The sequence below is a fragment of the Lentzea flava genome (genome assembly GCF_014648475.1).
Taxonomy (GTDB): Bacteria; Actinomycetota; Actinomycetes; order Mycobacteriales; family Pseudonocardiaceae; genus Lentzea; species Lentzea flava.
This window is the reverse complement of the sequence record NZ_BMRE01000003.1, coordinates 282,383-326,584: the sequence shown is the minus strand read 5'-3', so window position 1 is coordinate 326,584 and position 44,202 is coordinate 282,383. Positions and strand designations below refer to the sequence as shown.

Annotated in this window: 37 protein-coding genes (1 of these 37 running past the window's edge); 16 read left to right on the top strand and 21 right to left on the bottom strand. The window is 70.0% G+C overall.

Annotated elements, in window-relative coordinates:
- Positions 1 to 42: 42 nt before the first annotated feature.
- From IEZ09_RS08150 to IEZ09_RS08135, 4 genes are read right to left on the bottom strand one after another with little or no spacing between them, the layout of a single operon-like run.
- Positions 43 to 414: a hypothetical protein gene (locus IEZ09_RS08150; protein ID WP_189252969.1), complete on the bottom strand. Its 372-nt coding sequence runs from the start codon at positions 412 to 414 to the stop codon at positions 43 to 45.
- 22 nt (positions 415 to 436) lie between these two features.
- Entirely contained in the window at positions 437 to 613 is a 177-nt protein-coding gene (locus tag IEZ09_RS08145; protein WP_189252968.1) for a hypothetical protein, read from the bottom strand.
- Between the two features lie 16 nt (positions 614 to 629).
- The gene (locus IEZ09_RS08140) at positions 630 to 782 is read right to left on the bottom strand and encodes a hypothetical protein (protein WP_189252967.1); all 153 of its coding nucleotides are present in this window, start codon (positions 780 to 782) and stop codon (positions 630 to 632) included.
- Positions 783 to 792: 10 nt separating this feature from the next.
- Complete coding sequence (locus IEZ09_RS08135; RefSeq protein ID WP_229812340.1) at positions 793 to 1,542, bottom strand: aminoglycoside phosphotransferase family protein; 750 nt, start codon at positions 1,540 to 1,542, stop codon at positions 793 to 795.
- An 88-nt stretch (positions 1,543 to 1,630) separates the two neighbouring features.
- On the opposite strand from IEZ09_RS08135, the gene IEZ09_RS08130 reads away from it, so the two are divergent.
- Both IEZ09_RS08130 and IEZ09_RS08125 read left to right on the top strand, forming a co-directional pair.
- Positions 1,631 to 2,392, top strand: a complete 762-nt coding sequence (locus tag IEZ09_RS08130; protein ID WP_189252965.1) for an IclR family transcriptional regulator — start codon at positions 1,631 to 1,633, stop codon at positions 2,390 to 2,392.
- 30 nt (positions 2,393 to 2,422) lie between these two features.
- Positions 2,423 to 3,868 carry an aldehyde dehydrogenase family protein gene (locus IEZ09_RS08125; protein WP_189252964.1) on the top strand — a complete coding sequence of 482 codons (1,446 nt, stop codon included), beginning with the start codon at positions 2,423 to 2,425 and terminating at the stop codon, positions 3,866 to 3,868.
- Here IEZ09_RS08125 and IEZ09_RS08120 read toward each other — a convergent pair.
- The 7 genes from IEZ09_RS08120 to IEZ09_RS08090 form a co-directional block, all read right to left on the bottom strand.
- Complete coding sequence (locus IEZ09_RS08120) at positions 3,865 to 4,500, bottom strand: response regulator (protein WP_189252963.1); 636 nt, start codon at positions 4,498 to 4,500, stop codon at positions 3,865 to 3,867. The two genes, IEZ09_RS08125 and IEZ09_RS08120, sit on opposite strands and share 4 nt — an antisense overlap.
- Positions 4,497 to 5,360, bottom strand: coding sequence for a sensor histidine kinase (locus IEZ09_RS08115; protein WP_189252962.1), 864 nt, complete (start codon positions 5,358 to 5,360; stop codon positions 4,497 to 4,499). Before IEZ09_RS08115 ends, IEZ09_RS08120 begins: the two co-directional genes overlap by 4 nt.
- Positions 5,357 to 6,571 carry a serine hydrolase domain-containing protein gene (locus IEZ09_RS08110; protein WP_189252961.1) on the bottom strand — a complete coding sequence of 405 codons (1,215 nt, stop codon included), beginning with the start codon at positions 6,569 to 6,571 and terminating at the stop codon, positions 5,357 to 5,359. The genes IEZ09_RS08115 and IEZ09_RS08110 overlap by 4 nt, the downstream gene beginning before the upstream one ends.
- A gap of 98 nt (positions 6,572 to 6,669) precedes the next feature.
- Complete coding sequence (locus IEZ09_RS08105) at positions 6,670 to 8,220, bottom strand: MDR family MFS transporter (RefSeq protein ID WP_189252960.1); 1,551 nt, start codon at positions 8,218 to 8,220, stop codon at positions 6,670 to 6,672.
- Positions 8,217 to 8,843: a TetR/AcrR family transcriptional regulator gene (locus tag IEZ09_RS08100; protein ID WP_189252959.1), complete on the bottom strand. Its 627-nt coding sequence runs from the start codon at positions 8,841 to 8,843 to the stop codon at positions 8,217 to 8,219. Before IEZ09_RS08100 ends, IEZ09_RS08105 begins: the two co-directional genes overlap by 4 nt.
- Before the next feature lie 62 nt (positions 8,844 to 8,905).
- On the bottom strand, positions 8,906 to 9,658 hold the full coding sequence (locus IEZ09_RS08095) for a DUF427 domain-containing protein (protein WP_189252958.1): 753 nt from the start codon (positions 9,656 to 9,658) through the stop codon (positions 8,906 to 8,908).
- Positions 9,659 to 9,700: 42 nt separating this feature from the next.
- The gene (locus IEZ09_RS08090) at positions 9,701 to 10,684 is read right to left on the bottom strand and encodes a ribose-phosphate diphosphokinase (RefSeq protein WP_189252997.1); all 984 of its coding nucleotides are present in this window, start codon (positions 10,682 to 10,684) and stop codon (positions 9,701 to 9,703) included.
- A 268-nt stretch (positions 10,685 to 10,952) separates the two neighbouring features.
- On the opposite strand from IEZ09_RS08090, the gene IEZ09_RS47410 reads away from it, so the two are divergent.
- Entirely contained in the window at positions 10,953 to 11,087 is a 135-nt protein-coding gene (locus IEZ09_RS47410; RefSeq protein ID WP_268247609.1) for a hypothetical protein, read from the top strand.
- Positions 11,088 to 11,201: 114 nt separating this feature from the next.
- Positions 11,202 to 12,686, top strand: a complete 1,485-nt coding sequence (locus IEZ09_RS08085; RefSeq protein ID WP_189252957.1) for an alpha/beta hydrolase — start codon at positions 11,202 to 11,204, stop codon at positions 12,684 to 12,686.
- A 151-nt stretch (positions 12,687 to 12,837) separates the two neighbouring features.
- On the opposite strand, the gene IEZ09_RS08080 is transcribed toward IEZ09_RS08085, so the two are convergent.
- The 4 genes from IEZ09_RS08080 to IEZ09_RS08065 all read right to left on the bottom strand — a co-directional run bounded on the left by IEZ09_RS08080 (position 12,838) and on the right by IEZ09_RS08065 (position 19,482).
- Entirely contained in the window at positions 12,838 to 15,606 is a 2,769-nt protein-coding gene (locus IEZ09_RS08080; protein WP_189252956.1) for an AAA domain-containing protein, read from the bottom strand.
- Between the two features lie 18 nt (positions 15,607 to 15,624).
- Positions 15,625 to 16,506, bottom strand: coding sequence for a cellulose binding domain-containing protein (locus tag IEZ09_RS08075; RefSeq protein WP_189252955.1), 882 nt, complete (start codon positions 16,504 to 16,506; stop codon positions 15,625 to 15,627).
- Between the two features lie 37 nt (positions 16,507 to 16,543).
- The gene (locus IEZ09_RS08070; RefSeq protein WP_189252954.1) at positions 16,544 to 18,526 is read right to left on the bottom strand and encodes an RICIN domain-containing protein; all 1,983 of its coding nucleotides are present in this window, start codon (positions 18,524 to 18,526) and stop codon (positions 16,544 to 16,546) included.
- A 182-nt stretch (positions 18,527 to 18,708) separates the two neighbouring features.
- Positions 18,709 to 19,482 carry a hypothetical protein gene (locus tag IEZ09_RS08065; RefSeq protein WP_229812339.1) on the bottom strand — a complete coding sequence of 258 codons (774 nt, stop codon included), beginning with the start codon at positions 19,480 to 19,482 and terminating at the stop codon, positions 18,709 to 18,711.
- Positions 19,483 to 19,728: 246 nt separating this feature from the next.
- Here IEZ09_RS08065 and IEZ09_RS08060 point away from each other — a divergent pair, with 246 nt between their 5' ends.
- Positions 19,729 to 20,508: an alpha/beta fold hydrolase gene (locus IEZ09_RS08060; protein WP_229812338.1), complete on the top strand. Its 780-nt coding sequence runs from the start codon at positions 19,729 to 19,731 to the stop codon at positions 20,506 to 20,508.
- Here the strand turns inward: IEZ09_RS08060 and araA are convergent.
- From araA to IEZ09_RS08030, 6 genes are all read right to left on the bottom strand, one after another.
- Complete coding sequence (gene araA, locus IEZ09_RS08055; protein WP_189252951.1) at positions 20,478 to 21,986, bottom strand: L-arabinose isomerase; 1,509 nt, start codon at positions 21,984 to 21,986, stop codon at positions 20,478 to 20,480. The two genes, IEZ09_RS08060 and araA, sit on opposite strands and share 31 nt — an antisense overlap.
- Before the next feature lie 17 nt (positions 21,987 to 22,003).
- Entirely contained in the window at positions 22,004 to 22,657 is a 654-nt protein-coding gene (locus IEZ09_RS08050) for an L-ribulose-5-phosphate 4-epimerase (RefSeq protein ID WP_189252950.1), read from the bottom strand.
- Complete coding sequence (gene araB, locus IEZ09_RS08045) at positions 22,657 to 24,339, bottom strand: ribulokinase (RefSeq protein WP_229812337.1); 1,683 nt, start codon at positions 24,337 to 24,339, stop codon at positions 22,657 to 22,659. The genes IEZ09_RS08050 and araB overlap by 1 nt, the downstream gene beginning before the upstream one ends.
- Positions 24,340 to 24,561: 222 nt before the next feature.
- Positions 24,562 to 25,575 (bottom strand): LacI family DNA-binding transcriptional regulator, encoded by a 1,014-nt coding sequence (locus tag IEZ09_RS08040; protein WP_229812336.1) that lies wholly within the window; start codon positions 25,573 to 25,575, stop codon positions 24,562 to 24,564.
- Between the two features lie 83 nt (positions 25,576 to 25,658).
- On the bottom strand, positions 25,659 to 27,098 hold the full coding sequence (locus IEZ09_RS08035; protein ID WP_189252949.1) for a family 43 glycosylhydrolase: 1,440 nt from the start codon (positions 27,096 to 27,098) through the stop codon (positions 25,659 to 25,661).
- A complete protein-coding gene (locus tag IEZ09_RS08030; protein WP_189252948.1) occupies positions 27,095 to 29,572 on the bottom strand; it encodes an alpha-L-arabinofuranosidase family protein in 2,478 nt (825 codons plus the stop codon). Before IEZ09_RS08030 ends, IEZ09_RS08035 begins: the two co-directional genes overlap by 4 nt.
- A 200-nt stretch (positions 29,573 to 29,772) precedes the next feature.
- Between IEZ09_RS08030 and IEZ09_RS08025 the strand changes: the two genes are divergently transcribed.
- The 11 genes from IEZ09_RS08025 to IEZ09_RS07975 form a co-directional block, all read left to right on the top strand.
- The gene (locus IEZ09_RS08025; protein ID WP_189252947.1) at positions 29,773 to 30,753 is read left to right on the top strand and encodes an ABC transporter substrate-binding protein; all 981 of its coding nucleotides are present in this window, start codon (positions 29,773 to 29,775) and stop codon (positions 30,751 to 30,753) included.
- 112 nt (positions 30,754 to 30,865) lie between these two features.
- Positions 30,866 to 32,365: a sugar ABC transporter ATP-binding protein gene (locus tag IEZ09_RS08020; protein ID WP_229812335.1), complete on the top strand. Its 1,500-nt coding sequence runs from the start codon at positions 30,866 to 30,868 to the stop codon at positions 32,363 to 32,365.
- Positions 32,362 to 33,342 carry an ABC transporter permease gene (locus IEZ09_RS08015; RefSeq protein WP_189252945.1) on the top strand — a complete coding sequence of 327 codons (981 nt, stop codon included), beginning with the start codon at positions 32,362 to 32,364 and terminating at the stop codon, positions 33,340 to 33,342. Before IEZ09_RS08020 ends, IEZ09_RS08015 begins: the two co-directional genes overlap by 4 nt.
- Positions 33,339 to 34,328, top strand: coding sequence for a galactofuranose ABC transporter, permease protein YjfF (gene yjfF, locus IEZ09_RS08010; RefSeq protein WP_189252944.1), 990 nt, complete (start codon positions 33,339 to 33,341; stop codon positions 34,326 to 34,328). The genes IEZ09_RS08015 and yjfF overlap by 4 nt, the downstream gene beginning before the upstream one ends.
- Before the next feature lie 79 nt (positions 34,329 to 34,407).
- On the top strand, positions 34,408 to 37,071 hold the full coding sequence (locus tag IEZ09_RS08005) for an AfsR/SARP family transcriptional regulator (protein WP_189252943.1): 2,664 nt from the start codon (positions 34,408 to 34,410) through the stop codon (positions 37,069 to 37,071).
- 134 nt (positions 37,072 to 37,205) lie between these two features.
- Positions 37,206 to 38,264, top strand: coding sequence for a FecCD family ABC transporter permease (locus IEZ09_RS08000; protein WP_189252994.1), 1,059 nt, complete (start codon positions 37,206 to 37,208; stop codon positions 38,262 to 38,264).
- Entirely contained in the window at positions 38,261 to 39,310 is a 1,050-nt protein-coding gene (locus tag IEZ09_RS07995) for a FecCD family ABC transporter permease (RefSeq protein WP_229812334.1), read from the top strand. The genes IEZ09_RS08000 and IEZ09_RS07995 overlap by 4 nt, the downstream gene beginning before the upstream one ends.
- 29 nt (positions 39,311 to 39,339) lie before the next feature.
- Positions 39,340 to 40,173 (top strand): ABC transporter ATP-binding protein, encoded by an 834-nt coding sequence (locus IEZ09_RS07990; RefSeq protein WP_189252942.1) that lies wholly within the window; start codon positions 39,340 to 39,342, stop codon positions 40,171 to 40,173.
- A 94-nt stretch (positions 40,174 to 40,267) separates the two neighbouring features.
- Entirely contained in the window at positions 40,268 to 41,296 is a 1,029-nt protein-coding gene (locus tag IEZ09_RS07985; RefSeq protein WP_229812333.1) for an iron-siderophore ABC transporter substrate-binding protein, read from the top strand.
- A gap of 34 nt (positions 41,297 to 41,330) precedes the next feature.
- Positions 41,331 to 43,127 (top strand): ABC transporter ATP-binding protein, encoded by a 1,797-nt coding sequence (locus IEZ09_RS07980; RefSeq protein ID WP_189252940.1) that lies wholly within the window; start codon positions 41,331 to 41,333, stop codon positions 43,125 to 43,127.
- Between the two features lie 15 nt (positions 43,128 to 43,142).
- Positions 43,143 to 44,202 carry the start of a non-ribosomal peptide synthetase gene (locus IEZ09_RS07975; RefSeq protein WP_189252939.1) on the top strand. Its footprint extends 9,704 nt past the window's final position, so the window shows 1,060 of its 10,764 coding nt (coding positions 1–1,060); it begins with the start codon at positions 43,143 to 43,145; its stop codon lies beyond the right edge, outside the window.

Genomic DNA, 44,202 nt, shown 5'->3' with positions numbered 1-44,202 from the left:
ACCAGGGTGTGTCACTTGCTCCGCGACACGAACTGTGTCAACTCAGCTGAGACTGAAGATCCAGTCGTCGGACTGGCTGATGCCCCACGCGAAGTAGATCATCTCGCCGATCAGGGCGAGGCCCGCCAGCAACGACAGCAGGTTGCCCAGCGAGCGGCCCTCACGGCGGACCATGACCAGGCCGTTCGCGAGCAAGGCGAGCGGCAGCAGCGCGAGGCCCACCACGGCGAGCACGAACGCGAGCAGCAGCGGCAGGCTGATCACCGGGTTGTCCCGGCCGGCCTCCGCGAGCAGGAGCAGCAGCATCACCAGCGTGATGCCGAGCCAGACCGCGTTGCTCAGCCTGCGGCGGTCGCGCACCATCCCGTAGACGAAGAACGCGGCGGGAATGAGGAACAGCAGGCCGGCGAGCACCGGCCAAGCGTAGTACCGATGATCACTCGGTGCTGCCGGAATCGGGTTGCGGGGCAGGGGGCTTCGGGCGCGGCCTCAGCCGCACGGCTCCCGTCGTGAGGTCGAGCGGGCCGGTCTCCTCGTAGTCCTCACCGGTGCCGGAGTCCGTCGCCTCGCTGCGGAGTTTGCGTCCCGGGAACAACTCACCCAACTGCCCCATGCCCTCGACCCTACCCTCAGAACAGGGCGATGAGCAGCACGATCACCGCGATCGCGACGAGAACGGGGATCAGCACCCCACCGGGCGGCCTGCGGTAGTGGCTGCGGACCGTGGTGGTGCGGAACCAGCTGTACGGGGTGCTGCGACGGTGCCGTCGAACCCAGGGCATCTGCTCCTCCTCACGGTAGCTCTCCGCCTGGGAATACCCCGATCCGCAGCCGGTCACGCACACCCGCGAGCCCCTCGGCCGCCACCGCCGGGTCGCCGATGTCGTTGCCGTACAGCACTTCGTCCCACGGTCCGAGCTGGTACCAGATCAACGCCCGCGCCCGCAGGTCCGCGGTGACGCCGTAGGTCTCGGCGAGCGCGTCCGCGAACTCGGGCGGCGTGGCGTGCAGCGCCCAGGCCAGGTCGACCGCCGCGTCGCCGATGTGCAGGTCGCCGAAGTCGATCACGCCGGTCAGCACGCCGTCGCGGCCCAGCACGTGTTCCGGCCCGAGGTCGCCGTGCACGAGCGTGTCCGCCGGCAACCCGGCGAGCTTGGCGAGGAACTCCTCGCCACCAGGAACGTCCACCTCGGCGCGGAACCGCTCGACCGGCAACGTCACCCGGCCGACACCGCGTTGTTCCGCCTCCGCCACCGGTGTCGCGTGCAGGGCGAGCAGGAACTCGCCCAGCTGGCGGCCCTGGGTCGCGTTGAGCGACGTCAGTTCCTCGCCCGGCACCAGCTCGTGCCGCACGACCAGGGGTTCGTTCGAGACCACGACCGGCACCGGGACGGGCAACGGCAGCCGCGGCGCGAGCCACGGCATCACCACGGACTCGCGCAGCAGCTGCGGCCCGATCCCCGCACGGCGCGGCCGCCGGTCGACCCACCGCCCGTCGACGAGCTCGGCCCTGCTGTCCCAGCCCTCACCCAGGTACGTCACGCGCCCAGTGTTACCAGCAGTTCCCGCGCGTCCGAAGCGAGTTTCGCCTGCGCACGCACACCAGCGGACTCCGGTGCAGAATTCGCGGATGGCCGCCACCGTCTCCTCCAAGCTGCTCTCGCTGCTCGGCACGTTCGACACCAGCCACCGCCGGCAGACGCTGAGCGGCATCGCACGCCGCAGCGGCCTCCCGATCAGCACCGCCCACCGGCTCCTGGCCGAGCTGGTCGCCTGGGGTGCGGTGCGCAGGCTGGAGTCCGGCGAGTACGTCATCGGCCGCAGGATCTGGCGCCTGGGACTGCTGGCGGCGGGCGAGGTCGACCTCAGCCGGGTGGCCGAACCGTTCCTGCACGACCTGCACGCCGCCACCCGCGCGGTGGTGCACCTGGCCGTGCGCGAGGGAACCGAGGTCCTGTACCTGGACCGGGTGTCGGGCCACGCGTCGGTGCCGATCGTCAGCTCGACGGGCAGCAGGTTGCCGCTGCACTCCACCGGCGTCGGCAAGGTGTTGCTCGCGCACGCCCCGGCGGACGTTCAGGAGGAGGTCCTGCAACACCACCTGACGCGGCTCACGGCCTACACGGTGACCGAGCCCGGCCGGATGCGGGCGCAGCTGCACCGGATCAGGCGGGACGGGTACGCGCAGACGTTCGAGGAGATGACGCTCGGCGCGTGCAGCGTGGCGGTGCCGGTGGAGGTGGACGGGCAGGTCGTGGCGGCGCTCGGCATCGTGGTGCCCGACCTGCGCAACGTGCGGGCGCGGCTGGTGGCGGCCCTGCAGGTGGCCGCGCGGGGCATCGGGCGGACGTTGGAGCCCGGTTTCCACCCACCGGAAGCCGGTCTTGGTTGATCACACGGTCTACCGCTTGAATCCCCCACTGTGGCAAGCGAAAAGCGTGAGCTCTTCATAGGCGGCGAAAGCGTTCCCGCGCTGGACGGCCGCACCACTGATGACCTCAACCCGTACACGGGTGAGGTGTACGCCGTCGTCGCCGCGGGCGGGTCCGCGGACGTCGAGCGTGCCGTCGACGCGGCGCAGGAAGCGTTCGCGGAGTGGTCCGCCACGTCGCCGTCGGTGCGGCGGCGGATTCTGCTGCGGGCCGCGGACGACCTGGAGAGCCGCACGCCGGAGGCCATCGCCCTGATGGGCCAGGAGGTCGGTGGCGTCGCCGGCTGGGCCGGGTTCAACGTCATGCTGGCCGCCAACATCCTGCGGGAGGCCGCCGCGGCGGTCACCCAGCCCGTCGGTGAGGTGCTGACGACCGAGACGCCGGGGCAGCTGTCGCTCGCGGTGCGGGAGCCGCTCGGCGTGGTGGCGGCGTTCGCGCCGTGGAACGCGCCGATCATCCTGAGCACGCGGGCCGTCGCGGCGCCGCTCGCCGCCGGCAACACCGTGGTGCTCAAGCCCAGCGAGGAAGCACCAATCGCGGCCGGGCTGTTCATCGCCGACGTGCTGCACGAGGCCGGGCTCCCGGCGGGTGTGCTCAACGTCGTGACGAACGCGCCGGCCGACGCCGCCGCAGTTGCGGAGGCGTTGATCACCGACCCGCGGGTGCGGGCGGTGAACTTCACCGGGTCGACCGAGGTCGGCCGGATCGTCGGAACCATTGCGGCGCAACACCTCAAGCCCGCCGTGCTGGAGCTCGGCGGCAAGAACTCGTTGCTGGTGCTCGACGACGCGGACCTCGACCACGCGGTCGAGGCCGCGACGTTCAGCTCGTTCTTCAACGCCGGTCAGATCTGCATGTCGGCCGACCGGATCCTGGTGCACCAGTCGGTGGCGGAGGAGTTCACGGCCAAGTTCGCCGCCAAGGTCGCCTCGCTGCCCCACGGCGATCCCACCGACCCCGGCACCGTGATCGGTCCGGTGATCACGCCGCGCGCCGCCGAACGCGTGGCCGCGCTGGTCGCCGAGGCGGTCAGCGAGGGTGCCCGCGTCCGGGCGGGCGGCGACGGGAGCGCGACCGTGCTGGACGGCGTGACCCCGGCGATGCGCATCTTCAACGAGGAGATCTTCGGCCCCGCCGTGGTGGTGACCACCGTCGCGGACGACGACGAGGCCGTCGCCATCGCCAACAGCACCGAGCACGGCCTGACCGCAGGCATCCTCACCGAGGACTCGCGGCGCGGCTTCGCCCTGGCACGCCGGATCCGCACCGGCATCGTGCACGTCGGCAACCAGACCGTGGACGACGAGCCGCAGGCGCCGTTCGGTGGCGTGAAGGCCAGCGGCTACGGCAGGTTCGGCGGCCGGTGGGGCATCGAGGCCTTCTCCTCGACCCGCTGGGTCACCGTCTCCCACGAGCACGGCCACTTCCCCATCTAGGGGGTGAGCCCGGCCTCGTGCGCCACGATCGCCGCCTGCACCCGGTTCTGGGCCCCGAGCCGGGTCAGGATGGCGCTCACGTGCCCCTTCACGGTGCCCTCGACGAGGTCCAGCCGCCGCGCGATCTGCGCGTTCGACAGGCCTTCGCCGAGCAACGCCAGCACGTCCCGTTCCCGCGCGGTCAGCGACTCCACGCGGGAACGGGCCTCGCCGACCCGTCCGCCGCGGAACCGCGTGATCATCCGCGCCGCCACTTTCGGTGCGAGGTAGGCACCTCCGGACGCCAGCGCGTGCACGCCCGCGATCAGCTCACGCGGATCGCCCGACTTCAGCAGGAATCCGCGCGCGCCGCCGTCCAGGGCCCGTTCGAGGTAGCCGTCGTCGTTGAACGTCGTCAGCATCGCCACGCCGAACCCGAGGCGCACCAGCTCACCGAGAGCCTCCAGGCCGTCGAGCCGGGGCATCCGGATGTCCATCAGCACGACGTCGGGGCGGTGCTTCAGCGCCAGGTCGATCGCCTCGCGACCGTCCGGTGCCTCCGCCACCACCTCGATGCCGTCGTCCGAACCGAGAATGGCGCGCACACCCGCGCGCACCATCGCCTCGTCGTCGGCGAGCAGAACCCGAATCACGACTCCCCCGTGTGCGGCACCACCGCGACCAGCTCGAACTTGCCGTCATCGCGGCTGATCCGCAGCGTACCTCCCGCGAGCCGCAGCCGTTCCCGCAACGCGATCAAACCCAGCCGGCTGCCCGTCCCGCGCCGCAACCCCGTCTCGTTGCTCGCCTCCACCACGGTGGTGGCGTCCGCCGTCGTCACCTTCAGGACCACCACGGACTTCGGCGCGTGCTTGGCGGCGTTCGTCAACGCCTCCTGAACCACCCGGTGCACCGTTCGCTCCACAGAGGACGGAGCCGGACCGTCCACTGTGAACTCGACCCGCAACCCGGCTGCCACGGCGCGGTCCACGAGGTCCTGCAACCCCACCACGGACGGCGGATCACCGTCGCGCAGCAGGAACACCAGGTCCGCCAGCCGTTCCGTGGCACCGGCGGCCGTCACCCGGAGCTGGGCAGCGGCCGCCTGGTGCTCGGCGGGCAGGGTCATCTCCAACGCACCCGCCTGCAGGGCCAGCAGGCTGAGCTCGTGCCCCAGCGTGTCGTGGACCTCGTGCGCTATCCTCGTGCGTTCCCGCAGGTGAGCGGCCTCGACCTCGGCCGCAGCCAACGCGGCCTGCTGGTGCGCGACCCTGCCGAGCACCCACGGCAGCGCCACCGCCAGTCCCACCACGACGAACGTCACGAGGTCCAGCAGTCCCCCGGCGGCGAACAGGATCACCGGCCAGCCGGGTCCCATCCGGCGGCCGAGCAGGAAAGCCGCCACGAACAGCACGACGCACACCACGACCGTCCACGGTGGCACGTTCTCGCGCATGAAGAACGACACCGTGACAGCAGCGGCCACACACGCCGCGAGCGCCACGATCCTCATCGCCGCCACCTCACCACCGCCACACTGATGTTCATCACGCTGGACACCCCCAACCACACCACAAGCGGCAGCGAGTAGACGGCCAGTTGATAGAACGTGATGTCGCGCCCACCGCTGTAGATCAGCCCGGCCAGCGCGGGCAACGCCACCAGCACGCCCAGCGGCACGAACCTGAGCACCTGCCACGCCTTGGGCAGCCTCCGCGGCCGCCGCAACGCCCGGATCCCGAGCGCCAGCGACAGCAGCGTCAGCCCCGCGAGCACGAGGTCGATGATCAGCCGGGGCGACGAGGGCTCGGCGGGTGTCCTGCCCTCCAGAACGTCGGCGATGCCGTTCTCCAGCGCGTACGTGCCCTCGTTGCCGAGCCCGATCCCGCTGTTGGCCATCACCGCGATGCCGTACCCGGACTGCGTCAGCAGCTGCCCGGCCGTGCTGGTGAACCAGATCCCGCTGTGCCGCAACCGTCCCTGCGAGTCGGTCTCCCAGCCCATGCCGTCCCGAGGTGCCAGCTTCTGCTGTGCCGCCAGCCACTTCGCCATGTCCGCGGCGGTCGTGATCACACCGTCGGAACCCGCGACGAACCGATCCGGCTCGTTCAGGGGCACGGAGAACCCGTAGGCGTACCCGTGGCCGCGCCGGTAGTCCGCAGGGAGATCGCGCGGTGTCACGTCGATCGCGACCGTGTCCCGCATGCCCAGCGGCTCGAAGATGTGCGACCGCAGGTAGTCGTTGAACTTCTCGCCGGACGCCAGCTCCACCAGCCGCGCGGCCAGGTGGTAGTTCGTGTTGGTGTACCGGGGTTCGCCGCCGGGCTCGGCGGTGCGCAGGACGTCCCGTGCCCGCTCCACCGCCTCCTCCGGGGTGTTCGGCTGCGGCAGGCTCTTCTCCGGCAACGTGCGGTCGCTGATGCCCGACGTGTGGCTCAGCAGGTGCCGCGGCGTGATCCGGGACCCGAACACGGGACCGTCCAGGTCGATCTTCCCGGCGTCGGCGAGCTGCCGCACCGCGAGCGCCGTGAACGACTTGCTGACCGAGGCGATCGCCATCTTCGAGTTCTCGGTGATCGGCGCGCCCGCCGAGTCGTGCCCGTAGCCCTGGACCGCGACCACCTGGTCGCCCTTGGTGATCGCCACCGCGACCCCCGGATACGAGGCCTCCGCGGTGAAGGAGGAAACGAACAGCGCCAGCGCCGCCCCCACGATGATGTTCATGAACGAGAACGTAGGAAGCGCCGACCGGGAAAACCCGACCCGGAAGACAGGGCGGACCCCCGACGAAAGTCAGGGGTCCGCTCCGGGTCAACCTGCGATCAGTGACCCGCGGCCATCTCCGCCGCCAGTCGGTCGTCACCGCTCTGCTCCTTGAGCGGCTTCTCCTTGATGAACAGCACCGCGAGCAGCGCCAGCACCGCGAACGGCGCGCCCACCAGGAAGATCTCCGCGGTGGCGGTCGCGTAGATGTCCGCGATCACCGCCTTGATCTCGGGCGGCAGCACCGAGATGTCCGGCACCTCGTTGCCACCCGTGCCGCCCATGGGGCCGAACTTCTCGGCCGCGAGCGACGAGACCTTGTTCGCCAGCACCGCACCCAGCGCCGACACACCGATCGCACCGCCCAGCGAGCGGAAGAACGTCAGCGTCGAAGTGGTGGCGCCGAGGTCGCGAGCCGGCACGTCGTTCTGCGCCGCCAGCACCAGGTTCTGCATCATCAGACCCACGCCGACACCGAGCACGAACATGTGCACGGACACCATGAACACGGTGGTCTGCGCGGTGATCGTGGACAGCAGCAGCATGCCGGCGACCATGACCACGCCACCGGCGACCAGGAACGCCTTCCACCTGCCGTACTTCGTGATCAGCTGCCCCGCGACGGTCGACGAGATCAGCAGGCCGAGGATCAGCGGCAGACCCAGCAGACCGGCCTGGGTCGGCGTCTTGCCGAGCGACAGCTGGAAGTACTGCGAGAGGAACACCGTGCCGCCGAACATCGCGACACCGACGAGGGCGCTCGCGACGGTCGTCAGCGACACCGTGCGGTTGCGGAAGATCGACAGCGGCACGATCGGGTCGTGCGCGGTGGCCTCGACGCGGACGGCCGCGACCAGCAGCAGGACGCCCAGCGTCACCAGGCCCGCGGTCCAGCCCGACCACCAGTCGAACTTCTGACCGGCGCTCGACGACCAGATCAGCAGCGTCGATACACCGGACACGATCAGGAACGCGCCCAGGTAGTCGATCTTCGTGTCCTCCTTGCGCACGACCGGCAGGTGCAGGGTGCGCTGCAGCAGCCAGATCGCGGCGAGGGCGAACGGCACGCCGATGAAGAAGCACCAGCGCCAGCCCAGCCACGACGTGTCGACCAGCAGGCCACCGATCAGCGGACCGGCGACGGTGCCGACGCCGAACACGGCACCGAACAGGCCGGAGTACCGCCCGAGCTCGCGCGGCGGGATCATCGCGGCCATCACGATGGTCGCGAGTGCCGTGACACCACCGGCGCCCAGGCCCTGCACCACGCGGCTGACGATCAGCATCTCGATGTTCTGCGAGAAGCCCGCGATCAGCGAGCCCGCGACGTACAGGCCCAGCGACGCCTGGATGAGCAGCTTGCGGCTGTACAGGTCGGCGAGCTTGCCCCACAGCGGCACGGTCGCGGTCATCGCGAGCAGCTCGGCGGTGACGATCCACGCGAAGATCGACTGGGAGCCCTTGAGCTCGGCGACGATGCGCGGCAGCGCGTTCGACACGACGGTGCCGGCCAGGATCGAGACGAACATCCCCAGCATCAGGCCGGACATGGCCTGGATGACGTCGCGTCTGCTGTGGATCGGTGGCGGAGCTTCGGTTCCTGTGCTCATGAGGTTCCCCCTTCGTGGTGTTGCGGCACGTGAGCCAGCCCGGTGCCGAACAGGTCGAGCGCGTCACCGACCACGTCACCCAACGCGACGCTGTCGTCGAGCGCCCAGCGCGTTACCGCACAACGGAACGCGGCACTGCCGGCCGCGACCAGCAGGCGCGGGTACAGGTGGGACTCGGGCAGCCCCGCCCGCTGCGCCACCGCGCTCGCGAGCAGCTGCTCGTGCTCCGCGCTGGTGGCGAACGCGCGGACCAGCAGGTCCGGCCGCTGCATCAGGACGTCCTTGCGCAGCAGCCACAGGTCACGCGCGTTGTTCAGCTCGTCGGTGATCTCCGCGAGCACGGAGTCGCGGTACGCCTGGAACGGCGTGACGCCGGCCGGTGCGGCCAGGACGCGTGCGGCCATGCGCGGGCCCGCCTCCGGATCCGCGCCGATCAGCGCCTCGTCCTTGCTCGCGAAGTAGTTGAAGAACGTGCGCACCGAGACGTCGGCCTCGGCGGCGATCTCCTCGACGGTGACGTGGTCGTAGCCCCGCTCGGCGGCGAGACGCACGGTCGCCCGCTCCAGCGCCGCACGCGTGCGGCGCTTCTTGCGGTCGCGAAGGCTCTCCCCCGGTTGGCTCACGGGGCAAGAGTACAGGATGGTTTTGCAGTGACTGCAACTTTGCAGACTGTGAAGTACGCCTCCTACGACCAGGGCGTTTTCGGCTTGGGTTGCAACTCGCCGTCGATGAAGAGATCAACGCGCTCGCTGTAGAAGCACGCGAGCCCCGCGACCTTCTGGCTCTCCGGCAGCGGCGTCCGGTAGATCCACACCAGGTCCTCGTGGACCTTCCCGCCGACCTCCACCGACCAGTACGACGCCGTCCCCTTGTACGGGCAGTGCGTCTGCGTGTCCGACGGCCTGAGCAGGTCGAACCGGACGTCGCTCAGCGGCAGGTAGTAGCGCGGCGGGAGCCCGGTCTCGAACAGGATCCGCGGCTGCGACGACGCCGCCAGCGTCACCCCGTCCAGCGCCACCCGGACGTGCCGCGAGCTGCCCAGTACGTCGACGCGGGTGTACGGGTCGCGCGGGTGGACGTAGATCGGCTCGTCCTCCTCGAGCCACTCGTCCATCGCCGCGAACTCGAACCGGACGAGGTCCCGCAGCTCCTCGATCGGCGAGTCCGGGTACGTCAACGCCGCGCCCTCTGCCGTTCCTCCGCTGGTCACGACGTCGTGGACGACGCCGTCACCCCTGCTCGGCGAGTGCTTGGTCTCCCCCGTCGGCTTCAGCTCGACGCGCACGGAGGACAGCGGCAGGTAGTAGGCCGGGTAGTACGGGATCTCCCAGACCAGGCGCGGCGAGGCCGAGTCCACGACCAGATCGCCACCGAAGTACGCACGGACCCGCTTCGCCGAGTGCTCGACCCGCACCCGTCCTCGCTGTTCGTTGCCCATGTCCCATACCAACACGGGACGGGCGGACAGGCTTCCTGAAGTTCACGCGTTCCCGTCGAACAGGCTCGTCACCGAGCCGTCCTCGAAGACCTCCTGGATCGCGCGGGCCAGCAGCGGGGCGATGCTCAGCACGGTCAGGCCGGGGAACCGCTTCTCGTGCGGGATCGGCAGGGTGTCCGTGAGGATCACCTCGCGCGCCTTGCTGGCGACGAGCCGTTCGTGGGCGTCGCCGGACAGCACACCGTGCGTGGCCACGAGGACGACGTCCTTCGCGCCCTGCTCCAGCAGCTGCCTGGCCGCGCCCGTGCTCGTCATCGCCGTGTCGATCATGTCGTCGACCACGACGCACGTGCGTCCCTCGACGTCACCGACAACACGGTTGGCCATGACCTCGTTGGGGCGCAACGGATCCCGCGTCTTGTGGATGAACGCGATCGGGCAGCCGCCGAGCAGGTCCGCCCACTTCTCGGCGAGCCTGGTGCGACCGGCGTCCGGCGAGACGATCGCCAGGTCCTCGCCCTGGTACTTCGCGCGGACGTGGTCGGTCAGCAGCCACATGGCGTGCAGGTGGTCGACGGGCCCGTCGAAGAAACCCTGCGCCTGCGCGGTGTGCAGGTCGACGGTGACGATCCGCTCCGCACCGGCGGTTCTGAACATGTCCGCGACCAGCCGGGCCGAAACCGGCTCACGTCCGGCGTACTTGCGGTCCTGACGCGCGTAGGGGTACGACGGCACGACGGCCGTGATCCGCTTGGCCGACGCGCGCTTGAGGGCGTCGACCATGAGCAGCTGCTCCATCAGCCAGTCGTTGATGGGCGCGCAGTGGCTCTGCATGACGAACGCGTCGGCGCCGCGCACCGACTCCTCGAACCGGACGAAGATCTCCCCGTTCGCGAAGTCGTAGGCTGCCTGCGGGGTGATCGCGACGCCGAGGTGCCCGGCCACGGCCTCCGCGAGCTCGGGATGCGCCCGCCCGCTGAGCAGGATGAGCTGCCGCTTGGCGATGCCGGGCTTGCCGCTGACCATCGTCACGCTCCACGTCCGTCCGGCGATGACCCGATGGTTCAGCATTGCGGCGAGATCACGCAAACGGCAGGTCCGCCGGGTGAGATTCCACGTTGCGGGGCAATTCCGCGTCCCTCGATCGGGCACACCCACAGGTGGCCCTGTAGCAGGTGCCGAGCCCCACACTCCGTATGGATCGGACGACCCCGATTCACCTCTTGGGGTACGCCGAGTGTGATTTCTTGATCAGCGTGCTTGATGGGTCAAGGACGATGCCTACCCTCGTCGCATGCCTGAAGACCAGGACGCTCCCGGACCGACACCGTCGGCACCACCACCGAACCCGATCGTGATGAGCACCCCCATCCACGACCAGATCGCCGACCGGTTGGGAGTGCGCCAGAAGCACCGCCGGCCTGATTGACCGGGTTTTCCCGAAACCGCGTATCAGTTGGGCGATCACGACTTTCGGCGGTCGACGGGTCTGGTGACGAACAGGTAGGAATGGCCCCTCTGCGGACAAGAGGGGAGCTTGCCGATGCGTTTCACCGTGCTCGCCGCGGCCGCCGCGCTCGTGCTCACCGGCGCGCCGGTCGCGCTGGCCGACGCCGGGGTGCCGCGGATCGCCTGGGAGGCCTGCGGACCGGAACACCCCGGCTTCGAGTGCGCCTCGGTGAAGGTGCCACTGGACTACGACAACCCGCGCGGCGCGACCACGTCCGTCGCGCTGGCGCGCAAACCCGCGACGGACAAGGCACACCGGATCGGGTCGCTGTTCCTCAACCCAGGTGGACCGGGCGGCTCCGGCGTCGACTTCGCGCTGCGGGCGGGCGACCGGCTCTCGGCCAACCTGCAGGGCCGGTTCGACATCGTCGGCTTCGACCCGCGCGGCATCGGCAGGTCGGATCCGCTGCACTGCTTCGCGAGCGAGGAGGACCTCGCCAAGTTCTTCGACGGAGTGCCGGGCTTCCCGTACCAGCAGGCGCAGGAGCGGCCGTACTTCGACAGGTATCGCTCGCTCGGCCCGGAGTGCCGCGACGACCAGACGATCGCCCGGCACATGAGCACCGCGGACGTCGCGCGGGACATGGACCTGCTGCGCCGCGCCGTCGGTGACCGCAAGATCTCGTACCTGGGCTTCTCCTACGGCTCGTTCCTCGGCGCGACCTACGCGAACCTGTTCCCGAACAACATCCGCGCGCTCGTGGTCGACGGCGTGCTGAACCCGGAACTCTGGTCGAGCGGCCGCCAGGTCGAGTCGGACCGGATCGCGACGAAGGAGGAGTTCCGCGAGTTCCTCCGCACCTGCGACGAGGCGAAGTGCGTCTTCGGCCCGAACTCCGAGAAGCGCTGGAACGCGCTGCTGACCTCGGTGCGCGCCAAGCCGATCCAGCTGGGCGACGAGGTGTACACCTACGACGCGGTGATCGGCGCCGCGATCGGCGCGATGTACAACCCGCGCGACTGGCCGGCGGCCGCGGACCTGTTCGACAAGCTGTCCGACGCGTCGACGTCGCTTTCCGTTGCGGCGGAACCGGATTACGACAACGGCTTCGACGCCTACAACGGCAACGTGTGCGCGGACATCGAGCTCCCGCACGCGTTCGAGGCCTACCGCGCAACGGCCCGGTACGCCGCAGCGGGTTCGGAGTTCGGCCCGGCCTGGTGGTGGGGCAACGCGGCGTGCGCGAACTGGCCCGTGAACCACGACCGCTTCACCGGCCCGTGGCGCACCCGCACCAACGCGCCGGTTCTGGTGGTGGGCAACCACTTCGACGGCGTCACGGACTTCCGCGGCGCCCAGGCCGTGAACCGCCAGCTCGCCGGCAGCCGCCTGCTGGCCTACGCCGGCTGGGGCCACACGGCCTACGGGCTCAGCAAGTGCGCGACCGACCACACCAACGCGTACCTGCTCAACGGCACGCTGCCGCCGGTCGGCACCGTGTGCCCGGCCAACCCGAACCCGTTCCTGCCCGCGGCGGGGGCGTTGTCGGAGCCGCTGTTCCAGCCGGTGCGGCGGTGAGAGGGGCTCGGGCGGGGTGTGGCGTTTGCGCTTCAGCCCCGCCCGAGCGGGTTCTTCCCACACCGGACTCACCCCGGCCTGGCGCCGAACCCACGCCCCAACTCATGCCCACACAGCACGTAACGCACCCCAGGCGCGGCGGTAGTGCAGGTCAGCGGCGCAGTTCCTGAGCCAGCTCCACGGCCGCCCGCGCCGGATCGTGCCCGAACCGGCTCCCGAACGCGTCGTGCACCCGCCACCCCGCGTGCGTGAGTGCCCGCCAGCGCGCGAGATGCGCCCGTGCCCCTTCCGGGTGCGGGCGCGTCTCCACCGCCACCGCGTCGTCCTTCTCCCCCACCACGAGATCCACCCGCCACTGCCCCACCGGGTACCCCGTCCGCACGGTCAGGCCGGCCGTCGTCAGCTCGCGGGCGAGCGCGGCCGTCCACTCGTCGGACGGCGCGACGCCGGCGGTCTCCGTCGGCGGCACGTCCGCGTGTCTCAGGTACTCCCCGATCAACCCCGGCGGCGAGGCGGCCGAGGTGATCACGTGGACCAGCCGGCGGGCGCGGGTGGTCAGCACCGCGAGCAGGTTGCGGTCGTTCACGAACCGCCAGCCTGCCGGTTTCTCGTCGGCCGCGAGGCTGATCACCACCTCGTCGAACTCGCTGCCCTGGACGCCGTGCACCGTGCCGACGCGGACGCCGCCGGTGGTGATCTCGTCCAGCGTCAGCTCGCGCAGCAGGGCCTCCTCCAGCGCGTCGGCCTGGGCGCGGAACGGTGTCACCACGCCGATCGAACGGACGCCCGCGGCGACGCGTTTGCGGACGTGGGCGAGTGCGGCGTCGATCTCGGCCTGGTTGACGCCCTTCGCGGTGCGTTCGCCCGCGACGAGTTCGGTGTCGATGCAGTCGACGTCCGCGATCGCCGGGTGCGTGGTGAGCAGCGCGATCTTGCCGTCGTAGAACTTCGACGCGGCGAAGCCGATCAGGTGCGGGGCGCAGCGGTGGTGTTCGTCGAGCCAGTGCACGCCCGCGGTCGCGGCCGCCGCGTCGAACAGGCTCACCTTCGGCACGTCGAGCCGGTCGCGCAGGGCCTGGGTGCCCTCCGCGTCGACGGCGGCCTGCACGGCCTGGTCGCTCACGAACGACACGTGCCGCAGCTGGCGGGGATCGCCGCCGATCACCGCGGATCGGCCGCGCAGCAACGCCGGCGCGGCCAGCGGCTGGTCGACGTGACTCGCCTCGTCGATGATCACCAGGTCGAACATGCCCGGCACCGGCGGCAGGATGTCCTCCACATCGGACAACGTGCCCACCCACAACGGCAGCGCCTCCACCAGGTCCGCGCTGTCGATCTCGGCGAGGCCCCTGCGCCGCGCCGCCCTGCCGGAGCGCAGCGCCTTCGCGAGCGCCGCCACGGCTCTGCGCTCCGGTGAACCGCGCCTGCTGACCGCGAACTCCTTGAGCCAGGCTGCGGTGGCCGCGCGGCTCGTCGCGTCCTCGGCCATCAGCAACGGCCGCAGCTCGCGGAACGTCGACCCGCCGCTCGCACCGATCCGCACCGCGGCCGCGGTCTGCTCGGCCGCGGCGATCGCGGCGGCGAGATCCTCTACGGACACCTCACCCGCGCCGGTCAGCCTGCGCGCCCTGCGCACCGCCCAGCTCGTCCGCAGTCCACTGAGGAATCCGGTACGTGGACGCAGAAGTCCTTGCAACACAGCGAAATCGACGCCGGCCCGGAACGCGTCAGGGGCGACGGACCGGTGCGCGGGCATCAACGCCTGGTGCAGCCGGGCCTCGGCCGCCAGCCGCTCGTCGTCGAGGGCGGACGCGACCGCGCGCTCGATCCGGCCGACCGCCGCGGCCGCGGTGCGCCGGGCCCGGTCGAGCTCCGCCAAATGCTCCGGGTAGCTCCTGGCGGACAGGCCGTCGCTCAGCTCGCGCGCCATCTCCTGCCGCAGCTCGGAGTCGCCGAACAACGCCGGCACCGGCCCGCCCGCCCGGCGCAGCGCCGCACCGAGCACGTCCGCCGCGTTGCGCGTGCGGCTGGCGAGCAGCACGGACCTGCCCGCCGCCACGGCGTCCAGCGCCAGCGCGGCGAGGGTGTGCGTCTTGCCGGCGCCCGGCGGCCCGCCGACCACGGTGATCCGCGCGCGGCGGGCGTGCTCGACCGCCCGCTCCTGGCTGTGGCTGAGCGGCAGCACCGATCCGATCGGGGCGTCGCGGCCGTCCACGCGCTCACCCCACCCGTAGAGCGCGGCCAGCGCGGTGTCCTCGAGTCCGGTCGCGGTCGACCAGGAGAACAGCGCCGAACCCTGCTCGGTGGTCACGACGGGCTCACCGGCGTGCAGCCCGGAACCCATCGCGACGACCAGCTCACGGCCGTGGATCAGCGAGTTGGGGTCGGCGCGCACGATCGGCACGTTCTCGAACCCCGCCAGCCGCAGCGTCTCGGTGATCCACCGCTCGGTCGGCGCGAGCATCGCCTCCCGTTCCGCGGTCCGCGCCCAGTCGTCGATCAACGGGAACACCGCGACGTCACCGGCCACGTGGAACGCGTAGGTGGAGCCCAGGCCGTGGTGCAGCCGCATCGGCCGGGAGACCAGCGGCAGGCACACCCGGCGGCGCTGGCCGCCGATCTCCGCGGGACCGGTCAGGAACGCCCAGCCCAGCCGCAGCAGCCGGTCCTCCTGGTGCAGTGCGTCGAACGCGGCGAGGTGCTGCACCTGCCGGCGGGCCTGCTTCGGCACGGTCCAGGTGATCGGCGTCCACTCCTGCCCGTTCTGCGTCGCCGTGATCGCCCGCCACGCCGGCTCGTGATCACCCAGCCACAGCAGCCCCGCCGCCTTGCTGAGGTCGAGCTGGACCTTCTGCGGTTGCTCCGCGGCGCTGAGCCGGGCCAGGGTGCGCAGGACGGCGGGCACGTTCACAACGCTCATGGTGCCATTCGAGCTCGCCTACCCCGCCGAGCACTGCGTCCCGTTGAGCGTGAACGCGGTCGGCGCCGAGTGCGGACCGTAGGCACCGCCGTTGTACCCGATCTCCACCGACGCACCAGGCTCGATCTTCGGGTTGTAGTCGGCGTTCACCGCGTTGACGGTCGCACCGGACTGCCGCGCGGTGGCGTTCCACATCTCCCTGACCGACTCGCCCCGCGTGAAGTTCCAGCGCAACGTCCAGCCGTTGACCGGTGCGGTTCCGGTGTTGCGCACGGTCACGTAGGCCTGGAACCCACCCTGCCACTGGCCGGTGATCTTGTAGGAGACCGCGCAGGCCGCACGGGCGGCCGGCGAAGTCGTGGTCGTCGGCGCCGGTGGTGGCGGCGGCGGAGACTGCGGCGTTGTCGTGGTGGGGGCGGGAGCGGGAGCGGCGGTGGACGTGGCGGACCCGTTGCAGGGCGGGCCCCACAGTCCCCGTTTCGCCGCGGACGCCTCGGCCTCGGCGTTGATCAGCGGCCCGCCGTCGACGCCCTCCGGACGCATCGCGCCCTGCGTCACGGCGAGCACCGCGTAGTCGGTGCCGTCCTCCAGTTCCATGGTCACCTCGCCGGGGGCGAGGCCGGTGAAGCGGACGGACCTGGCCAGCAGCGTCGTGCGCGCGAACATCAGGGACGCCTCCGCCCAGCAGGGCGCGGGCGGCGCCAGCTGCGAGACGCGGACGCGGGAACCGTCGGCCAGTTCGACGGTGCGGCCGTCGATCACGTCCCGCACGACGGTGAGGACGTTCTGCGGCGGCACCACCTCGTTGATGAGCGTGGGAGGTTTCATCGGGGAGGTCGTGGACGGTGGCGGCGCGGCCGGCTCAGCCGTGCACGCTCCGGTGAGCAGTACCAACGTCACCAGCAACTGCCTGCGCGCCACCGTCGTCACTCCCGAGCTATCTGACCGAAGAAGCTGTCCACCGCTGGTTCGCACCAGAAGTCGCGTGGTACAAACCGATTCTGGCTCCGTCCTCACGCGACTCGCCGACGACGTCGAGCAGCGATCCGGTCGCGACGTTGACGAACGTCCAGCTGTCGTCGCCGGTGGACGACAACACCCACCTGGCAGCAGGACTGTCGGTGGAGATCAGCGTGGCGTTACCGTCCACAGCGGCGATCCGCTGGCCGGTGGCGGCGTTGACCACGGAGAACTGGACGTCGTTGCCGTAACCGCCCGTGCGGCGCTCCAGCTTCCACACCTGGTCGCGCGCGGCCGCGTCGGTCGTGCGCTGGACCAGCGAGGTGCCCGACGGCGCAAGGGACTTGCCGCTCTGCACACCGGTCAGCCGGTAGGTGCCGGACAGCGCGCCGGCGCGGTTCAGGCCGCTGACACCGGAGATGTCGAACGTGACCACCGACCGCGCGGGAACGGTGAGCGTCGCCTTCTTGTCCTTGACGCGCACCGCGGCGCCCTTGACCAGCGCGCCGAACATGTCCGTCACGATCGGCCGCACGGAGGCGTTCGGCCGCACCGAGCCGAAGCCCGACAGGTCGAGCGTCACCGACTGCGGCTGCTCGGACTGGTTGAGGTGCACCACCGTCTTCAGCTCGGTGTTGCGCACCGCCGCGACGTCGGTCTTGGTGTTCACCTTGACGAGCCGGTCGCCGGGCTTCACGTAGTGGGTGAAGTTGCGCAGGGTGTGGAACTTCGTGTTGACGCGGGCGGGGCACGTCGCGAGCGTGTCCTGCGGGCCGCAGTTGAACGGGATCTGGACGACGCCCCAGTTCATGCCGTTCGGCGACTCACCGCCCGGCTTCATGTTGTCGTAGTCCTCGATCGCCTGCCACAGCAGCCACGCGCGCGGCTCCAGCTCGCGCAGGTCGTCGATCACGCGTGCGGCGATGCCCAGACCGGAGTCCATGGCGGTGAAGTTCTGGCTGTTGCCCCACGAACCGTCGACCTCGCTCATCCACAACGGCTTGTCCGCCGCCTTGGCGATGTCACGGGCTGACGTGCGGCGGTCCTGGCCGTAGGTGTGAACGTTCAGCTGGCCCAGCTGCTGACGCACGGACGCCGGATAGCCCGCCCAGTCGTCGGCGAAGATGCCGGGGTTGGTCTCGTCCGGCGCGGACACGACGGCCTTCAACCGCTTGGCGCGCAGCGCCTCCACCACGGCGGGCACGACCTTCGCCTGCAGCGCCGGGCTCATGTGCGCGCCCTCCTGGCGGCCACCCGTCGGGTTGCCGTCGGGGCCGAGCTTGGTGCTCCAGTACGGGGTGTTGGGCTCGTTGAACGGATCCAGGGTGTCGAACTTGATGCCGTGCGCGCGTTCCAGCTCGGCGGTCGCCTGCGTCAGGTACGCGGCGAAGTCGGAGATGCGGTCCTCGCGCAGCTGGTCCGCGGAGGCGTCGAAGCCGCCGGACACGTACCCGCTGACGGTCTGGAACCACGGGGGCGAGTTGCTGAACGCCTCCCACTTGGTGACCTTCGACTTGATCCGGTCGACCCACCAGCGCTGACGCGGGTCGGCCGACGCGTCGAAGAACCTCGGATCGCCGGGCTTCCACCAGTCGGTGTCGGTGCGCTTGGTACCCTCCGGCGCCTTCCACCAGCCGGGCACCGCCGCACCCGCGCGGAGGTACTGCGGCACGTCAGGAGCGTTGCCGCCACCGATGTTGTAGCGGGCGATGTTGAGGTTGAGCCCCTCCTCTCCGAACAACAGCTCAGCGAGCTGGTTGCGGATCTCGTCCGGGTAGCCCCCGGTGGCGTTGGCGAACCACACCAGGCTCGTGCCCCAGCCCTGGAACGGTTCGTGCTGATACGTCGGATCCGGCCGCACGGTCACGGATTCCACGGCGGCCACAGCGGGCACGCCGCTGGACACCACTGTGGACAGTGCGAGTGCCGAAGCGGCGAGAACGGCAGGGATTCTTGTCATCGGTTCTCCGTCGAACTGGCGATGTGCGCGCTAACATCTACCAGTAGGACCTCATGCTGCGTCAAGGGTCCATCACCCTGCGTTGAGGTCCTGTCGAACGGTGGCGCGTCCGTTCGACAGGACCCTGGGAACGCTCACCCCCGAGGAGAGGCGGGCCCTGGACGCTCACACCCCGAGGAGGGTCACTTGAGCGAACAGGTGGCGAATCGTTCCAGCCCTTCCGGCTTCGCGGCGACCCGGCCGATGGCCGTTTCGATCCGGTTCAGCGTCGCGACGCGCTTGTCCTTCAACGGTCCGAGGATGGCGTTCTGCACGAAGTTCGGCCCGCCCTGACCGGCCGAGGTGCGCAGCCGCTCGTTCGCCTCCGCCTGCTGCTGGCCGAGGAGCTGCAGGTTGCGGTCCACTTCGGCCTTGGCCTGAGCGGGCACGTTCTGCACCACCGGCACCGGGCACTCGATCGTCTTCCCCGACGCCGACGAACCGTTGCCGGCGTTGTTGCCCGCGTTGTTCCCGGCGTTGCCACCGTTGTTCCCGGCGTTGTTGCCGCCGTTGCCGGCCGGCGCAGGAGCCACCGCGGGCGCCTGGCCGAGTCCGCAGGGAGCGAACCGCTCCAGCCCTTCCGGCTTCTCCGCGACGCGGCCGATGGCGGTCTCGATCCGGTTCAGCGCCGCGACCCGCTTGTCCTTCAGCGGTCCGAGAATCGCGTTCTGCACGAAATTCGGCCCGCCTTCGCCCGCGGAGGTGCGCAACCGGTTGTTCGCCTCCGCGATCTGCTTGTCCAGATTGGCCAGTTCGCGTTGCACCTCCGCCTGCGCCTGGGCGGGTACCGCCGGAACGACCGGCTTCGGGCAGGCGATCGACTGACCAGCACTGTTACCACCCTCCCCCGCGGCGAACGCGGCGATCGCGGTACCGGCGGTCAGCGAGGCGGCAACGGCGATTCCGGCAATGAGCACGCGCTTGCGTCGCTCTGGTTTTGCATGTGCTCTCGACATTTCGAACCCTCACGAATCAGTGGACGAGATCTGCCGGCACAGCGGGATACGGACCGGGACGATTAACGGTTCAACTACTTGTGAGCGCTCACAGCAAGTGCAATGCTGGCGACCTCTTCCGCAGACCGCACCTGCGCAGAATCCGGGGACGCCATGCCAGCTGGGCACAGAGCCGTGCATGACCAACTACGCCTGAGAGTCCAGGGCGTGAACCTCAAGATCGCCGCGGTGCGCCGCGGCGGCCACGACGAGCCGATCGTGTTCCTGCACGGGTTCGGCACGAGCAAGGAGGACTACACCGACATCACGCAGCGGCACGACTTCTCCGGCCGTGCCTTCCTCGCCTACGACGCACCGGGCTGCGGCGCCACGCGGTGCGACGACCTCGCGGCTGTCGACGTGCCGTTCCTCGTGGACACGGCGCAGGCGGTGCTCGACCGGGCGGGCATCGGGCGGTATCACCTGGTGGGGCACGCGATGGGCGGTCTCACGGCACTTCTGCTGGCACACCGCCAGCCGGGCCGCGTGCTCAGCTTCGTCAACATCAAAGGCACGCTCGGCCCCGAGGACTGCCTGCTGAGCAGACAGGTGCTGAGTCAGGACCCCGGCGACTTCCTCGCCCAGTTCGCCGAGCACGCCCGCCGCTCACCGCAGTACGCGAGTGGTCTGTACGCGGCAAGCCTCACGCACAAAGTCCACCGCGGCATCGTGCACGGCGTCTTCCGCTCGATGGTCGAACTGGCCGACCACGGCAACCTCATCCCGAAGTTCCTGTCGCTGCCGTGCCCGAAGATGTACCTGTACGGCGAGGAATGCGCTTCCCTGTCGTACCTGCCCAGCCTCGACGCGAACGGGGTGGAGCTCGCCGAGATCCCGCACAGCGGGCACTTCCCGATGTACTCCAACCCCGTCGCGATGTGGAAGCGGATCGCCGCGTTCTACGCGCGCGACCTGTGTCAGCGCATTCCCGCGGCCAGGCGGTGGTAGGCCGCGTTCCAGCGCAGCCGGTCACCGAACTGGGCGGGCGTGGTCGACGAGTCGATCAGCACCAGTTCGGTGGCCGCCATCGTGGCGAAGTCGTGCAGCGTCTCCGCTCCGACGGCCTGGGTCAGCACGGTGTGGTGCGGACCGCCCGCGGTGAGCCAGCACTCGGCGGACGTGGACAACGACGGCGCCGGCTTCCACACAGCCCGCGCGACGGGCAGGTTCGGCAGCGGCTCGTCCGGGCCGACGACCTCGATCTCGTTGGCCACCAACCGGAAGCGGTCGCCGAGGTCGGCCAGACCGATCACGACGCCCTGGCCGGGTGCCGCGTCGAACACCAGCCGCACCGGGTCCTCCCGGTCGCCGATGCCGAGGGCGTGGATCTCGCAGGACGGCACCTCGTCCGCGATCGTCGGGCACACCTCCAGCATGTGCGCGCCCAGCACCTTCGGCTCACCCGGTCCGAAGTGGTAGGTGTAGTCCTCCATGAACGAGGTGCCGCGGCCGGTTCCCGCACCCATGGCCTTCACCGCGGCGAGCAACGCCGACGTCTTCCAGTCGCCCTCACCGCCGAAGCCGTAGCCGTCGGCCATGAGCCGCTGCACCGCGAGGCCCGGCAGCTGCCGCAGCCCGCCCAGGTCCTGGAAGTTCGTGGTGAACGCGCCGAAGCCGCCGTCGTCCAAAAAGGACCGCAGGCCGATCTCGATGCGGGCGGCGTAGCGCAGCGACGCGTGCCGGTCTCCCCCGCGCGCCAGCTCGGGAGCCAGCCGGTACGCCTCGGCGTAGTCGGCCACGAGCAGGTCGATGTCCGCGTCGGACACCGCGTCCACCACCTCGACGAGGTCGTTGACGCCGTAGGTGTTCACCGAGACGCCGAACCGCAGCTCCGCCTCGACCTTGTCGCCCTCGGTCACCGCGACGTCGCGCATGTTGTCGCCGAACCGCGCCAGCCGCAACGACCTCAGGTGCGCGAACCCGGCCGCGGCACGCGCCCAGCCGTCGATGCGCTCGGCGAGCTTCGGGTCGCTGGCGTGCCCGGCGACGGTCTTGCGCGCCACGCCGATGCGCGTCTGGACGTACGCGAACTCCCGGTCGCCGTGGGCGGCCTGGTTGAGGTTCATGAAGTCCATGTCGATGGTGGACCACGGCAACGCCTCGTTGAGCTGCGTGTGCAGGTGCAGCAACGGCTTGCGCAGCAGGTCGAGGCCCGTGATCCACATCTTGGCCGGCGAGAACGTGTGCATCCACGCGATCACGCCGACGCACGACGGGTCGTTGTTCGCCGTCTGCATGATCGCGCGGATCGCGGCCGCGTCGGTGAGCACCGGCTTCCACACGATCTCGGCGCTGATCCGGCCGGACTCGGCGAGCATCTGCTGGATCTGCTGCGACTGCGCGGCCACCTGGTCGAGCGTCTCAGGACCGTAGAGGTGCTGGCTGCCGGTGAGGAACCAGACCTGCGGCTTGCCCGCGAACGACATGTGCTCTCCTCGTGGGCTCACTGCCCGTAGACGTTCTGGTAGCGCTCGTAAAGCCGGTCGACGTCCTGCTGGTCGATGGCGGAGGCCTTGCCGAGCTGGAGTGCGAAGTGGACGGTGCGCGCGACGTCCTCCAGCATCACGGCGGACTTCACCGCGGCCCGTGCGGTGGGGCCGATCGTGAACGGGCCGTGGTTGCGCATCAGCACGGCGCTGGACCTGCTGTTGCGCAGGGTTTCCACGATGCCGCGGCCGATCGAGTCGTCGCCGATCAGGGCGAACGGGCCGACAGGGATCTCACCGCCGAACTCGTCCGCGATCATCGTCAGCACGCACGGGATGGGCTCACCGCGCGCCGCCCACGCTGTGGCGTAAGGGGAATGAGTGTGCACGACACCGTTCACATCGGGCATGTGCCGGTACACGTACGCGTGCGCCGCGGTGTCCGACGAGGGGGCGAACTCGCCCTCCACGAGATTGCCGTGCAGGTCGGTCACGACCATCGCCTCGGGCCCGAGCTCGTCATAGGACACACCGGACGGCTTGATGACCATCAGGTCGTGGCCCGGGACTCGCGCGGAGACGTTGCCCGCGGTCCAGATCACCAGCTCGTACTTGGTCAGCTCGCGGTGCAGGTCGGCGACCGTGCGCCGCAGCTCTGCCGTGGCGGACATCAGTTCTTCCCCTCCAGGGCGTCACGGCGGTACTTGCGAAGGCGGCGCATGACGTCGTTGCCGCCCCGGCCGAAGTGGTCGTGCAGTTCCTGGTAGTCGACGAACAACCGTTCGTAGGCCTCGACGTTCTCCGGGATCGGCGTGAAGACGTCGCGGCGCACCGCCCCCATGGCCGCCGCGGCCGCGCGGATGTCCTCGTACGCGCCGGCGGCGACGGCGGCGTGCATCGCCGAGCCGAGCGCCGGCCCCTGCGCGGAACCGATCACCGACAGCGGCAGGTCGAGCACGTCGGCGTAGATCTGCATCAGCAGCTCGTTCTTGATCAGCCCGCCCGCGATCACGAGCTCCGTCACCGGCACGCCGGCGTCGGTGAACGTGTCCACGATGACCCTGGTGCCGAACGCGGTGGCTTCCAGCAGCGCGCGGTAGACGTCCTCCGCGCGGGTGGCCAGCGTCTGCCCGATGACCACACCGGACAGTTCGTGATCGACCAGCACCGACCTGTTGCCGCTGTGCCAGTCCAGGGCGATCAGCCCGTGCTCGCCGACGGCCTGCCGGGACGCGAGCTCGGTGAGCAGCTCGTGCACGGTGATACCGCGTTCCCGCGCCTGCTCGTGGTAGGCGGGCGGCACCTGGTTCTTCACGAACCAGCCGAAGATGTCGCCGACACCGCTCTGCCCCGCCTCGTAACCCCAGAGGCCCGGCACGATGCCGCCGTCCACCACGCCGCACATGCCGGGAACCTCGCGCAGCACGTCGCCGCTCATCACGTGGCACGTGGAGGTGCCCATGATCGCGACCATCTGGCCGGGCTCGACCGCCTGCGCGGCAGGCGCGGTGACGTGGGCGTCGACGTTGCCGACCGAGACGGCGATGCCTTCCGGCAGCCCGGTCCACGCGGCGGCCTGTGCGGTCAGCGACCCGGCGCGGTCGCCGAGCGCGGACAGCGGGTGGTCGAGCTTGTCGGCCACGAACGTCGCGAACGCCGGGTTGAGCTCGGCGAGGAACTCCTCGCTCGGGTACGCGCCGTCCTGGTGGATTCCCTTGTAGCCCGCGGTGCAGGCGTTGCGGGTGTACTGGCCGGTGAGCTGCCAGACGATCCAGTCGGCGGCCTCGACCCAGTGCTCCATCGCCGCGTAGACCTCGGGCGCCTCCTCGAGCACCTGCAGACCCTTGGCGAACTCCCACTCCGAGGAGATGAGGCCGCCGTAGCGCGGGAGCCACGCCTCCTTGCGGTCGCGGGCCAGCTCGTTGATGCGGTCGGCCTGCGGCTGAGCGGCGTGGTGCCGCCACAGCTTGACGTAGGCGTGCGGGTTCTCGGCGAACTCCGGCAGCTCGCACAACGGCGTCCCGTCGGCCGTCACCGGAACCATCGTGCAGGCGGTGAAGTCCGTGCCGATGCCGATGACCAGCTCCGGCGCCACACCGGCGTTCGCGACGGCCTGCGGGACAGCGGTCCGCAGGACGTCGACGTAGTCGGACGGCACCTGCAGCGCCCACTCCGGCGGCAGGGCCCGGCCCGTCACCGGCAGAACGCTGTCCACCACGCCGTGGCGGTAGTCGTGCACGGCGGTGCCGAGCTCGACACCGTCGCGGACGCGCACGACCACCGCGCGACCGGACAGGGTGCCGAAGTCGACGCCGACCACACAGGCGTCGGGATGGATCGTCTTGTCAGTCACGAGCTGAGTGTTATCGCTAACATTCGGCGCGTCAAGATGCGATCGGGGAGACGTGAAAGCCTTGATAGAACCGGTATGTGCAAGAGAGTGAACGCACGACAAAGGCCCCCGACCGGTGAGGCCGGCAACGCTCGCGATGAAGGGCTCCTTCATCCACCTGGAGTGGATGAAGGAGCCCTTCATCGCGAGCCGGGGGTGCGCAGGGGACTTGCGGCGGAACGCCTAGGCCGGCGGTGCCACGCTCTCGCGCTGCACGAGCACCGGCGCGATGGTCCGCCGCGACTGCGCCGACTCGCCCTCGCTCACCTGCTCGAGCAGCAGGCCGAGCGTCTCCCGCGCCACCGCCGCGAAGTCGGGCCGGACCGTCGTGAGCGGAGGGATGAAGTACGCCGCCTCCGGCACGTCGTCGAACCCGACGACGCTCACGTCGTGCGGCACCCGCCTGCCGCGCTCGTGCATCGCCCGCAGCACGCCGAGCGCGAGGTGGTCGTTCGACGCGAACACCGCGGTGACCTCGGGCATCCGCGCCAGCATCTGCCCGGCCTTGTAGCCGGAGGCGGCACTCCAGTCCGCCGCCATGACGGGCGGCACCTCCGCGTTGTGCATCTCCAGCGCCCGGCGCCAGCCCTGCACGCGACCGGCCGCGTCGAACCAGTCGGTCGGGCCGGAGACGTGCCACACCGTCTCGTGCCCCGCCTGCAGGAGGTGCGTGGTGGCGTCGTACGCGCCGACGCCCTGGTCCACTGTGACCAGTGGCGTCGGACGGTCCGGGTCGCCGTCCACCGTGACCAGCGGCAGGTCGGCGGGCACGTCCGCGAGCGCGTCGGCCGCGGACGAGTTCGGCGCGATGACCACGATGCCCGCCACCCGCTGGTCGCGGTGGCGTTCGACGGCGGCCGCTATCGACTCACGGTCGAGCACCTTGACCCTGCCGACGCTGACCGCGAACCCGGCCTCGCCCGCCGCCTCCTCGAAGGCGGACAGCAGCGAGGCCGGGCCGTACAGCGTCGAGTTCTGCGCCACCACGCCGATCAGCTGCGTCTTGCCCGTGACCAGCGCACGAGCCGCCCGGTTGGGCCGGTAGCCCAGCTCCTTGATGGCGGCGCGCACCCGCAGACGGGTCTGCTCGCGGACGTTCGGGTGATCGTTGAGGACGCGCGAGACCGTCTGGTGCGACACCCCGGCGAGGCGGGCGACGTCGGTCATCGCGGGGTCACGCGTGGTCTTCTGGTCCACGAACAATCTCCGATCCTTGGTCTAGACCGATGATGTTAGCGATAACACCCGTCAGCCTTGGTTCTGCACGCCCATTGTGACCCTTATTCGAGCCGGAACGTCGCACGTCGGCGCGCGTCGCGGTCGGTACCGGGTCTGCCGGCCACCAGTCTGCCCCGATCGTGAATGAGATAAGAATCTGCTCCAACATTCAACGAAATCGCCTTGCCGTCGGCGAGGCCGGGAACGCGCCGGAAACTCGCCGCCCGGCCGTAGGCGTCGGAGTCCTCGAACGGGTCGATGCGGACGACGTCACCGTCCACCCGCACGTACCGGTCGGGGAAGTTGACCGACTGCAGGGCGACCGTGCCGGTGCCGAGGAAGCCCGGCACGAACCGGAACTGCGAGTCGGCCAGCTCGCGGACGTTGCCGTCGACCCGCAGCCGGTACTCGTAGTGCCGCACGTGCAGCCCGTCCAGAGTGGTCAGGCGCGAGATCGGGCCACCCTCGCCGACGGGGACGCCGAAGCTCGGCGTGCCGTCGTCGTTCCAGTGCAGCCGCTGCACGCGGGTGTGCCGGTTCGGGTCGAACAGGGGGTCACCGTTGATGTCGCGGTAGTCGCGGGCGTGGTAGACCAGCACGTCCATGTCGCCGACCGTGGTGAACGAGTTGTGCCCCGGCCCGTACTGCGACGTCGGCGCGTGGGTGGCGAAGATCGGCTGCGGCGACTTCGTCCACGACCGCGCGTCGAGCAGGTTCGCGTTCTCGTCGGCGGTCAACAGGCCCATGCAGTAGCGGGCGTCGGTGGCGCTCGCGGAGAACGTGACGAACACGCGGCCGTTGCGGATCAGCACCGCGGGGCCCTCGTTCACCCGGAACCCCTGCACCTCCCACGACAGCGTCGGCGTCGCGATCCGCACGGGCGCGGTCTTCAGCGCCAGCGGCGAGGCCATCTCGGCGATGTAGAGGTTGGTGCCGGAGCCGACGGCCGGGTCGTTCTGCGCCCACAGGAAGTAGCGCTTGCCGCGGTGCGCGAACGTCGTGGCGTCCAGTGTGAACGTGTCCAGATGGGTGATCATCTGGCCGCGCAGCACCCAGCCGCTCTCGCGCGGGTCGGGGTTCGGGGACTCCAGGACGTACGTGCGGATGCGGAACGGTTCGTCCTTGTCCCCCGCGGCGAAGTAGATGTACCACTTGCCGTCGATGCGGTGCAGTTCCGGAGCCCAGATGTAACCGCCCATCTTGCCGGACGCGGGGCGACGCCAGATGGTCCGCTCCCGCGCCGAGCTCAGACCGTCCAACGTGGACGCGCCGCGCACGACGATCCGGTCGTACTCCGGCACGGATCCGGTCAGGTAGTACATGCCGTCGGTGGGCGGCGTGATGAACGGGTCGGCGCGCTGCTCGACCAGCGGGTTGCGGGTGGGCAGCTCGGCGGCGGGTTCCGGCGCGGCCGCACCGGCCGCCGAGCCCGCGAGGGACAGCGTCCCGGTGGCGGCGAGGACACCGCCGGTGCCCAGCAGCAGGGATCTGCGGTCGATCACTTGCGGCTCCTGTCCTTGACCCGGAAGACCGTGACGGAGTTCGGCGGGAACGTGTGGGTGAACGAGCTGCGCACGCTGATCTGCTGGGTGCGCGGCCTGATGGGCTGGACGAACTCGGTGTTCACGTCGTCGGGACGTCCCTGCAGGACGGTGACCTTCGCGGTCGACGCCACCGGCACGCCGAGGTCGATCTTGGTGCGGGCGGCGGCGTCCTGGGCGTTGACGACCTTGACGATCAGCTCGCCCGTCGCGAGGTCGCGGGTGACGACCTGGCGGAACGGTTCCGCGACCTTGTCGTCGGTGAACTCGCCCCACTTGATGCCGTCGAGGAACAGCTCGACGTGCCGTCCGCGCACCTCGACCCGCACGTCGTAGGTGCGGCCGGTCTCGATGCGGGTGCCGTTGCTCAGCAGCGTGCTCTTGCCACCGCCGACGGCCTTCTCCACCGCGGACTGGGTGTTGTTCCAGCCGCCGAGGTTCCACCAGTAGAAGTTGCCGGTGTCCCGCACGCCGAACGCGACGAGGAAGCCCTCGCGGCCGGCCTGCTTGGTGGCCTTGAGGTTCAGCGTGTAGTCGTGCCAGTTCCTGTCGCCCGCGGTGACGAGCGTGTCCTCGGCGGCCGCGTCGGACTGCACGTAGGCACCGTTGACGACGTTCCAGTTGCCCTTGCCGGTCTTCGTCCACTTGGCGTCGGTGCCGGAGAAGTCGTCGCTGAACAGCTGCTGGCCGGATGCGCTGGTGACGCGCACGTCGTCGTAGGTGGCGGCCGTCGCCCAGGTGGAGAGGCCGATCGCGCCCGTGATCGGTGCCTGGGTGGAGGGCGTGGCCGACGCGGTGCTGGGCACGACCTCGTCACCGACGTTGTTCATGAACAGCTTCTGCGTCTCGTAGCTCGCCGAGCCCCACGACGCGTGGTTGTTGAACCAGATCATGTCCGGCTTCCACTGCACGTAGTCCTCGTTGGACAGCAGCGGCGCGTACGAGGCCAGCTTCACGACGTCGGCGTTGCGTTCGAGCCCGGTCATGTACGCGGCTTCGGCCAGCGCGTTGAAGTACTTGTTGTCCAGGGACGCGTACTCACCGAGGAACACCTTGGGGCCGTTGCGGTCGTAGGAGTCGTAACGGTTGTTGTTCTCCAGGAACCACGACGGGCTGTTGTAGTAGTGCTCGTCGACCATCTTCACGCCGGCCTGCTTGTTGAGCTGCCACAGACGGTCGAACGTGCCGCCCGTGTCGTCGGGGCCGGAGTTGCTGATGACGGTGATGTCCGGGTACTTCGCGTTGATCGCCTTGCGGAACTCGGTGAAGCGCGCGAAGAACTCGTCCGGCAGGTTCTCCTCGTTGCCGACCGAGAGGTGGGTGAGCTTGAACGGCTTGGGATGCCCCATCTCGGCGCGCTTGCGGCCCCAGGTGGAGTCGGCGGGACCGTTGGCGAACTCGATCAGGTCGAGCGTGTCCTGGACGTGCCGCTGCAGCAACGCGGGGTCGTCCGTGGCGCGGTTCTGGCCGCAGCCGGTGACCAGCGCGGGCACGACCGGCAGCGGCATCGCGCCGATGTCCTCGCTGAACTGGAAGTACTCGTAGTAGCCGAGGCCGTAGGACTGGTTGTAGCCCCAGAAGTTCCAGTTCGTGGCGCGCTGTTCGACTGGACCGATCGTGTCCTTCCACTGGTACGAACGGCGGCGCTCGTAGTTCGGCGCGTCGTAGCCGTAGTGGCTGCCGGTGTTGACCAGGCAGCCGCCGGGGAAGCGGACGAAGCCGGGCTTGAGCGCGGCGATCTTCTCGGCGAGGTCGCGGCGCAGGCCGTGGCCCTTGAAGGTGTCCTGCGGCATCAGCGAGACCATGTCGAGGCGCAGGGTGCCGGTGCCGCCGCCGGTGACGAGCAGCCTGCCGGTCGTCGTCGACTTCTTCGCGCGGACCGTGCCGGTGTAGCGGGTCCAGCCGTCGCCCTTGACCTGGATCTTCACCGGGTCACCCAGAGGGTTGCCGGCCGGATCGGTGATGGTCGCGGTCACCGGCGTGGCGGCCTGGTCGGTGCGGGCCCAGACGGAGAAGTCGTAGCGCTGGCCCTCCTGGACCGCGATACCGCTGTTGTAACCCGAATTGATGACACCGGCGGGCAGGCCGAGCTTGAGGTAGCGCCGGTTGCGCTCGTTCATCCGGCCGTCGTCGTCGGCCACGTCTACGGTGCCGCTGTGTGGTGCCCACGAGGTCAGGCCGTTGTACGACGCGTTGTCGGCCTGGTCGTACTCGAACGAGCGGTTCTGCACCAGCTCGGCGTACAGGCCGCCGTCAGCCGCCCGGTTGATGTCCTCGAAGAAGACGCCGTACATGGTGTCGTCGATCGACGCGCCCTTTTTCGAGGTGTCGACCTTGAGCGTGTAGTCCGTTTCAGCCGCGGTTCCCGAACCGGGGACGACTGCCAGCAGGGAGGCCGCCAGAGCGGCGGACAGCAGAACGTGCCTGGGGGACATGGGGTTTGAGCTCCCGACGTTGGAAGTTCAGTACAAAAGTGAGCGCTAACATACGGCTGGGCCTCGCGCCGGTCAACGGTGACAAGTCGTTATGGTCAAACGCTTGACGAGACGGATGTGAGCGTTCACTGTTGTCCACCTGACAGCCGCGGACACGCGGCCGGGCTCCGCGACACCGTAGTCACCTCGGAGGAATCCCTGTGCTGAAGAAGATCACGACAGCCGCCAGCGTGATCGCGCTGTGCGCGCTGGCAGCGTGCGGCTCTGGTTCTGGCGGTGCCGGCTCCGGCACCGGCAACGGCTCGTCCGGCGACACCATCACGATGGGCTTCGCCCAGGTGGGCGCCGAGAGCGGCTGGCGCACCGCGAACACCAAGTCGATCCAGGACGAGGCCAAGGCCGCCGGGATCGACCTGAAGTTCTCCGACGCTCAGCAGAAGCAGGAGAACCAGATCAAGGCCATCAGGTCCTACATCCAGCAGAAGGTCGACGTGATCGCGTTCAGCCCGGTCGTCGAGACCGGCTGGGACACCGTCCTGCTGGAGGCCAAGCGCGCCAACATCCCGGTGATCCTCACCGACCGCGCGATCGACTCGGACGACACGTCGCTGTACAAGACGTTCCTCGGCTCGGACTTCGTCGAGGAGGGCCGCAAGGCCGGCGACTGGCTGGTCCAGAACGTCAACGGCCCGACGAACGTCGTCGAGCTGCAGGGCACCACCGGTGCCGCGCCCGCGATCGACCGCAAGAAGGGCTTCGAGGAGAAGATCGCCGCCAAGCCCGACATCAAGGTCGTGGCCTCGCAGACCGGTGACTTCACCCGCTCCGGCGGCAAGCAGGTCATGGAGGCCTTCCTCAAGTCCCAGCCGAAGATCGACGTCGTCTACGCGCACAACGACGACATGGGCCTGGGCGCGATCGAGGCGATCAAGGCGGCCGGCAAGGTGCCCGGCAAGGACATCAAGATCATCACCGTGGACGCGGTGAAGGACGGCATGACCGCACTGGCCAACGGCGAGATCAACTTCATCGTCGAGTGCAACCCGTTGCTGGGCAAGCAGTTGATGGAGCTGGCGAAGAAGGTCGTCAAGGGCGAGGAGGTGCCGGCGAGGGTCGTGACCGTCGAGGGCACGTTCACGCAGGAGCAGGCGAAGGCCGCGCTCCCCCAGCGCCAGTACTGATCTCACCCACTGACTGCGGGGCCCGCCGTTCTCTCGCGCATCCGGCGGCGGGTCCCGCACCCCAGCGACGAAGGCTCCCGCTATGACAGAGTCACCGCCGCCGGTTGTCGAAATGCGGGGCATCAGCCTCGCGTTTCCTGGCGTGAAGGCGTTGCAGGACGTCGACTTCCGGCTGTTCCCCGGCGAAGTGCACGCTCTGATGGGCGAGAACGGCGCCGGCAAGTCCACCCTGATCAAGACGCTGACGGGCGTGCACACCCCGGACAGCGGCTCAGTGCTGCTGGCGGGTGAGTCCGTCGCGTTCTCCTCCCCCGGCCAGGCGCAACAGGCCGGGATCAGCACGGTCTACCAGGAGGTCAACCTCTGCGCGAACCTCACGGTCGCGGAGAACATCCTGCTGGGCCGTGAACCTCGCAGGTTCGGCGGCATCGACTTCCCGGCGATGCGCAAGCGGGCCGCGGAGGTGCTGGCGCGCATCGGCGTGCACATCGACCCCGCGTCCGTGCTGGAGACGCATCCCATCGCCGTGCAGCAGCTCGTCGCGATCGCCCGCGCCATCGCGGTCGACTGCCGGGTGCTCGTGCTCGACGAGCCGACGTCCAGCCTGGACGCCGGTGAGGTCGCCGAGCTGTTCCGGATCATGCGCGTGCTGCGCGACGAGGGCGTGGCGATCCTGTTCGTGTCGCACTTCCTCGACCAGGTCTACGAGATCTCCGACCGGATGACGGTGCTGCGCAACGGAACCCTGGTCGGCGAGCACCTCACGTCCGAACTGGACCGCCGCGACCTGATCTCGAAGATGATCGGCCGCGAGCTCGGCGCACTGGAGGCCATCGAGGACGCGAGTGAACGCCACTCCGTGTCCGGTCCCGTGCTCGTGCGCGCGGAGGGCCTCGGCCGCCGCGGCGCGATCGCCCCGTTCGACCTCGACATCCGCGCGGGCGAGGTGGTCGGCCTGGCGGGTCTGCTGGGTTCCGGCCGCACCGAACTCGCTCGGCTGCTGTTCGGCGCCGACCGCGCCGACTCCGGCAGGCTGATCGTCGACGGCACGCCGCTGCACCTGCGCGGACCGCGGTCGGCGATCGCCGCCGGGATCGCGTTCTGCTCGGAGGACCGCAAGGGCGAAGGCCTCGTCGCGGACCTCTCGATCCGCGACAACCTGGTGCTCGCGATGCAGGCGGCGCGCGGGTGGAGCCGTCCGGTGTCGCGCAAGGTCAAGGACTCCCTCGTCGAGAAGTACCTGACCGCGCTGGACATCCGGCCGGCCAACCCGGACGCGCTGGTGCGCACGTTGTCCGGCGGCAACCAGCAGAAGGTGCTGCTGGCCCGCTGGCTCGTCACCGAACCGCGGCTGCTGATCCTCGACGAGCCGACGCGCGGCATCGACATCGGCGCGAAGGCGCAGATCCAGCAGCTCGTCACCACTCTCGCCGCCGAGGGCACGGCGGTGCTGTTCATCTCGGCGGAGTTGGAGGAGGTCGTGCGCATCGCCGACCGGATCGTGGTGCTGAGGGATCGGCACAAGATCGCAGAACTGGACGGCGGCTCGACCATCGACGAGGTCGTCGAGCTGATCGCGGGCGACCCGGTTCCCGAGGAGGTGGCGTCGTGAAGAACCGCCTGCTCTGGCCGATCCTCGCGCTGGTCGCCCTGCTGCTGCTCAACCTGGTCGTCACGCCGTCGTTCTTCGCGTTGCGCATCCAGGACGGCCACCTCTACGGCGGCCTTGTCGACGTGCTCAAGAACGGCGCGCCGACGCTGCTCATCGCGATCGGCATGACGCTCGTGATCGCCACCCGCGGCATCGACCTGTCCGTCGGCGCGGTCGCGGCCATCGCCGCCGCCGTCACGTGTGTCCACATCGGAACGTCGCCGGACGCCGGCACGGCACTCGCGGGCATGGCGATCGCGCTCGTGCTCTGCGCGGCGCTGGGCCTGTGGAACGGTTTCCTGGTGGCCGGCCTCGGCATCCAGCCGATCATCGCCACGCTGGTGCTGATGACGGCGGGCCGCGGCATCGCCATGCTGGTGACCGAGGGCCAGATCATCACCGTGAACAACGACGCCTACCGGCAGGTGGGCGCCGGGTTCGTGGTCCTGCCGGTCTCCATCCTGATCAGCCTCGCCGTGCTCGGCCTGGTGGCACTCACCACGCGCAAGACCGCGCTGGGCATGCTGATCGAGGCGGTCGGCGTGAACCCCGAGGCCTCGCGCCTGGCCGGCGTCCGGTCCAGGACGATCATCTGGACGGTCTACGTGTTCGCGGCGGTGTGCGCGGGCATCGCGGGCCTGATGATCAGCTCGAACGTGAGCGCCGCCGACGCCAACAGCAACGGCCTGTGGATCGAGATGGACGCGATCCTCGCGGTGGTCATCGGCGGCACGTCGCTCGCGGGCGGCCGCTACTCGCTCACCGGCACGCTGCTCGGCTCCCTGATCATCCAGACCCTCACCACGACCGTCTACACGATCGGCGTGGCGGCGGAGGTCACGCTGGTGTTCAAGGCGGTCGTCGTCATCACCGTGTGCCTGATCCAGTCGCCGAAGGCCCGCGCAGCCCTGAGCTTCCGGAAGGTGGCCGTGTCATGACCGCTCTCACCACCAGGCTGCCGGCGCGGTTCCTCCCGGTCCTCGCGACCGTGGTGCTCTTCGTGATCACGTTCGGCGCCGGCTCCCTCCGCTACGACGGCTTCGCGTCCGGGCAGGTGATCGCGAACCTGTTCATCGACAACGCGTTCCTCATCGTGCTCGCGGCCGGGATGACGTTCGTGATCCTCAGCGGCGGCATCGACCTGTCCGTGGGCTCGGTCGTCGCACTGTCCACAATGGTCACCGCAGCGGGGCTGCGCGCGGGCTGGCCGGTCCCGCTGGTCATCATCGCCGTGCTGCTCATCGGGTCGACGCTCGGCCTGCTGATGGGCGTGGTGATCCACAAGTTCGACATCCAGCCGTTCATCGTGACGCTCGCCGGCATGTTCCTGGCGCGCGGCCTGTGCTTCCTGATCAGCGTGGAGTCGGTGTCCATCAAGGACGCCACGTTCCGCGAGGTCGCGACGGCCGTCATCGAGCTGCCCGGCGGCGTCACCATCACCTACAACGTGGTGATCGCGCTGCTGGTCGTGCTCGCCGCCCTGTACGTGCTGCACCGCACCCGGTTCGGCCGGACGGTCTACGCGGTGGGCGGCAACGAGCAGTCCGCGTTGCTGATGGGCCTGCCGACCGCGCGCACGAAGGTCGGCGTGTACGTGATCAGCGGTTTCTGCTCGGCGCTGGCCGGTCTGCTGTTCAGCCTCTACATGCTGTCCGGCTACGGCCTGCACGCCGTCGGCATGGAGCTCGACGCGATCGCGGCGGTCGTCATCGGCGGCACCCTGCTCGCGGGTGGTCTCGGGTACGTGCTCGGCTCGCTGGCCGGGGTGCTGGTGCTCGGCACGATCCAGACGCTGATCTCGTTCCAGGGCACGCTCAGCTCGTGGTGGACCAAGATCGTGATCGGCGCGCTGCTGCTGGTCTTCATCGCGGTCCAGCGCGGCATGATCCGCGGCAGGCGACGACAGGCAGCGGTCGCATCCTGAGCCACCACGGCGAGCTGCTGGAACACGCACATCCAGCAGCTCGCCCGGGCGGTTCACGACGACGGCCTAGACTCGGCTCATGCCGCTGGTGGAGATCGCGCTGCTCGGCGAGGTGAGCGCGCGAGTTGACGGTCACCACGTCGAGCTGGGCCCCGCGCGGCAGCGGTGTGTGCTCGCGGCGCTGGCGATCGACGTCAACAGGCCCGTCCAGGTCACGCAGCTGATCGACCGCGTCTGGGGTGATCAGCCCCCGCCGCGGGCACGGGCGACGCTGCACAGCTACCTCTCCAGGCTGCGGCAGGCGTTCGCGGGCACCGGCGTCGAGCTCCAGGCCAAGCAGGACGGGTACGTGCTCGTCACCGCCGAGTCCTCTGTGGACCTGATGCGGTTCAGGGAACTCCGCGACCAGGGCCGGTTCGCCGAGGCGATCGCGGTGTGGCGCGGCGAACCGTTGACGGGGATCAGCGGCTCGTGGGCCGACCTGACCCGCGACCACCTCGCGCGGGAACGCGACGCCGCCGAGCTCGACCTGGTCGACGAACGGCTGCGGCTCGGCCAGGGCCCCGACGTCCTCGCGGCGATCTCCGCGCTCGCCCTGCGGCACCCGCTCGACGAACGCGTTGCGGCGCAACACCTGCAGGCACTCGCCCAGGCAGGCCGGATTTCCGAGGCGCTGGAACAGTTCCTGGTCGTCCGCACCCGGCTGATCGACGAGCTCGGCACCGAGCCGGGCGTGGACCTGAAGCGGCTGCACGAACAGCTGCTCACCTGCGATGGGCCCGGCACCGTCCCGCGCCAGCTGCCGTCGGCACCGGCGCAGTTCGTGGGCAGGCAGGAAGACCTGGCCGAGCTGGACGAGGCCGTGCGCACGGGTGTGGCGGCGATCGCGGGCGCGGGCGGCATGGGCAAGACGTGGCTCGCCCTGCACTGGGCACACCGCAACCTGCACCGCTTCCCGGACGGCCAGCTGTTCGTCGACCTGCGCGGCTTCAGCCCCGACGAGACGCCGATGGAACCGGACGTGGCGATCCGCGGGTTCCTGCACGCGCTGGGTCTCGACGCCGGCGCCATCCCGGCCGACCCGCCGGCCAGGGCGGCGTTGTTCCGGAGCCTCGCCACCCGGCGGCGCCTGCTCGTGGTCATCGACAACGCGGCCGACGCCTCCCAGGTCGTCGGGTTCCTGCCCGGCGGCGACACCTGCCGGGTGCTCGTGACCAGCCGCAACCGGCTGCCGGGCCTGGTGACGAAACCGATCGGTCTCGACGTGCTCGCCGACGCGGACGCCGGCACGTTGCTCGCCACCAGGATCGGCGCGACCAGGCTGAACGCCGAACCTCTCGCCGTGGCGAGGCTGATCGAGCTGTGCGGCGGGCTGCCGCTCGCGTTGAGCATCGTCGGTGCCCGCGTGCTCACCGAACCGGACCTGTCGCTCGCCGCCATCGCCCGGCAGCTCGAGGAACTGGGCCTCGGCGCACTCGACGCGGACCCGAGCGTCAGCCTCCCGGTCGTGCTCTCCTGGTCGTACCGCGCGCTGACCGACGAGCAACGGGAGATGTTCGCCCTGCTCGGCATCGCGCCGGGCGAGGACATCGGACTCGAAGCCGCCGCGAGTCTCGCCGGGGTGTCCACAAAGGACGCGGAAGTCACGCTGCGCGCGCTGGAGCAGGCCTCGCTGATCTCGATCGGCACCGGCTTCCGCGCGCGGATGCACGACCTCGTCCGCGCCTACGCTGCCGGGCGGGCCACCGGCAGCGACGAGGCCCTGCGCAGGCTCGTCGACCACCACGTGCACACCGGGCACGCCAACGACCGGCTGATCGACCCGCACCGCCCGGTGATCGACCTCGGCGAACCGGCCGCGGGCACCGTGATCAGTCCCGCCGGCGACAAGGCCTGCGCCCTGGCGTGGTTCGACGCCGAACGCACAACGCGCAGGGCCGTGCAGCAGGTGGCGGCCCAGCACGGCTGGAACGACCGGGTCGTGCTGCTGGCCAGGGTGTCGCACGCCTACCACCAGCTGCGCGGCCACCTCGACGACGAGCTGGCCATGTGGCGAACCGCCATCGAAGCCGCCGACGACCTGCAGGAGAAGGTCGTCGCGCACCGGATCATGGGCAGCAGCCTCGGCCAGGTCCAGCGCTACGACGAGGCCCAGCACCACCTCGACGCCTCCCTCGCGCTGGCGGAGCAGGCCGGCGAGCCGCTGCCTCTCGCGTCCGCCCACGGCGCGCTGACCTGGCTGTGGACCAGCAGGTCCGAGCACCACCGGGCGTACGAACACGCCAAGGCCGCGCTGCCGCACTACCAGCGCACCGGCAACCAGATGCTGATCGCGCTGGCGCACAACAACATCGGCTACTGCGCCGCGGAGGTCGGCGACACCGAGGAAGGCAGGGAGCACGCCACCAGGGCGTTGGAGATGCTCCACGAACTCGGCGACCGGCAGGGCGAGGCGACCGCCGTCGACACGCTCGCCCGCATCGCGCACCAGGTCGGCGACCACGCCGAGTCGATCGAGCTCTACGAGCGCGCCGTCGAGCTGTACCAGGCCGAGAACGACGACTACACCACCGCCACCGTGCTCGTGGGCCTCGGCGACCCGCACCTCGCGCTCGAACAGCTCGACCAGGCGGCGGAGGTGTGGCAGCGGGCTCTGGAGCTGCTCGAGCAGCAGGGTCGCGAGGAGGAGGCGGACCGGGTGCGCAAGCAGCTCGCCGCGATCCACGTGACCCCAGTGGACTGATCACCAGGCAGCGCGCCGGAGAGGGGCCGGTGGGGTGAAGGGCTCCTTCATCCACGGCGAGCTGCGGCGCGCGGTTAGGTAAGGGTGCCCTGGGTTGACGAGGCGGGCGGGATATAACGTAGCTCGTCGTGAGCATGGTGGTGGAGCAACGCGGGCTGGAGCCCGGGCCGAACGAGGCGAGTCCGCACCGGCGGCGACGCGCCGGCCTGGTGGCGCTGGTGGTGTTGCTCGCCGCGGCGGCGGTGCTGTCGCTGGTCGTCGGTGCGCGGTCGCTGACCCCCGCCGAGGTGTGGCAGGGGTTGTTCGGCGATCCCGGCACGGACCAGCGGCTCACCGAGATCGCGCTCATCGTGCAGACGCTGCGCGTTCCGCGGACGGTGCTCGCGATCGTGGCGGGGCTGGCGCTCGGTGTCGCCGGGGCGTTGATCCAGGGGCACACCCGCAACCCCATCGCCGACACCGGCCTGCTCGGCGTCAACTCCGGGGCGTCGTTCGCCGTGGTCCTCGCGGTCTCCCTGCTGGGGCTGCAGGACCCGATCCTGTACATGTGGTTCGCGTTCGTCGGTGCCGCGGGGGCCGGAGTCGTCGTGTTCGGGCTGTCGAGTCTCGGGCGCGGGGCCGGCAACCCGCTGACGCTCGCGCTGGCCGGGCAGGGCGTCACGGTGTTCCTCGCCGCGATGACCACCGCGGTGGCCTTGTCCGACAAGCAGACCCTCGACGTCCTGCGCTACTGGAACGCGGGCTCGGTGCAGGGGGTCGGGTGGGACGTGATCGTGGTGACGGCGATCTTCGCAGCCGTCGGGCTGGTGCTGGCGTTGCTGAACCTGCCGACGATCAACCTGCTCAACCTCGGTGACGACGTCGCGCGGGGGCTCGGTGTGAACATCGCGGCCGGGCGGACCATCGGCGTCGTGGCCGTCACGCTGCTCGCGGGGGCGGCCACGGCGGCGTGCGGACCCATCGCGTTTCTGGGGCTGATGGTCGCGCACATCGCACGGTGGCTCACGGGGCCGGACTACCGGTGGCTGGTGCCGTACGCCGGATTGCTCGGCGCGGGAGTGCTGCTCGTCGGCGACATCGCGGGCCGGCTCGTCGTGCGGCCGGCCGAACTGCAGGCGGGCATCGTCATCGCGATCATCGGCGCACCGTTCTTCGCGGCGCTGGTCTGGCTCGGGAAGTTCAGGCAGGCATGAGCACCCAGATGCACCCCGGAGTCCGGGTCGGGAACTGGTCCTGGGTCTGGCGCCCGTGGATCGTGCTCGTCACGGCGGTCCTCGCCGCGCTCACGTTCCTCGTCTTCTGCGTGTCGATCTCGGTCGGCGACTTCATCATCGACCTGCCCGCGGTGATCAGGACGATCTTCGGGCAGGGCGAGCGGGTCGACGAGTTCGTGATCATGGACCTGCGGATGCCGCGCGCGCTCGTCGGCCTGATCGTGGGTGCCGCGCTCGGGATCTCGGGCGCGCTCACGCAGTCGATCGCGCGCAACCCGCTGGCCAGTCCCGACGTCCTCGGGATCACCGGCGGCGCCAGCGCGACCGCGGTCTTCCTGGTCACCGTCACCAGCGGCGCGGTGGTCACCAGCACGGTCGGGCTGCCGGCCGCCGCGCTCACCGGAGGGTTGCTGACCGGGCTGCTCGTCTACTTCCTGGCGTGGCGCCGGGGAATCGACGGCTTCCGGCTGATCCTCATCGGCATCGCGGTCAACGCGGTCATGCAGGCGCTCACGACATGGCTGCTGGCGCTGGCGGACATCCGCGACGTCGCCCGCGCTCAGGCCTGGCTCGTCGGATCGCTCGACTCGCGGTCGTGGACCGAGGTCTGGACGACGCTCTGGGTCACCCTCGCGTTGATCGTGATCGTCCTGGTCACGGCCTTCCAGCTGCAGCCGATGCACTTCGGTGACGACGTGGCCGCCGGACTCGGTGTCCGCTACTCGGCCGTGCGCGCCGTGCTGCTGCTGTGCGCGGTCCTGCTCGCCGGTGTCGCCGTCTCGGCGGCCGGCCCGGTGCCGTTCGTCGCCCTGGTCGCGCCGCAGATCACCATGCGACTGCTGCGCACGCCGGTTCCGCCGCTGATCGCGTCCGGCCTGTTCGGGGCGCTGTTGTTGATCGGCTCTGACCTCATCGCGCGGTCGGTGCTGCCCAACGACCTGCCCGTCGGCGTCGTCACGGCGATCATCGGCGGTCCGTTCCTGGTCTACCTGCTGGTGCGGGCGAACGTGAAACGGGCGGCCTGAGGTAATCCTCAGTTAAGTAAGGTTGCCCTATGACCGCGCTGCGCAACGATGCCACCCGACTGGGTGCCGAGGGCGTCACGGTCGGGTACGCCGACCGGGTCGTGCTCGACAACCTCGACGTCACCATCCCGACCGGGGTCATCACCACGGTCATCGGCCCCAACGGCTGCGGCAAGTCGACGCTGCTGCGCACGCTGTCCCGCCTGCTCAAACCGCGCCAGGGCACGGTGCTGCTGGACGGCCACGACATCGCCAGGCTCAAGACCAAGGACGTCGCGAAGCGGATGGGCCTGCTCCCGCAGACCCCGATCGCGCCGGAGGGCCTCACGGTCGCCGACCTGGTCGCGCGCGGCAGGCACCCGCACCAGAGCTGGGTGCGCCAGTGGTCGAGCGACGACGCGGACGTCGTCGCGAAAGCCCTGCGGATGACCGGTGTGTCCGATCTCGCGCACCGCCCGGTCGACTCGCTCTCCGGTGGTCAGCGGCAGCGCGTGTGGATCTCCATGACGCTCGCCCAGGGCACCGACCTGCTGCTGCTCGACGAGCCGACGACCTACCTCGACCTCGCCCACGCGATCGACGTGATCGACCTGGTGGACGACCTGCACGAGGGCGGCTGCACGATCGTGATGGTGCTGCACGACCTGAACCTGGCCGTGCGCTACAGCGACAACCTGATCGTGATGAAGTCGGGATCCATTGTCGCGCAGGGACATCCGAGCGACGTGATCACCAGCGAGTTGTTGCTGGACACGTTCGGTCTGCAGGCGAAGGTCATCGACGACCCGGTCAGCGAACGCCCGTTGATCGTGCCCATCGGCCGCACTCACGTGGTACCGAAGAGTGACCAAGGACTAGGTTAGCCTGCCCTAACCGGGTGATAAGGTTCGCCTGTCCTAATCTCCCCCGCCGCGTGGGCAGCGAAGAACGAGGTGCCGAATGGGCCAGCGAACGACCATGACCTGGAAGCGATTGACCGCTGTGGCAGCAGCCGTGGTGGTCGGTGCCAGCGTCCTCGCCGGGTGCGGGTCCTCCACCCCCGCGTCCACGCCTGGCGCGAACAACGCCTCCGGTGGCACGTTCCCGACCAAGGTCGAGCACTTCTTCGGCACGACGGAGATCAAGGAAGCGCCCAAGCGCGTCGTCTCCCTCGGCTACACCGACGACCAGACGATGCTCGCGCTCGGCACCGTGCCGGTCGGCATGGTCGACCAGTACCCGAACCCCGAGGGCAAGACCCCGGACATCAACACCCAGTGGGCCTGGGTGAAGGACAAGTGGGGCTCGGCCAAGCCCGAGGTCGTCATGAAGAACGGCGACACCGAGCCGAACTACGAGAAGATCGCGCAGCTGCGTCCCGACCTGATCATCGCGGTCTACTCCGAGGCCGATCAGGCCTGGTACGACAAGCTGAGCAAGATCGCTCCGACGGTCGGCCGCACCAAGGAGGAGAAGGAGCCGTTCAGCGCGAAGTGGCAGGACAACGCGCTGCAGGTCGCCAAGGCGCTCGGCAAGGCCGACGAGGGCGCCAAGATGATCAAGGCGATCGACGACAAGATGGCCGAGGCCAAGAAGGCGAACCCCGGCTGGGCGAACGAGACCGCCGTCGTCACCTCCTGGTACAAGGACGCCGTCGCGCCGTTCACCACCACTGACGTCCGCGGCCAGCTCGTGAGCGGCATCGGCTTCAAGGGCAACACGAAGATCGACGAGATCGCCGCGGGCAAGTTCTACGTGACGCTGTCGCCCGAGCGCATGGACCTGATGAACGTCGACCGCATCTTCGTGATCGCGGACGAGGCGGACCAGAAGTCGCTGAAGAACTTCCAGCTCTTCGCGAACCTGCCCGCGGTCAAGGCGGGCAAGGTCCACTGGATCCTCGACAGCGAGGGCCCCGCCGTCGGCGCCGCGATGTCGCAGGCCACCCTCGCGTCCCTGCCGTACGCGATCGACGAGCTGGTGAAGTCGGCCAAGTCGGCCGGCTGATCCACCCTCTCACCCCTGCGAAAGGTCTCCCCTCGTGACCACGAGTGTCTCTGGCGCGCCCGCGAACATCCTGCGCACGGCGACCGGACGGGAGGCCCTTCGCTGGGCGCTCGACCACTGCCGCACCGCTCCCGGCCTGCCGATCGCCACCGTGCTGGCGACGGTGGCCGGGGCGGTGCTGCAGATCGTCCCGGTGTTCCTGCTGGGCACCGTGGTGGACGGGATCGTCGGCGGACGGGACGCGTCGATCCTCTGGTCCATCGGGATCGCGACGGTCGTAGCCGCGCTGTCCGGTGCGGTGATGACGGCGGTCTCCACGTACCTCGTCGGCCGGTTCGGCGCGGAAATGCTGGCGCGGCTGAGGGAAGGCGCCGTCCGCGCGGTGCTCGGGATGCCGAGCGCGCGGATCGAGCAGGTGGGCCGCGGCGACGTGCTGTCCCGCGTCGGCGACGACGTCGCGATCATCTCCAAGGGTTTCCGCACGGCGATTCCGACGATCTTCTCGGCGGTCGTGCTGGTCGTCATCGCCACCGCGGGCATGTTCGGCCTCGACTGGCGGCTCGGTGTCGCCGGTGCGTGCGCGCTTCCTGCGTACGCCTTCGCGTTGCACTGGTACCTGCCTCGCTCGCAGCCTCTCTACCGCGCCCGGTCCGAGGCGCAGGCCGACCGCGCGCAGGCGTTGATCAGCGGCCTCGACGGCATCGCCACCGTCCGGGCCTACCGGCTCGAGAACGCGTTCCGGGACAGGGTGACCGCCGAGTCGTGGCGGGTGCGCAACATCGGCATCGAAGTCTTCCGGTTCTTCGGCCGGTTCATCGGCAGGGAGAACCGCGCCGAGTTCATCGGTCTCGGGCTGATCATCGTCGTCGGCTACTTCCTCGTGACGAACGGGCAGTCCTCGCTCGGCCAGGTCTCCGTCGCGGCCCTGTTGTTCCACAAGCTGTTCGTGCCGCTCGGGTTGATCATGGCGTTCTTCGACGAGGCGCAGAAGTCCGGTGCCGGACTCACGCGACTCGTCGGTGTGCTCTCCGAGTCCGACGGCGACGAGCTCGTCCGCAGCGCGGTCGCGGTCGATCCGGACGCCGCACCGCTCGCGGTGTCGGTGCGCGGGCTTTCCTTCCGCTATCCCGAATCCGAGCACGACGTGCTGCGCGACATCGACCTGGAGATCCCCGCGGGCACCTCGCTGGCACTGGTCGGCGCGACCGGTGCGGGCAAGACGACGCTGGCCGCGCTGGTCGCGGGGACCGGCACTCCGCTGACCGGGTCCGTGCACATCGGACAGACGAACCTCGCCGACGTCGACGAGGCCGGTGCCCGCGCGCTGGTCAGCATCCTGACCCAGGAAGCCCACGTCTTCGCCGGTCCGCTCGCCGAGGATCTCAGGCTTGCCGCACCGGATGCCACGGACGACGAGCTGATGGACGCGCTGCGCACGGTCGGCGCCGACGCGTGGGTGCAAGCGCTTCCCCAGGGCCTGCAGACCGACGTGGGCGAGGGTGGCGAACGCCTCGACGTGACCAAGATCGCCCAGATCGCGCTGGCCAGGCTCGTGCTCGGCCGCTCCCCCGTCGTCGTGCTGGACGAGTCGACGGCGGAGGCGGGCAGCCAGGGTGCCGCCGCGCTCGAACGGGCGGCGCTGGCCGCCTGCCGGGGCCGCACCACGCTTCTGGTCGCACACCGGCTGACCCAGGCGATCGCGGCCGACCGCATCGCCGTGCTCGACGCCGGACGGGTGATCGAGCAGGGCACGCACGAGGAGCTCGTCGCGCGTGACGGGCGTTACGCGGCACTTTGGGCCGCTTGGCGATTCGGATCCGCAGCTAGTTAGGTTAGGCTCACCTGCATGGAACTGGTGCTGCTTTCGTCCGATCGGATCGCCTCTGTTCGGCGCCGTGCCGGTGAGTACCCCCAGCGGACCATCGCCGTCGCGAGTGCCGTGGCGCTGACGCACTGGGCGAACCCCGGTTTCGAGGTCGACGGTCTCGAGCTCACGCCTGCAACGCTTTTCGGCGACCTGCTCGTCTGGGCGGACAAGGGCCAGCAGGTCGACGTCACCGAAACTCCGGACGGCTGGGCCATTCCGCTGCCAGACGGCGTCGACGCGGCCGCGGCCCAGCGGGCGCTGGACGACCTCGCCGAGTTCCCGAACCGCGCCATCGGGACGATCACCGCGCAGACCCTCGACGAGCGGCTGGCGGAGCTGGCCCGCTGGAACGACAACGAGTTCCCGCGCGACCGGCCCAGCATCGTCGAGCTGTTCCGCGAGCAGGCCGCGCTGCGCCCGGACGCCGTCGCGATCAACGACGGTGACCGCGCCCTCACCTACGGCGAGGTGCTCGCCCGTTCCAACCAGCTGGCCCGCCACCTGGTCGAGCGAGGCCTGCGGACCGAGCAGGTCGTCGGCATCTCGCTGCCCCGCTCGGCCGAGATGGTGATCAGCCTGCTCGCCGTGCTGCAGACCGGTGGCGCGTTCGTACCGCTGGACCCGCAGTGGCCGGCGTCCCGCCGGGAGTCCGTGATCACCGACGCCCAAGTCGTCCTGCTCCTCGGCTCCGGTCTGGACGGTGAGCCGGAGGCCGTGCCCGTCGACCTCGCCTCCTGGGGCTTCGAGGCGTACTCAGCCGACCCCGTGGACGTCACGATCGTCGGCGGGCAGCTCGCGTACGTGATGTTCACGTCCGGGTCGACCGGCCGCCCCAAGGGCGCGATGATCCGGCACGAGGCGATCAGCGAACGCCTGCTGTGGCAGGTGCACCAGATCCTCCACTTCGGACAGTCCGACGCGTCGCTGTTCAAGGCGCCGCTGTCGTTCGACATCTCCATCAACGAGATCTTCCTGCCGCTGGTGTGCGGCGGGCGGACCGTCGTCGTGCGGTCCGGCGGCGAGCGCGACCCGCATCACC

Bases quoted from the DNA above. Each gene is read 5' to 3' on its own strand.
- IEZ09_RS08030 (WP_189252948.1), bottom strand. From the start codon at position 29,572: ATGTCCCCCAGGCACGTTCTGCTGTCCGCCGCTCTGGCGGCCTCCCTG.
- IEZ09_RS08105 (WP_189252960.1), bottom strand. From the start codon at position 8,220: ATGAGCACAGGAACCGAAGCTCCGCCACCGATCCACAGCAGACGCGAC.
- IEZ09_RS08130 (WP_189252965.1), top strand. From the start codon at position 1,631: ATGGCCGCCACCGTCTCCTCCAAGCTGCTCTCGCTGCTCGGCACGTTC.
- IEZ09_RS08110 (WP_189252961.1), bottom strand. From the start codon at position 6,571: ATGAACATCATCGTGGGGGCGGCGCTGGCGCTGTTCGTTTCCTCCTTC.
- IEZ09_RS08050 (WP_189252950.1), bottom strand. From the start codon at position 22,657: ATGTCCGCCACGGCAGAGCTGCGGCGCACGGTCGCCGACCTGCACCGC.
- araA (WP_189252951.1), bottom strand. From the start codon at position 21,986: ATGTCGTTCGCGGGCAAGCCGCAGGTCTGGTTCCTCACCGGCAGCCAG.
- IEZ09_RS08140 (WP_189252967.1), bottom strand. From the start codon at position 782: ATGCCCTGGGTTCGACGGCACCGTCGCAGCACCCCGTACAGCTGGTTC.
- IEZ09_RS07990 (WP_189252942.1), top strand. From the start codon at position 39,340: ATGACCGCGCTGCGCAACGATGCCACCCGACTGGGTGCCGAGGGCGTC.
- IEZ09_RS47410 (WP_268247609.1), top strand. From the start codon at position 10,953: ATGCCTGAAGACCAGGACGCTCCCGGACCGACACCGTCGGCACCACCA.
- IEZ09_RS08095 (WP_189252958.1), bottom strand. From the start codon at position 9,658: ATGGGCAACGAACAGCGAGGACGGGTGCGGGTCGAGCACTCGGCGAAG.
- IEZ09_RS08085 (WP_189252957.1), top strand. From the start codon at position 11,202: ATGCGTTTCACCGTGCTCGCCGCGGCCGCCGCGCTCGTGCTCACCGGC.
- IEZ09_RS08080 (WP_189252956.1), bottom strand. From the start codon at position 15,606: ATGAGCGTTGTGAACGTGCCCGCCGTCCTGCGCACCCTGGCCCGGCTC.
- IEZ09_RS08020 (WP_229812335.1), top strand. From the start codon at position 30,866: ATGCGGGGCATCAGCCTCGCGTTTCCTGGCGTGAAGGCGTTGCAGGAC.
- IEZ09_RS08115 (WP_189252962.1), bottom strand. From the start codon at position 5,360: ATGAGGATCGTGGCGCTCGCGGCGTGTGTGGCCGCTGCTGTCACGGTG.
- IEZ09_RS08070 (WP_189252954.1), bottom strand. From the start codon at position 18,526: ATGACAAGAATCCCTGCCGTTCTCGCCGCTTCGGCACTCGCACTGTCC.
- IEZ09_RS08005 (WP_189252943.1), top strand. From the start codon at position 34,408: ATGCCGCTGGTGGAGATCGCGCTGCTCGGCGAGGTGAGCGCGCGAGTT.
- IEZ09_RS08000 (WP_189252994.1), top strand. From the start codon at position 37,206: ATGGTGGTGGAGCAACGCGGGCTGGAGCCCGGGCCGAACGAGGCGAGT.
- IEZ09_RS08145 (WP_189252968.1), bottom strand. From the start codon at position 613: ATGGGGCAGTTGGGTGAGTTGTTCCCGGGACGCAAACTCCGCAGCGAG.
- IEZ09_RS07985 (WP_229812333.1), top strand. From the start codon at position 40,268: ATGACCTGGAAGCGATTGACCGCTGTGGCAGCAGCCGTGGTGGTCGGT.
- yjfF (WP_189252944.1), top strand. From the start codon at position 33,339: ATGACCGCTCTCACCACCAGGCTGCCGGCGCGGTTCCTCCCGGTCCTC.
- IEZ09_RS08090 (WP_189252997.1), bottom strand. From the start codon at position 10,684: ATGGTCAGCGGCAAGCCCGGCATCGCCAAGCGGCAGCTCATCCTGCTC.
- IEZ09_RS07995 (WP_229812334.1), top strand. From the start codon at position 38,261: ATGAGCACCCAGATGCACCCCGGAGTCCGGGTCGGGAACTGGTCCTGG.